The organism is Pseudoalteromonas sp. H71 (assembly GCF_001468485.1).
Classification (GTDB): Bacteria; Pseudomonadota; Gammaproteobacteria; order Enterobacterales; family Alteromonadaceae; genus Pseudoalteromonas.
Genome location: NZ_LODI01000009.1, coordinates 26,671 through 80,212, shown reverse-complemented (window position 1 = coordinate 80,212; position 53,542 = coordinate 26,671). Strand labels below are relative to the sequence as shown.

Sequence of the window (53,542 nt, the reverse complement as noted above, 5' to 3'; positions counted from 1 at the left end):
TGTGCTTTCAATATACCCGCGTTTACCTTCTCGTATACAACGTCCTGTTAATTCAACCAGTTCAAGGTAGCTTTTAAGTTCAAACGGTAACCCTTTTGGCATGATTTGACGTGGTATTCCGGCAAAACGTAATAGTTTTTTTGGTTGTTTGCCTTCTGTTGCACTTTCTAATCGTGTTTGCACACTCGTATGTGATGACTCTTCTGGCGTGTTTGCCATTTTGGCCCTAATTGGGTTTAAATCAACGTATGCCATACAGGCTGCCAATGCTGCTTCATCAAGTAGCGCTTGTGACTTGAAGCGGCCTTCCCAGAATCGCCCTGTGCAGTTATCTTCTTTATTCGCTTTACGCGCAATATCTTCATTTAATAACCGCATAAACCAACTGATACTTGCTAGCCGTTCACGGTATTGTTTTACTGTTTGATTAAAAAAGATAAGCTCAGCTTTACTTAACTTCTCACCTTGTATGTATTTTTGCGTAAGTGCGGTGCCTTTACATAGCTTGTGCCAACGAATAACAATTGCTTTATCATTTAGCCGATCCGCTTTTTTATCATCTACATACAGGACTAAGTGGGTGTGGTTACTCATGACTGCATAAGCACATACATCAATACAAAATACCTTTGCTAATTCAAGCAGCTTATCTTCAACCCACCCTCTGCGATGCTCAAAAGATTGACCTGTAAAACGATCTTCACCGCACAAGAAAGCACGTCGAACACAACGTGAAATACAGTGATAATACTTTGTATCAACCAAACTTACTTGACGCTTTCTTGCAATTGCCATGTGACACCCTGATTATATTTTGCACTAATTGAAAGTTAGTAAAAAAAACGAAAAATACAAACTTTAGGATGGGTGTCATCTTTGTTTTTTTGGTGTCATCTTTGTTTTTTTTAAGGCAAACATTTGTAGAATGGGCAGGCTTTTCTATTCGTTATTCATTTTGGGCTAAAGCGTATTATGAGCAACAAAAAGCCAAGGGTAAGCCGCATAACAGCATTATTAGATCACTGGCATTTAAATGGATAAGGATTGTATTTAGGTGTTGGAAAACGAATACACCCTACGATGAATCGACGTATTTAGCAGCATTGAAACGCAGAGGCTCACCACTTTTAAAATTTGCAATTAATAGCTAAATTTTTCTAGTCGTCCACCTCAGGGCGTGTTGTTAGCTGGCAGCTTATACCACACTATTAAGTAACATTATGTTTTAGGTAAACACTGAAATTTTTGATTACCTGAACAATGTTTACCATATTAAAAACTTTAACGAGCTAACCAACTTTACTACTTGAAAGTATGCAGCCCCGCTTAAATTCATTGCATAGTTTACTTACAACGCACCAAGAATATTTTAACAAGCGATGAATGTAAAAAACTTATTTACATAACAATTAGCTCTGCCTGCTAACACCAAATTAAGCGGCGTTGCCCGCTCTTGGCAATGTCCGCTTGAATTTTTTTGTTATGTGCTAAATCAACACCCAAACTTAAAGCTCCTTTTTACTCGTTTAAATCCAGTTTTTTGTATCTTCTAAGGCGCAACAAACAATATATTCCAATCGCGGCCATAATCAGACTTATCCAAAAAGACAGTACATAATAAACTATTGTTGAGATACCGCTACCGACTACAAATAGCCCGCAGTCATATCCACAACTCTCCATACGGTATGAACTAAAAGCAAACACAGCTAAACTAAGAATTAACATAGTAAATGCAATATTTTGGACAAGTCTTAATTTGCTCATAGACTCCTTAAGCGCCTTGGCACATAACATGTTTATAGCGAGCTAATCGCGCGTATTTCTACCACTGCGCAGCTCGTTTTCTTATTAGTTTATTTTTAACAAACTTGTCAACTAATTGCCAGTGTTATTAAAATTCATCTGTGCTCGCTTTTTTTCATAGTATGAAACGAGCGACTGGGTCGTTTTCTTGACTATGCGAGCGACCAAGCCATAGCTGTACATATACACAGCACAAATTCGACGGATTGAAAATGAAAACTCGCTATGCGTATTTAAATTACATTGCGGACTATATGCTCACTCGACAGTATTCATTAATAATTATTAATGCTTATTTGAGTTAGGTCCAAACTTTATTCACTTTCACAACAAACATCACCCAAGCTTAATGGGAAATTCAGAAGTCGAAGCGTTTTTAGAACATATTATTAAAACGTAACATGTCAGCTAAAACACAAGCTGCTAATGGGGTTGTTAGCCCTTTTTCAAGATTATGAGCGCCTCTTTTTAATCCTCTACCGTTACATATTTGCTTTCAAACCAATATCGCTATCTATTGCTACTTTGAATAACACACAAAAAAGCCCCGTTTAGTTTTAATCAAACGGGGCTCCACACTAATTATTTGCTCAAAAATAAAAGCGCCGATTTTGCTGGCGCTTTGCATCATTGAATTAGCTTTATAGCTTACTGGTTAACAACACTTTTAAGTGGGTTAACTGGTTGTGCGTTGTCATCTAATATGTTCATATCAAAATCAAACTCATCAACACGAATCGCTTTTTCACGTTTTTTGTTGTAATCAATTAACTGAGCAAACTCAGCGTCTGTAATTACGTTTGCAGCAAGTGCGTTTTCAAGGGTGATGCTAAAGCGAGCACCTGGCTTGATAGTTCTTGCACGTAGTGCTTTTTTAACTTTTGCAAGTTCAGCTAGTGATGCAATTTTAGCTTTGTAAGCTTGCTCATTGATGTGATGACCGTCACCTTCGATAGGCTTAACTAAATGCGTTATTTGCGCTTTAAAGGTTGTATCAAGCTGTGCTTGTTCAGCTAATTCGCGAATTAAATCATCGCTGATTTTTGGCATTTTAGTTGAGTAGTTCATCGTAATAAAACGAATAAACTTACGAGTACCACTTGCAGGGAAGTTATCTAAGAACTTGTGCAATGCTTCTTCTGCGCTTTGTAGTGCAAAGCGAGTTGCATAGTGGAAGTAAGGTGCTGCTTGCTCGCGCTCGCTGCTCGCTACTTTTTGCTCGTAGTATTTGATTGATGCCATAGCTGCATACAAGAAGCTCATTACATCGCCTAAACGTGCTGATAGCATTTCAGCTTGCTTTAATTTACCGCCAAGTACTAACAACGAGAAGTCAGCGTATACTGCAAGTTTTGCAGATAGTTTGTGTACTGCTTTTTCGTAGTCACGTACTTCTGGTAATGCTGAGCTTGCGCCAGCTGTAAATGGTAATACACCTAAACGAAATGCACGTAAGCTGTTTGCTGTACTGTAACCAATTGTTTTACGTAAAATACCGTTGAATTCTGCATCAGCGCCTTTGTCGTCGCTGTGGATTGATTCAACCATAGATTGTAAATATGGGTGACAACGCATAACACCTTGACCAAAAATCATCAGGTTACGAGTAAGAATGTTTGCGCCTTCTACAGTAATTGCAATAGGTTGTGCAACATAGCCACTTGCTAGTGTATTTTGCGGACCATTTTGAATCGCTTTACCTGCTTGAATGTCCATCGCTGAATCAAGCACATCACGGCCAAGCTCTGTCATGTGGTATTTAGCAATTGCTGTTACTACCGATGGTTTTAAGCCCATGCCTAAACCTTCAGTTGTCAGTACACGCATTGCTTCTTGTAGGTATGTTTTACCCGCAATGTCAGCAAGCTTTTCTTGAATACCTTCAAACTGACCGATTGATAAGCCAAACTGTTCACGCACTGCTGCGTATTCAGATGCAGACTTAAGTGCAACTTGCGCTGTACTTACGCCTAGCGCAGGTAATGAAATACCACGGCCAGCGCCTAGACAGCTAACCAGCATTTGCCAACCACGGCCGATGTTTTTCTGTCCACCGATAACAAAATCCATTGGTACAAATACTTTGTTACCACGTGTAGTACCATTATAAAAACGGATACCCATTGGATCGTGGCGGTTACCAAGTTCTACACCTGGGTGCTCTTTTGGAATAAGTGCACAGGTAATACCTAAGTTTTCTTTACCACCTAGTAAACCATCAGGGTCAACAACTTTAAAAGCTAAACCAAGAACAGTCGCAATTGGTGCAAGTGTGATGTAACGCTTGTCCCATGTAATTTCAAGGCCAAGTACCTCTTCGCCGTTGTGTATACCTTTAGTAACTTTACCAACGTCTGGAATACCGCCTGCATCAGAACCCGCCTCTGGGCTAGTTAATGCAAAACATGGGATGTCTGTACCGTTTGCTAAGCGTGGTAAGTAATGCGCTTGCTGCTCTTGTGTACCAAAATGAAGAAGTAGTTCACCCGGACCCAACGAGTTAGGTACCATTACCGTAACGGCAACCGCAGAACTTTTAGTCGCAATTGTGCCAACAATTGTTGAATTAGCGTAAGGGCTAAACTCTAAACCACCAAACGATTTAGGAATGATAAGCGAGAAGAAACGCTCTTTTTTCAAAAATTCTAAAATGTCATTTGGTAAATGAATGCCATTTTGAATAACTGAATCATCAATCATGCCTAATAGCTCTTGTACAGGGCCGTCAAGGAATGCTTGCTCGTCAGCTGTTAAAGTAGCTGCTGGAACATCACGTAATGCACTGAAATCAGGCTTACCTTGATAGATAGAACCTTCAAGCCATACATCACCCGCGTCTAGCGCTTCTTGCTCAGTGATAGAAATACTTGGTAAAACTTTTTTTAACTTTGTACGTAAACTCATGATTGAACTCATCCGACCAGATAAATAATACCTACATTACGTCATAAAAATCGCTTTAGATCAATTACTCTATCCAATTAATTAACAGTTTTTTCAAATTATTTTCTTTACCCGAACGTAAACTGTTGAAACACAAAGGCTTACACTTGTACGCTGAAAATAGTATTTTTTTAAAAATTGATGAATAAAACGCCGCGCTAAGGCATCAAATAATAGATCATGAGGATAACGCCCGCTTTTTTGAATTGTTTTCTGAAATAGAGCGCGCTTTAGTTTTAAAAATATAAGCCTGATTTATTGAATGAAACAAGGAGAGTTAACACGTTAATTATGTGCTATGAGATCATTCATTTTTTATAAAAATGCACAGCACGGTTGGGCTTATTAAAATAAATATACAAGAAAAAGGGCATAAAAAAACGCAGCTTAAATACGCTGCGTTTTGTATTAACTAAAGCGTGTTAACAGCCTATTTGTACGACTTGCTTGCCGGTAAATCCACCCGCTAACTGTGTATTTAGAGCATTTGAAACCGCGCTTGCGTTAAACTCAACAGGCGTTAGGGTCGGTGCTTTAATGTCGCCATTATTAGCTCCCTCTATTAACAAATTGCCCATAAAGCTTAAACGCTGTTGGGCACACAAACTATTAGCCAACCATGCACCACCAAGCGACACAACACTAATATTAGGTGCACGCTTATACATTAAATTTTGGTCAAAACATGGCAATGGATTTAAACAAGCTATTTTGCCGCAAAATCGCATTAGTTCGATATTTCGCGCTGTAGACTCGCCACCCACAGTATCTATAACTGCATCAAACCCCTGCGGGCCCAGCTCCCTACGAATTTTTTCACACAACTTTTTATCGTTGTAGTCAAACACAACATCCGCGCCGAGCTGTTTAACAAGTTTGTGATTTTTTTTAGAAGCAGTTGCAAATACATCGGCTCCTCGCTGTTTAGCATACTGAATAGCAAACTGGCCCACAGCGCCAGCACCACCGTCAATAAATACAGTTTGACCTTCTGTGATACTAATTTTATCGAGGCTAATAAGCGCCGCCATTCCGGCACAAGGCAGTACGGCAGCAACGGCTGGGTTTAAAGTTGACGGTACAACAGATACTGCAAAGTTAGGTACTTTGGTGTATTCACTTAATACCCCTTGTCCACCTACGTTTGCATGCCACATAACACGCTCACCCACATTAGGAAAAATCCCTTTCCTTGCCTTTACAACAACACCCACCGCATCTAGTCCCAAAATATGCGGGTACTGCCACAAGCAAAAACCTGATTTTGCAAAATGCCCATCAACAGGGTTTAAGCCAACATATTCTACCTTTATCAGTAGCTCGTTATCTGAACACTCAGGTACGGGTATCTCAATGTCAGCTAAACTTATTTGCTCATTAGGCGTTTCTAATACAATGGCACGCATTGTTTGCGGCATAGTATTTTGCGCTAAAATATCAGTATCAGACATCGTTAAACTCTACTTATTTGTGTTACTTAATGCATAGCTCCAACGCCCATTAAATGACTGGTACGCATTGACCTTTGCAAGTAACGATAAAATGGTTGTTTCAACTGCATTTTCTTGCGCTATTAAAACATCCTGACGGGCATCTAACAACTCTAGATAAGGAATTTGACCTTCCTCATACATGGCCTCTGCCTGTAAAAAGGCTTTATTAGCAAAGTCATAACGCTCATCTGCAAAGTTTTTTTGCTGTGCCTGATTAACCATTCCCTGCAACGAGAGCTCACTTTCACTAAGTGCTTTAAGAACAACGTTTTGATAATCGTTGTAGGCTGCTTCACTTAATAATTGCTGCGCATCGCGCTGTGCTAAAAGAGCAGGGTAACTTAATAATGACCATTGTAATTGAGGCGCTATTTGCCACTGCTGCTGTGTGTCGCTAAACCCATTACTGCCTAAGCTAAGCACACCTGCAAAAGCACTCAAACTTACATCTGGAAGCAATGCTTTACTTGCAGCCACACTTAAGCTGTTCGCTTGGCTAAAATCATAAAGTGCGCGGCTAATATCTGGCCTCAATGCAATAGCGGCATTTGGCTTAGCAAGTGTTACGTTAAACTTGTTAGTTAAAACGCTCTGTTCGTTAGTCAACTTAGTGTTTTGAGTTAAACGACCTGTTAGCACTGCAAGGGTTGATAAATCACTATACTTTGCAAACTCAATGGCGGGAATTAACGCTTGTTGCTGGCGTAATTGCGCCATAGTCCGATTTAAATCAAGTTCGCTTGCAACGCCTTCATCTACACGTGCCTGTAGCACATCAATACTTTGCTCAAGTGCTTCTATTTGCAGGCTAATAATACGCTGTTTTTCAACATTACCTTGATAGCTTACAAACCCTTTTACAACCGACGAGACAACTTCAATTTGCAATAAGCGAACTTGCTCTGCTTGGCTCATGGCTGATGCATTCGCTGCATCAACCAAAGCAGTAATTCGCCCAAATAAATCAAGCTGCCAATCAAGCGCAAAATTAGCGCTTGATTGGCGTGTATTTGTATTACCTAAGCCACTTCTTTGAGCGCCTATTTCAATACCACCTTGCGGTAAATATTGTGCTTTTTGCTCACCCAGCCTAGCTAATGCGCTTTTAAGCACAAGCTGACTTGTTTTTAAGTCGAAGTTTTTAGCCAAAGCATCTGTTACTAATTGATTGAGTTGCTTAGACTCAAGCCCCAGCCACCAGTTAGTTTCGTCTGCACCGCTTATTTGTTCAGCTACTGCAGCATTTGCAACAAATTCGTTAATTGCATTTTGCTCGCTACGTGTATCAATTTTGCTTGCACAGCCAGACAAAAATGCAGCCATTAACACAGTGGCAACCGTTAGCTGTGTTTTAAATTGCTTAGCTATTGGTTTAGTCATTTGACAGCTCCTGTACGTCGTTTTTTTTCTTTACAACGAGCATATAAAACACAGGTGTAAATAATAAGCCAAATACGGTTACGCCAATCATCCCTGAGAATACGGCATTACCCATTGCATGGCGCATTTCTGCTCCTGCACCGGTTGCAAGTACAAGCGGTATAACACCCGCGGTAAACGCAATTGATGTCATTAAAATTGGGCGTAAACGCATACGACACGCCGCTAATATGGCATCTATATGGGATAACCCGGTATCGTTTTTATCTTTTGCAAATTCAACCATTAATATCGCATTTTTAGAGGCCAAAGCCACCAATACAATGAGCGCTATTTGCGTAAAGATGTTGTTGTCTGAACCAACAAACCACACGCCAAGTAATGCTGAAAATATAGTCATTGGAACAATTAATATAATTGCTAATGGCAAGCGCAAGCTTTCATACTGTGCAGCCAATACCATAAACACAAGGAGTACAACTAATGGGAACACGTATACCATAGTGTTACCTGCTAATACTTGCTGATAGGTTACTTCAGTCCACTCATATTCAATCCCAGTGGGTAAGTTATCGGCCAAAATAGCTTCTATTGCTAGCTGTGCTTGATCTGAGCTAAACCCGGGTGCTGGACTACCATTTAACTCAGCGCTTGGATAGCCGTTGTAGTGCATTACACGATCTGGGCCTATTGTTGGCGTCACCGTCAGCACTGAGCCTAATGGCACCATGTTCCCTTTGCGATTTCTTACTTTAAGATTAAGAATTTGATCAGGGTCTAGACGATAATCAGCATCTGCTTGCGCATTTACTTGGTATGTTCGGCCAAACATATTAAAGTCGTTTACATACACAGAACCTAAGTAAATTTGTAAAGCATTAAACACTTCGTCAAGCGCAATACCTTGAATTAACGCTTGTTCGCGGTCAATATCAATATCCATTTGTGGTACTTGAATTCTAAAGCTTGAGTAAAGCCCCATGAGTGCTGGGTCTTGTTGTGCTTTACCAATCACTGTTTGTAAACTATTAAATAACGCTTCAAAGCCTTTGTTTGCTCTGTCTTCAATTTGTAGTTTAAAGCCACCTGTAGTGCCTAAACCTTGAATTGGCGGCGGTGGAAATACCGCGACAAACGCTTCGTCAATTGCTGCAAATCGCTGATTTAGCTGCGCGGCAATCGCCATGGCAGATTGACTTGGATCTGTACGGTTCTCAAATGCGTCTAATGGGGTAAATACTATGCCGCTATTAGGGCTGTTAGTAAAACCATTCACTGATAAACCAGGAAAGGCAACCGTATTAGCAACACCCGGTACTTCAAGTGCAATTTGCTGCATCTGTCTAAGCACATCTTCTGTACGGTCAAGGCTTGCTGCATCGGGTAGCTGTGCAATGGCAACCAAATATTGCTTATCTTGTTGTGGAATAAACCCACCTGGCACCGCGTCAAACAGCTTAATGGTTCCGCCAACTAAGGCCACATAGCCAACCATCACAATAAAGCTCATACCAATTAGTTTTTTAACTAATTTTTCGTAGCCTTTGGCGCCTCGGTCAAATACACGGTTAAAGGGTTTAAATAACCAGCGGCCAAACAATTTATTTAACAAACGCGTAAATGCATCTGGTTTAGTATCGTGAGATTTTAGCAATAGTGCTGCTAATGCTGGCGACAGCGTTAAGGAGTTAATCGCCGAAATAACAGTTGAAATAGTAATTGTTAAGGCAAATTGCTTATAAAATTGACCTGAAAGTCCGGTAATAAATGCCGTTGGAATAAATACCGCACATAATACCAATGCAATGGCAATAATTGGCCCTGTTACTTCGCTCATAGCAACGCGGGTTGCTTCAAGTGGCGAAAGCCCTTGCTCAATGTTACGCTCAACGTTTTCAACCACTACAATGGCGTCATCGACCACAATACCAATAGCAAGTACCAACCCAAACAACGATAAAGTGTTAATAGATACGCCTAACCACTGCATTACCGCAAAAGTACCAATGAGTGAAATAGGCACCGCAATAAGTGGAATAATAGAAGCTCGCCATGTTTGTAAAAATACAATAACAACAATAACAACCAGTACAATAGCTTCAAGCAAAGTAGCAATAACAGCGTCTATAGAGCCACGAACAAATACTGTAGGGTCGTAAACAATGTCGTATTCAACACCTTCAGGGAAGTCTTGTGATAAACGCGCCATGGTTTCTCGTACTTGGTCTGAAAGTTCTATTGCATTTGAGCCTGGGCGCTGAAATATAGGCATAGCTAATGCGGGTTGCGAGTCAAGCTCAGCACGTAGTGAGTAGCTGTCTTGGCCAAGCTCTACGCGGGCAATATCAGTAAGGCGTGTTATTTGCCCTTCATCACCCACTTTAATAATTACTTGTTCAAACTCTTCAATACTGTTTAAACGGCCTTTTACATTTAACAATACTTGAAATTGGCTCTCGTTAGAAACAGGCTGAGCACCTAAACTACCCGCTGCAACTTGTTGGTTTTGCGAGCGAAGCGCAGTTACCACGTCGGTCGCGGTCAGCGCTCGTGCAGAAAGTGCATCGGGGTTTAACCACACACGCATGGAGTATTTACCGGCGCCAAATAAGCGAATGTCGCCCACCCCGGATAAACGAGCAATTTCATCTTTTATATAGAGATCTGCATAGTTAGATAAGTACGCAGTATCGTGTGATTTTTCAGGAGAATATAAATGCACCACCATAGTTAAATCGGGTGATGATTTTTCAGCGACTACGCCTAAGCGCTGCACTTCCTCGGGTAAACGAGGCAATGCACTGTTTACACGGTTTTGTACTTGTACTTGCGCACGGTCTAAATCGGTGCCTAATGCAAAGGTCACCGTTAGTGTCATACGGCCATCGCTGGTTGCTTGCGAAAACATATATAGCATGTTTTCTGTGCCGTTAATTTCTTGCTCTAGTGGTGTTGCTACGGTTTGTGCTATTACCGTTGGGTTAGCCCCTGGGTAACTTGCAGTCACAACCACGGTAGGCGGTACTACTTCTGGGTATTCACTGACCGGCAGTTGGAATAACGAAATACCACCAGCAATTAAAATGACCAACGACAGCATGGCCGCAAATATGGGTCGCTGTATAAAAAAGTGTGAAAATTTCATCTAAAAACCTTATTGTTTTGCGACTAAGCTTGAATCGTCATTGGCCAATGTGAATGCAACATCACTGCTATCAATGGTTACTTTATTAGGTGCCACTGGCATGCCTGGCCCAACGCGAGCGGGGCCATTTACTGCTATTACATCGCCCTCTGAAAGGCCTGACGTGACCGCGCGAAGAGAGCCATAACGCTCACCCACTATCACTAATTTGTACTGCAGCACATTGTTTTCACCCACAGTGAGTACAAATCGGTTTTTTAAGTCAGTCCCTATCGCTCTGTCTGGGACAATTATTTGCTCTGTTACTGAATTAGCAGCAAGCTTAATGCGCGCAAATGAACCTGCACGTAGGTGACTGTTATCTTCGTCAAATACGGCGCGTACACGCAGCGTACCGGTTGATGAGTTAATTTGATTATCAATAAAGTTAATGTAACCTTTGTAAGCAAACCCACGCTCGCCTACTTTTTGCATTACTACCGGTTGACGGCTTTGTGCGGTTACATTGCTAAAATCGCTGTTCCATGTGCGCTCATCTACGTCAAAGTAGGCATACATTTTTTCGTTAGAAACAATACTGGTTAACACACTTTGCCCTGCAATAATGTTGTTACCTTTAGTTATATTGGCACGTGAAATCACACCATCAATTGGTGACACTATGGCTGTGAATTCCAAATCAAGCTTGGCTGAGGTTAATTGCGCTTGTAATGCTGCAAGTTGTGCTTCGCGTTGGCGTAATACAGACGTGCGTGACTCTGCTTGTTCCGTTGAAATTGCTTTACGCTCAGTTAATCGCTCAGCGCGCTTAGCCTCGCTTTTTGCTTGTTCAAGTGCAGCTTGCGCACTATTAACCTGCGCTTTTAAACTGGCAACCACTGCCGCAAACGGACGGTCATCTAACTTAAATAATACATCGCCTTTTTTAACTAGGTCGCCTTCATTAAATGTAATCGCCTCTATAACACCTGACACTCGAGGCATGAGTGCAACTTCTTGCGGTGACTCTAAGCGAGTTGTATAGGTGTGCCAGCTTTGTACTGGTTTAACAAGTACGTTAGCAACATCGATAGGTTGAAGAAATTGCGCTTGAGCCGAAGGCGGTGTGCTTTCATCTGCACAGCCGGCAAGTGTTAAAAATGCGCCTGCAAATGCAGCAGCGATAAGGTGTTTTTTCATGAAGACGCTCCTTTAATTGATTAAGGACGCATACTACGGGTTATACCTGCGGACAAAAACCATAGATTTTTAAATTCATTAATGCCAAAATGGCATCAATAGTGTTTTTATGGTGGTTTTATGGATACGACAAGTCGGCTTTTGATGTTGCTTGAAGTAGTTGAGCAAGGTTCTTTTGCTAAAGCTGCTGAATTACGTAATATCGACCGTTCTGTGATCTCAAAACAGATTAGTCGTTTAGAAGATGAACTAGGGGTTAGATTATTAAACCGCACTACCCGCTCATTTTCACTTACTGCCGCCGGCGCAGAAATGATAAAAAAAGCCGGTGAGCTCCGAGAACTACTAGGCGAAACCGTGCGAATGGCCGAAAACTACCATTTAGAGCCTCGTGGCGTCCTTAAAATAACCTCATCAACACTCATTGGTAGGCGCTACTTACAACCTGTACTTAATGACTTTCAAAAGCGTTTCCCACAAGTTGAGGTTGAATTAAGACTTGATGACAGATTAGTTGATATTGTATCTGAAGGGTTCGATTTAGCATTTCGAATTGGTGAGCCAAAGGATTCATCCCTTATTGCCCGCAAAATTGCCCGTAATCGCTTGTTAATTGTTGCCGCTCCCGAATTTATCAGCACGTATGGTATGCCAGCCACAATGGAAGAATTAGCCGATTTACCTGCCGCAAGTTATGCCAGTAACTCGATGAGAGTTGAAACAGTTGACTATTACAACAGTTCGGGTGAGCCATGTGAGCAAAAAATAAAAAGTGTATATCGCGCTAACGATGCTGAAGCACTACTTATGAAAGCAATCTCTGGTACAGCTTATTTTGTAGCGCCGGCATTTATAATCGGTGACGAAATTACCGACGGTAAATTAATACCTATACTAACGGATGTAAAGTTAATGGATTACAGTGCAATGTATGCTGTTTATCCGCACAGAGATTTACCTGTACGTACACGATTATTTTTTGATGCAGTACGCGAATATTTAGGAAAAGATAAACCAATATGGGAGCACGGTATTCCAAACTTTGAGCAAATGTATTAGGCAGGTATTAGTTCAGAATTTTTATGCTCTTTCGAATTAGCATACACTTTATTGCGGCCTAAACGTTTTGCTTTATAAAGTTGTTTATCGGCTGCAATAAAAATGGATTCGAGCGAAGAGTTAACCTGATGACTTGCCACACCCACACTGATGGTGAGCTTTATTTTTTTACCGTCTATATTAAACTGGGTTTTCTCTACAGTCGCTCTTAGTTTTTCAGCAGCAAGTAAAGCGTTTTCTTTTGAATCAAACGAATGAATAACGGCAAATTCCTCACCACCCACCCTAAACACGTAACCCTTTGCTAACGTTACCCTTAAAAGCGTAGCAATCTCAGTAAGTACCTTATCCCCTACGTCGTGGCCAAATTTGTCGTTTATTTGTTTAAAGTAATCTAAGTCGAGTAAAAATAAATAGGTATTTGTTTTATCAATAAGTTCCACTTCAAAATAATGATTCATTGATAACCGGTTACCCGCCCCCGTTAGTGGGTCAAGCAGTGCTAGATTTTTTAAACGTTTAGATGAAAGCGCGCGGCTTCCCTCAAAAATATGCGATACAGTCCAAATACTGACGTACGCTAATAGTAAATTAATTGCCATATTAAAATTAACAATTGATTCGCCAGTATATTTACTAAATAGAGTTAACGATTGAATAACAAGTACTGTGCCTGAAAAAAAGATACCGTAACGCTTACCCATCAACAGATAACACAATACGGGTATGGCAAAAGACCAAACAAATAATCCATATTTGGGGGCTGATATAAGGTTAGCGTAAAGAACTATAATGCACACCAACACGCACATGACAACTGATTGCCAAAACCGTAATGCATGTTTGTTTAAGTGATAAATGGTATATAAGCAATAAACTGAAAAACACAGTTCTAAAAAACCGAGGAAGAACACACCACTAAATACGTTTAAAACGCTAAAAAACAGTGATACAGAGCCAAAAAACAAACACATCCATACAAGAACATGCTTTCTTAATGCTTTGGTACTATTTAGAGCAGTGATATCCATTCAATTAACTCAGTAATGTCGAACTAAGGGATTATTCTACCGTGTAATAAATATATAACAAGTGTAACTGAGTGTTATTCGGCCATATTGTAGTAATTTTAACCGCTAACCACCTAGCATAGAAAGGTTTGTTGTGACCCCGGTTTCACCCTGATGCAATAAATGTGTTGGCTTTTTAGTTTTAATATAAACAGAGAGCTGATCTATAAGTGCTTGGCTTGAGCTTTCATTCATGTATTCACGTAACGAGATGCCTTGCTCTGAAAACAGGCAAAGGTGTAGCTTACCTAAAGACGACACTCTTAGCCTATTACACGAATTACAAAAATCATTACTGTAGGGCATTATTAAACCAATTCGGCCTTGGTAATCAGGATGATAAAACTCTTCAGCTGGGCCCGCTGTAACACTTCTAATGATTGGCTGCCAACCCGCTGCACGCAATCGTGCTTTAATTGACTGACCCGATATATGGTTTGCATCAAAAAATGCTTTGTTGTCATTTGTTTGCATCAACTCAATAAAGCGCATAGTAACTGGGCGGTGCTTCAAATACGCTAAAAAGGTATCGAGCTCTTGGCCGTTATATTGCTTCATTAGTACACTGTTTATTTTTACCGATTCAATGCCACTATCTAACGCGGTGTCGATGCCTTTCATCACTGTATTAAATTTATCGTGACCAGTAATGGTGTTAAACATTCTTGCATCAAGTGTATCAATACTCACATTAATCGCATTAAGGCCTGCATCTACCCAATTGTTAATGTGTTTATGCATCGAAAAGCCGTTTGTTGTAGCCGCTATTTTTGTAATGCCTGAGGTATCTTTTGCTGCACGAATAACATCTATAAAATCTTTCCTGAGGGTGGGTTCACCCCCGGTAATACGCAGCTTAGTAATACCATGATGTGCAAAAGCACTGATCGTATTACTGATCTCATTCAGTGAAAGGAACTCTCTATCATGGTCACATTGGTAGCCATCGGGTAAACAATAAACACATTTAAAGTTACACACATCGGTGATCGATAAACGTAAGTAACTAAATTTTCGCCCTGCTGGGTCGATGAGCATAAATAAACCTTAACCTTACTTTTTTAAACAGAGCCCGTAGAGCCTTGAGCGTTGAATTGCTTTATGCTTACACAGTACCACATGGGTTGACTCGTATTTAAACTAATTCTGAGGGTGCAAATACCTCTCAAAATTAAACATCTCTAATAAATCGCACTGCAAAAGCGTGTAAATCATAAGTTCACACGCTTTAAGCATTTAATTAGGCTTTTAACCCCTTTAAAACTGCACTTGGTTTCATTGGCAAGTCGCGTAAACGCACACCTACTGCATTGAAAATAGCATTACCAATTGCTGGCGCAACGCCAATAACACCTGGCTCCCCTAACCCTACAGGAAACTCGTCGCTTTGCACAAACTCAATGTCCATTTCTGGTACATCTTGCATTCTTAGCGGCAGGTAAGTGTTAAAGTTTGTAGCAGCTACTTGGCCGTTTTTGTAAGAGTTGGACTCATGTAAGGCCATACTGGCTCCCCACAATAATGACCCCTCTAATTGCGCTAATGCGCCATCAGGATGCACTATTAAACCAGCATCAACAACAGCATATAACTTTTTAAGGGTAATTTTGCCATCGCTTTTGTTAACGTGAACATGCGCTGCGGTGCCAATCCATGCTGGCATATGGCGCTCTTGCCCTGAACTAACTGAAAAACCAATGCCTTCGTTTTCATTGAGTTTTATTGAGCTGACCTTGTCTGACACTTTTTTGAGTACATCATGTAATCGGCGCGCGCCACCTACACTTTCTGGTGCTTTACCCGCTTGTTTGCCTTTACCGTCAAGCATTGATAATCGAAACTTAACCGGATCAACACTTTGCTTATGAGCTATTTCATCTATAAAAGACTCAAGACTCCAAACAATCCAACCAGGCCCAACTGAACGTAACCAACCTGGTGTAAATGTACTCTGCGCTAACTCATTATTAATAGCACGAGCACGATGGTTGCTCATGCTGTACCAGTGATCGGCACCAGAGGCAGAAAACGAATCAAATTTACCATTACCATCAACACCCGGAGCTAAAAAGCCTGGCGCCATTGCTTTGGTTGGCCAACCTGCAGCAAAGGCATGTTCTAACGCACTAAGCTCACCCGTTTCACTAAACGAGGCTGTTAACTTAGCCGTAGATGCCGAGCGAGACTGATCAAATAAACTGTCATCGGCGCGAGTAAACACGAGCTTAACCGGTTTACCTATTGCTTTAGCTGTTAACGCAGCGGGTACCGTCCAATCGCCGAATAATCGACGGCCAAAACCGCCCCCCAAGTAATAAGGACGAATTATTATGTTATTTTGTTCTATATCAAGGGCTTTAGCTAACGCCGGTAACGTAAGTGATTGCCATTGGTTACCCGTATGCACAATCCAATTTCCGTCTTTAAATTCAGCTATGGCATTAAGTGGTTCTAACTGGTAATGACTTGCTGTTGCGGTGGTGTAGGTTGCATCAAATTTATTTTTTGCATCAGCTAGGACCTTAGGCGTGTTACCCTCATCTACAAATAAAGTACCAGATGCGCTATCGTCACATAATTTTTTGCCTTGCGCTTGAATATCGGCTTCAGAAACTTTAGCTGTGTTACCTACTTTGTAATTAACATTTAAGGCATCAACCGCTTTAATTGCACTGTGATAATTATCAGCCAGTACAACCACCCATCCCTCAACGGTATTACTCGGATCGTTTAATATTTCAAAACCGCGGTAACCTTTAATTGCTTTCGCGCCGCTGTCATCAACACTTGTTACTTTACTTCCATATCGTGTTGGAGGAATAACCGGACGTGCATACACCATCCCTTCTATTTCAACATCAATACCATACACCGCTGTACCGTTTGTTTTAGCTGGTATATCTAATGCTTTAAAATCTTGATTTAAGCCCGTTAAATGACGTTTATTGGCTGGTTTTAAAGGGAGCTGTGCGACCTCTTCACTTGTAAAGGTACGATTAAACTCACCTTTTTGTACAATATCGGCGTAGCTTACTGATTGTCCACCCGCAATAATTTGCCCTTTTTGTGCAATGCATTGCTCTGGTTTAACCCCTAGCATTTTAGCCCCTGCATCAATAAGCGCTAAGCGCCCTGCGGCACCAGCTTGTGATAGCGGTTTAAAGCTTTGAAACACTGACCACGAACCACCGGTAACCATATATCCCCATTTTTCATGGGTGTCGACGTAAGTAATCGATACCTTATCCCAATCACACTCTAATTCGTCGGCCACTATTCTCGCCAATGCGGTGCCAATATGCTGGCCCATTTCCGCTTTAGCTATACTAACCTCTACCTCACCATTGACCCCCATAGTCCACCAAATAGTTGGTGAAAATGCCTGTTGTGAAATTGATTCTTTGGCGCTCAAAGACCCTGTAAATAACGCAGGTGCAAATGCCATCACTAGGCCCGCACTCGCACTGCCAATCATAAATGAACGACGATTTAAGTTTACGGTTTCGCTATTTTTTTGAAATAATTTTTTCATTATCCGCTCCAATTAAACGTCTTGCTCATTTGGGTTAAACATTTGTACTGCGCTTTGTGATTCATCAGCCGCACGTTTTATTGCCGACTTTATACGTTTGTAAGCCATACAACGACAGTAATTACCATTCATATGATTGACAATTTCTTCATCAGTTGGTGATGGATTCTCTGCAAGCAATGTTGCTGCTTGCATAATCTGGCCAGACTGACAATATCCACATTGCGGTACTTGCTCATCAACCCATGCTTTTTGCAGCGGGTGTTCGTTATTAAGACCTTCAATAGTAGTAATATTTTTACCTGCTACAGCAGCAATAGGTAATACACATGAGCGCGTGGCCTGTCCGTCTAAATGCACAGTACAAGCACCACACATTGCTATGCCACAACCAAACTTAGTGCCCTTTAGCCCGACTTCATCGCGAATAACCCATAACAAAGGTGTATCTTCACTTGCATGTGATTCAATCACTTTGCCATTAATTGTAAACGTTACCATAACTCGCCCCTTGAATAAGCTTTCAATCAACTGCACCGCGAGTTGTGCTGAACAGTTGGAGTATCATTAAAATTAAAGCAACTGACCCTTCAACATTGCTCTTAAGTAGTGCACGCAAGTTTACACGCTGCGCAGTATGCCTTTACGCTTACAAATATTAATGACGTCTTATATTTGCAAGGCATCTAAAAATTTTCAATTAAAGTTTAGTTTGTTTTTTCTATTTAACCCGAACCTGCTTGCGATAGATTTATTAGCTATAGTGCACGTTAGTAACTAAGTCCCTACTTTAGAGGCATAGCGCTTTAACTGCTCAACGGTGTCTATATCTGTGCTTGCCTGGCTAATTAAAATGCTGTTTACAATATCACCCGAGCCACGAAGTAAGTGTTGCGCACCTTTGTCAGTCGTTAAAGTGGTGAGTAAATCAAAATCATCATGAGGAAATATTGCTGGCACACCTAAGCGCTTTCCATAGTTAGCACACCATCGGGTGGGGGTTTTCTGAAACTGAGTAACTAAAAGCTGAATATCGCAAGTTTCTAATTCAACCTGATCTGCTAGCATAAATAAAATGCCATCCCAATCGCCACTATGCTTTAAATGATTGGCTGCAAGCGCAATTGATTTACCTAAACCTTGATGCCAATGTAAATTATGGATAATTTCAATGTTATTTGAGTGCTTAAGCGCTTGAGTAATTTCGCTATGCCACGCACCAGAAACAATATAAACAGGGCTTGCGTCTAACTGCTGTAAAACTTCAACTGCACGCGCGATCATGCTTTTATTGTTGCCAACATTAGCTATTAATTTACACCCATTAAAACGAGACGATTGCCCGGCGGCTAACAATACTTTTGCTATGCGCATACTTTATTGGCCCCAATTACTGAGGGATTTAGCATCTTTATTAGAAAGCACAGCATGTATTTCACTAATAAGTGACAATGCAATACTTTCTGGCGAGTCTCCACCCAAATTAAGTCCTACAGGACCAAAAACAGGTGCTTTAACATCCTCAATAGCTGTATTGGCTTGCTCAAAAACCTGTGCGCGTCGGTGCTTTGGACCCAGCAATCCCATATATTTTAAATTAGATTGGCTCAACGCAAAAAGTGCATTTGCATCAAGCTCAACACTGTGCGCCATTAATATGCTGGCATCTACCTTTTGCATTTCACAATATTGAGTTAGCTCTTGTGGGGGACAACGTAAAATTGTATCTGCCTGCTGAAAATATTGCCTTTTAGCATTAGCTGCACGCGGATCCCATACGGTCACGATCCAACCTAGTTGCTTTGCTATCGAATAAACTGCAACAGCATCGGCACCGCCCCCCACAATTAAAATATGGGGGGCTGGGTATACGGCTACTTGTAGCCAATGCTGATTATTTTTTTCAATGACTTGTGCTTTACGATTAACAGAAAGGCCATCAGAAACATTACGTTTTGAAAAAACGCCCTGCCCCAACGCACAAACAGGTTTAACGGGTTGTAAATAGTAACCTGACACTTTTTCTTTTAGAGCATTAAAAATTGAATCGAGATTTAAGTATTCATTGGCATCATTCACTGGCTGTAAAACAATATGAACAATACCACCACAACCAATGCCTAATTGAAAAGTTAAATCATCCTCGTCAGTTGCGTCATAAGTAATGGTTTTTGATTTTAAAGAGGTCATCACTTGTTTGGCGTGGCGCTGAATATCTGCCTCTAGGCACCCCCCCGAAAGCATACCTAAACGCTGGCCTAGGCTAGAAATAAGCATCATAGCGCCTAGCTTGCGGTAGCTGGAGCCTTCAATTTTGTACAATGTTGCCAATACCCATTGCTGTTCGTCTCGCAAAGGGTGCCACGTAGCCAGCATGCTTTTTAAGTCAGTTACCATATATGTGCCATTAGAGTCCTTTAATTATGTATTTTTCAAAATATACAAATATTACTGTGAATAACTGACTAACTTTAAAACGCCTTACTTACGTTGAACCCAATCGATAAGATCATATTTATATTATATAAAATAAAGCATTATCAGCCACTGTAAAGGTTTACTATTTACGATTCCATTAAATCGTTTAGAGTTTCAATCAGGCTGTCAAATTCATCATTAACGCTTTCGCGCTGTTTGTTGCTCAATGTAGGAGCGAGTTCGATTAATAAATTGACATATAAATCGAGGTTGGTTGCATTTATGGCTAATTGTTCTTCGCTCATAAAGGCCTCACGTTCTTTTATTACGTGGCTCAGTTTATTCACAAACTCGTTTTTTGGTAAGCTTTTATTATGCATTATTACTTTAGCCGCATCTAAGCGAGTTTGTTTGTAATCTAGCCAAAGAGCCCCTGATTCTGTGTGTTCATTATTTGCGTCTGCAATGAGTTGTTTTTGCTGGTCAGTGAGCTTACCAAGCCAATCTGAATAGTAGTCTAGCTGGTTTTCTAGGCGTTTAGTTTTGCGCTCTTTACTAGATTGTTCGTTATATTGCTCACGATCTTCGTTAATTTGATCTTGTATATTTTGTATAAATTCGTCGCGTTGCTCTTTAGAAAGCGTATACCCTAGCTGTGCAAGGGGGTAATGCGCATGTTCAAGAAGGTTTTTCCAATGCGTTCTGGCAAATACCACCTGCTCTTTTAATTGGGCATGGTTGAGTTGTTGATTAAACAGCAATTTTAAGTTTTCAATATCTTGCTTGTATGCTGGCAATTGTGTGTCGCGGTGCCATTGCTGTGTGATATTAATAATTTCTTTTAGTTGTTTGTTCTGTTGTTTGTTTAAATCGACGTAGTCATCAACCCAAAATGACGATAACCATGTTAAATTATTATAAGTAAACGAAGCAGAACAACTCGTTAATAGCAATACACTTAACGCAATCGTTATATGTGACAACTTATTTTTTATTGTTTTAAACATTTTCACCTCTGCAAACATGAACGCTTAACGTAGCTAAGCACTTCCATAATGACCTTGCGTATTACGAACACGCTCTTTTTAATCGCACGTAAGCTCAAAAGTATAAAATTAAAGTAACACGTTTTTAGCCGTGCTTTGACCTAGTTATTTCTTTTAAATTTTCTGTTATATCTGTATCTTACGCTTATTACATCAAACGGGTTAGGTAAAACAACCTCGATTTGAGCTATGCTATATTGGCACACAGTGTTTATCTAAACCTAAATGCACGCTAATTTTCTTGTAGCAATACAATAAACCTAAAATACAGCAATGTTATACGCCCTTCATTACGTGTGAGTGCAATAGTATTGCAAAGAAAATGGTTTTATTTAACTCACAGTGAAACGATTACTTGTTGGAGATATCGCTATGTCACAGTTTAATTTAAAAACGTTATTACTTACGGGTGCTTTAATTGCTAGCCCTTTTGCCAATGCGACTCTTGAAGAAGGTATTATTGCGGCAAACGAAGGTCGCTTTGAATTCGCTTTAAAAGAATTTGAGTACCTTGCCGACAAAGGGTTTGCACCTGGTATTTACGAACTTGCTAAGTTATACGAAGAAGGCCACGGCGTTACACGCGATTATTACAAAGCAGCCGACCTATACAAAAAAGGCGTAAAAAAGAACCACGCAGACTCAATGTTTGCATTAGCGGTATTATACGATGAAGGTAAAGGCGTTAAATTAGACAAACAAATGGCTTTATCTCTATTCGAAAAAGCAGCCAAAAAAAACATGCCTGCCGCACAGTTTAACTTAGGTGTTATGTATTCAAATGGTGACGGTGTTAGTCACGATTACAAACTTGCCAAAACTTGGTACGAAAAAGCCGCAGGTAATAACTATTCTTTAGCGCAATTTAATTTAGCGCTTATGTACTTTGAGGGGTTAGGAATGCCAAAAAACCTCGAAAAGTCATACATATGGAATACGATTGCCGAATACAATGGCAACATGCAAGCAAGCCACAGCCGAAAGCTGGATGAGCGTTCCATGCTACCAAAAGAAATTGAAGAAGCAAAAGAAAAAGCCGACGCAATTTACACTAAAATTCTTGCAGGCACATATGCAGGCGAAGGGCGTCTGTTTTAAGTCAAGCAATACAAATAAAGCTGAACTTAGTGTCATTGCGCATAACGAGTTCAGCTTTTTTAATTTGTATTACTTAATATATAGCCACTTTAATAGTTTAGTTAGCAGTTTGCTTTGCTTGAGTAACAACCCTATACGGGGGTTAAAAGAACCAGAAACCAGTGTATTTTTAGCGTGGCTAAACGTTAAAAACCCTTCTTTACCATGATAGTGCCCCATACCTGAGTGACCTACGCCACCAAATGGCGCGTCGTCAGCAGTTACTTGCACCAGAGTATCGTTAACGGCAACGGTGCCACTGAGCGTTTGTTTAATAATATACTCTTGCGCTTGTTTATCTTGACCTAAAATATAAAGAGCAAGTGGGTTAGGATGCTGTTTAATATAATCAAGAACTTCTTCTAACTTCCCATAACTCTTAATTGGCAATATAGGCCCAAATAATTCGTCTTGCATAAGTTGCATGTCATCAGTCACGTTTGTGACTAAATGCAGACCCATACGATGCTTATCTGCATCTTGTTGATTTTGCTCAAGTGGCTTAATGACATTTGCCCCAAGTGCTTGTGCTTGTACCAAATATTCGGATAAACGCGCATAATGCGAATCACTAATAATAGAGGTTAAATTTTTACCTTCAACACCTTGCTTAAAGTGCTTTTTATAAAGCTCACATAGCTGTTTGATGAGCTGGCTTTCTAAGGTTTTAGGCACAAATACATAGTCTGGTGCAACACAAATTTGCCCGGCATTCGCCATTTTTCCAAATAAAAGTGCGTGCGCAGCCTTTTTAATATCAGCTTGCTCGGTAATAATAACTGGTGACTTGCCGCCAAGCTCTAAAGTAACGGGGGTTAAGTTTTTACTGGCGGCTTTCATTACTAATTTGCCAACCCCTGTAGAGCCGGTAAATAATAAGTGTGCAAAAGGGAGGGACGAAAATTCGCTTGCAACGCCACTACCACCTTGGACCACACATACGTGCTGGCTCATTTTATTATCAAAAAGCTTTTCTAAAACAGCATTGGTATGAGGAGTAAATTCACTCAGCTTCAACATAACCTTATTACCCGCAGCAATTGCGGTGATCACTGGCACAACTGCAAGTTGAATTGGATAATTCCACGGTGCGATAACGCCTACAACGCCTTTTGGCTGATAGGTAACACTTACTTTTGAAGGCCATAGGCTAAGCCCCACAGAACGTTTACTAGGCTTTGACCACTTAGGTAGCTTTTTAATAATGTGCGAAAGCCCTTGCACGGTAGGTAAAATATCCCCCAGTAAGGTATCAAACGCAGTACGGTAACCAAAGTCTTTAGATACCGCACTGATAAGTTCTTCTTCAAGCTCTACAATGCGCGAACGTAATTTTTTTAAAATGGCTAATCGAGAATGAACTGTAGGATAAGGGTTATCTAAAAACGCATTTTGCAAACTATTAAACTGCGTTGATAAAGAAGCTGTTTGTACTGTGTCTGTCGTCAAAATAGGTTACTCGATTTTTAAAGTTATTGTCGACTATAACCTTGTTCTGTTTTTCGAGCAATAACACTAATTTACCTATTACAACAACATACATACTGATTAAGAGTCGCTTTGCTTGAGGTACAAAGGGACTCCATTTTAAAAATTAAATACTGTTTTTGCGAGCGTTATGGTTACAAGTGTAATTAACACGATAGCGACTAGGTTAAGTGCAAAGCCTGCTTTGATCATATCGCGAATTTTAATTTTCCCCGAGCCAAACACAATGGCATTTGGTGGTGTTGCAACAGGCATCATAAACGCACAACTGCATGCTATAGCAGCAGGAATAACCCATACTAAGGGCGATCCAAAAACACTTTCAGCAACAGGGCCTAATAACGGCAAAAAGCCAGCTGCCGTGGCTGTGTTACTCGTTATTTCAGTTAAAAAAGTAATGAGCGCAACAACCACAAGAATTCCCATAACGAACGGAATAGCACTCGCACCTTCTATCATCTGTGCAATGTATTGCGCTAAACCAGAAGATTTAATTTGTGATGCTAATGATAAGCCCCCACCAAAAAGTAATAACACACCCCAAGGAACTTTAGACGCACTCGCCCAATCTAAAATACGCTCGTCACTGCCCTTTTTAGCTGGCAAAACAAATAACACCAGGGCTGCTGCAATCGCAATAGCTGTATCTGAAATACCAAGACCCGATAAGTCAGCTAATAGCGGTCTAAAAATCCAACAGAGCGCTGCGAGTGAAAATACTAAAAACACCCCTTTTTCTGCGCGTTGCAACGAACCGAGTGCTGCAAGCTCATCAACAAACATGGTTTTACTGTCTAGTATGTTTTCTGCATTTTTATCAACTTTATAGCTAAATTTAGTAAGCCATATCCAGCACACCAACAACATGGCAATTGCCAAAGGTACACCTACCATCATCCACTGCCCAAAGCCAATTTCAATTTGGTAACTTTCAGATAAGTAAGCTGCCATAAGGGCATTAGGCGGTGTTCCTATTAACGTAGCAATACCACCAATGCTGGCACCATAGGCAATTGATAACAGTAATGCTTTTGCAAATTCATCTTCACTAGAATCAGAATTACTCACTAAATGAATAATTGATAACGCGATGGGCAACATCATCACCGTTGTTGCAGTGTTTGACATCCACATAGATAAAAATGCTGTTACTAGCATCATGGCTAATATTTGTAAGCTAGGCTTTTTACCCGCATAGAGCATAGTGGTTAACGCAATTCGTTTATGTAGCCCCCAACGCTCCATAGCTATTGATATTAAAAAACCACCCAAAAATAAAAATATGAGTGGATGTGCATAAGGTGCTGCTGTAATTTTGATAGGTGCAATACCCACAAGTGGCGTTATGACGAGCGGCAACAATGAAGTCGCAGGAATAGGCACAACCTCAGTTACCCACCAAGAGGCCATCCAAAACGCTAAACCGGCTGTTTTAAAGGCTGTATTAGACAGGCCGCTTGGCGGCTCTAATAAACAGGTTAACAGCATGACAATGGGGCCAAGCCATAACCACAAGCTTCGCATAATTGAATATGTTTGATTAATATTGTTTAGATTGCTTAACATTACTGCGCCAAAAGCTTTTTAACAGACGTTACAGTAAATAAGATGGTGAGGACTTGTCAAATGGATACACATCACCCAACACAATAAATACAAAGTAAAATATTTAAAGCGTTTAGTGAGAGTGTAAAGATCTAAGCAATAAAAAAATCAAAAAGGGGATTTAAAGAAACGCCGTAAACAAAAGGCCTACGGCGAACATATCAAAATTAACTAGTCGCTAATGCTGATCTATTTTTTAGGTACTTATATAAACCAATTAATGAGGCTGCGATCCAAAATATTTCTATCACAAAGCTTGCCAAATTAAAGTTATAACAGAGGCTAATTAATAATAAAATCGCTCCTGTTAAGTTCATCATGTTGTATGTCAGGCTGGTTGGTGTTGTTTTACCTAACTGAAGTAAAAAAAACGACCCTACAACTAAAAAAGTACCTGTCATACCGATGATGTCAAATAAGAGTGCTATCACGAAACTATCCTTTATCCATTTTTTAAATAACCCAAAAAACTGGCCCAATCCATGGGGAGGGTATATTTTCATTCATTGAAACAGCAAAACCGGGCGATCATAACAACAAAGTAGATTCAAACAAGGGCATATGTCCGCTTATGTTTTTAGCTTATTTAAATGTAACTTTTCCACCAATCATTTTATAGGCAGGGGCACCGCGAATTAAAGCGGGCCTTGCAAAAGCCCGCTCACAACTTGGGCAAATACAAGGGGTTTTTGTGAAGTCTTGAGATATACGTTCTTTAAAACATTTAACAAGTGCTCCTTTGCCTCCCTTTCGGTATTTAAAAAGCTGCGTTTTGCATGAAGAGCAAAAAATATCAACGGTTTTTGTAGGGCCTTTTTTGTTTGGTTGTGCCAAAACACCTCCGTAATTGAACGATTATATTTTAGGTATAATACGGTAAGTTTAATTTAGTCGTCCTTGAATTAAAACAGATGTAATTGCTAGGGCGTACCTAAGTTGTTTTGTTTATGGCTTATGGGCTGCGGCTAAAACACGGTCTAAGTGGTCACTCAGCACTTTAAGACTAAAAGGTTTAACAATAATGCCTGATACTTTAGCTGCTATTACATTTTTTATAGCTTTAGAGTTATCTTCGCATGTCACCATTAAGACAGGAATTGAGGTAAGCTGTTCGTCATTTCTTATTCTATTTAGTAAATCTTTGCCATCCATTTTTGGCATATATAAATCTGTGATAACTAAATCAAACGGCTGCTTTTTTAATAATGTAAGTGCTTGAATACCATCTGTTGCTTCAACTAAATCAAGGTATTTTAAATTTCTAAGCATGTTAATTAATACATGTCGCATCAGTGGCATATCATCAACAACAAGTATTTTCATATTATTTAGTTGCCTGAATAGATAAAAAGATAAAAAATTTTGTATTTATAAATCAATTATGGCCAACCACCTATAATTAATCCCATTAACGAAAATTGGCTTACATAGTAACCACTGTTTATCAAAAAAAGTTTCACTGGACGCTGCTCATAAATATAACTTAAACCCAAAGAGCTGCTCACCCAAAATAACCCAATAGAAAATCCAGTAACCACGCTTAAACCTAAATCTGAATCGTTTCCTAAAAATATCGATAATAAAAACGCAGATACAAACGAGAACAAAAACGTACCCACAAATGCTTTATTTTTGCTAGCGCCTTGAAAGTCTAGCTCTGTTAGTCCACAACTTTCTAACCATGCTTGTCTAAATAACATATTTGAATACCAAACATTACTTAGCGTAAACGATGAAAGCGCGGCTACTAGTATTGAAATGAAATTAATATCCGAGAAATTCATACTGCACTGAAGTTTCCTGAATCCTAACGTCTTTTTAATGTAGTTAATATTAACTAAAGCAGCAAATACTAAAATGTAACCGACACTTAAATAACTACAAACAATTAAAACAATGCAAACGTGGCTTGTGTTAATTGAACAATATCGTCTATGGCTAACTTTAACTCCAAGCCACGCTTACCCGCACTTACATATACAATATCAAACTCTCTGGCACTATTATGTATGTAGGTTTGAAGGCTTTTTTTTTGTCCAAGCGGGCTTACACCTCCAAGTATATAACCGGTACTTGCATTTACTTTTTGAGGCGCAGCCAAGGCCACTTTTTTTGTCTTTACTACTTTAGCAAGCAGCTTAAGATTAACTTGTTTAGATACGGGTGTTATAGCCACTATTAACTGGCCTTCATGTGTTTCTAGTACCAGTGTTTTAAATACCTGCTCGCTATTTAAATTAAGTTTTTCAACCGCCTCTAAACCATAGTGACCATTCTTTGCATCGTGCTCATAGCTCAGTATTTCGAACTTTATTTTTTGTTTTTCTAGTAGTGCGATTGCAGGCGTCATTTCGTTTTCACTTTTCACTGAGGAGTTAGCAAATTTAAAGCAAAAAAAACGGCGCTGTAAAGCACCGTTTTTAAACAATAATCATGTTTATTTAGTTAAGTCATCAAAAAACTTTTTAACACCATCAAAAAAGCCTTGCTCTTTAGGACGGTTTTTTGAGCTATCTGCGCCCATGCTTTCTTCTAACTCTTTAAGTAGTTCACGTTGGCGCTCGTTTAGATTGACAGGTGTTTCAATAACCACCTTACAAATTAAATCGCCTTGCGCACCGCTACGAACAGACTTAACACCTTTGCCACGCATACGGAACATTTTGCCCGTTTGTGTCTCTGACGGTATTTTAAGTTTTGCACGACCATCAAGGGTCGGTACTTGAATCTCACCGCCCAAGCCTGATGTGGTAAAGCTGATTGGGACTTCACAATATAAATTATTACCTTCACGTACAAAAATCTCGTGTTCTCTCACTGACACTTGTACGTATAAATCACCTGCTGGTGCGCCATGCACACCGGCTTCACCTTCACCAGATAAGCGAATACGGTCGCCCGTATCAACGCCTGCAGGTATTTTAACCGACAGCGTTTTAGTTTTTTCAACACGCCCTTGACCATGACATTTGTTACAAGGGTCTGAGATAATTTGACCTTGCCCCTGACACGTAGGACACGTTTGCTGAACGGCAAAGAAACCTTGACGCATTTGCACTTGGCCAGCACCATGACAGGTTGTACACGTTTTAGGTTTAGAACCTGCTTTTGCACCACTACCATCACAAGGATCACAGCTTACCCATGTAGGTACTTTAATTTCTACTTCTTTTCCACGAACCGCTTCTTCAAGCGTTAAGTCCATGTTGTAACGTAAATCAGATCCGCGTTGTTGACGAGATTGACGTCGACCACCGCCGCCACCAAAAATATCACCAAACACATCGCCAAATACATCACCAAAGTCACCATGGCCGCCGCCAAAGCCGCCATGACCACCGCCACCACCTTGTTCAAAGGCTGCGTGACCATATTGGTCGTACATCTGACGTTTTTGGTCGTCAGTTAGTATTTCGTACGCTTCTTTAACTTCTTTAAACTTGGTCTCAAGCTCTTTATCGCCTGCGGTACGATCTGGATGATATTTCATCGCTAAGCGTTTATACGCTTTTTTTATGTCTCGCTCACTCGCATCTTTGCTTACGCCGAGGACTTCGTAATAATCGCGTTTTGACATATCTATCACACTACTCTTTCTATTTTGCAGCGTAAGCTGCGGGATAAACCGATAAATCTCATCGATTTATCATTGAATTATGAACCTTAAATACATGCAAAAGGCGCGACAAGCTATTGCTCGCGCGCCTCATTTGTTCATCCTAACCTAAACACCTAACCGAGTTAAGTGTTTTTGGTTAGCTAGAAGCGTCAGCAACAATTACTTGTCGTCTTTTACTTCTTCAAACTCTGCATCAACAACGTCATCATCTTGCTTAGCTGATTGTTGTTGCTCACCTGCATCTGCTTGACCTTGCTGCGCTTTAGCTTGAGCAATTTCCATTAGCTTTTGAGACTTTTCTGCAAGTGCTTGCGTTTTAGCTTCAATTTCTTCTTTATTGTCGCTCTTAATTGCAGCTTCTAAGTCTACAACTGCAGCTTCAATGGCTTCTTTGTCTTCGTTTGGTAGTGCATCACCCGCTTCTTCAACTTGCTTACGTGTACCGTGAACCATTGCATCAGCTTGGTTACGAACAGCTACAAGCTCTTCAAACTTTTTGTCTTCTTCAGCGTGTGCTTCTGCATCGCGAACCATTTTTTCAACTTCTTCATCGCTTAAACCAGAAGAGGCTTGAATCGTGATTTTTTGCTCTTTACCTGTATCTTTATCTTTAGCAGATACATGTAAGATACCATCCGCATCAACATCAAATGTTACTTCAATCTGTGGTGTACCACGTTGTGCTGGGCGAATACCTTCTAGGTTAAATTGACCTAGAGATTTGTTGTCGCTTGAACGTTTACGCTCACCTTGTAACACATGAATGGTTACGGCAGACTGGTTATCTTCTGCTGTTGAGAAAGTTTGCGATTTCTTAGTAGGAATCGTCGTGTTCTTCTCAATAAGAGCTGTCATTACAGAACCCATTGTTTCAATACCTAGAGACAATGGAGAAACGTCTAGTAATAGTACGTCTTTAACATCACCTGCTAGTACACCACCTTGAATTGCCGCGCCTACAGCGACAGCTTCATCAGGGTTAACGTCTTTACGTGGCTCTTTACCAAAGAAGTCAGCAACTGTCTTTTGTACTAAAGGCATGCGTGTTTGGCCACCAACAAGGATAATGTCGTTGATGTCGCCTACTGATAAATCAGAATCAGCAAGTGCACGTTTAAGCGGCTCTAAAGATTTAGTTACTAAATCTTCAACAAGTGACTCAAGCTTAGCGCGAGTTAGTTTCACGTTCATGTGCTTAGGACCTGTTGCATCAGCAGTTACGTACGGAAGGTTAACTTCTGTAGATTGTGCAGATGACAGTTCAATTTTAGCTTTTTCAGCAGCTTCTTTAACACGTTGCATTGCAAGTGGATCTGTTTTTAGATCTAAGCCTTGGTCTTTCTTAAATTCTGCTACTAAGTAGTTGATTACGCGGTTATCAAAATCTTCACCACCTAAGTGAGTATCACCATTTGTAGCTAGTACTTCAAATGTGTGCTCGCCTTCAACTTCATCAATTTCAATGATTGATAAATCGAAAGTACCACCACCTAAATCGTATACAGCTACAATGTTTTCGCCTTTGTTTTTGTCCATGCCGTAAGCAAGGGCAGCAGCTGTTGGCTCATTGATGATACGTTTAACTTCAAGACCCGCAATACGGCCAGCGTCTTTAGTCGCTTGACGTTGTGAATCATTAAAGTATGCAGGTACTGTGATTACAGCTTCAGTTACGGCTTCACCTAGGAAGTCTTCAGCTGTTTTTTTCATTTTTTTAAGTACTTCAGCAGAGATTTGCGGTGCAGCGCGTTTTTCGCCGCCTGCTTCTACCCACGCATCGCCGTTATCGGCTTTAATGATTTTAAACGGCATAATACCAATATCGCGTTGTACTTCTTCGTCTTCAAAACGACGACCAATTAAACGCTTAATTGCAAATAATGTGTTTGTAGGGTTAGTAACCGCTTGACGCTTAGCAGATTGACCTACTAATGTTTCACCGTCTTGCGTGTAAGCAATAATAGACGGGGTTGTGCGATCGCCTTCCGCGTTTTCAATAACACGTGCTTTGTCACCATCAAGTACTGCAACACAAGAGTTTGTAGTACCTAAATCGATTCCGATAATTTTACCCATGAAACTTCTCCAACTTCAAAATTCGTTAATACGTTCGATGACTAGTAAATAGGGATGCCATAAAACTAATTCAACTGTAAAAATGAAAAAAAATTCATTTTTTATGATTTATTTACAAAATAACCCTAATTATTGTAAGGAATGATGATTTTTAGAGCGTTTGACACGCCTTTAATTACTGGCCTGACCAGTTTGATTGTGTTATAAATTTATTAAATTGCACTTTTAAAGGATATTTCCCATGCACTTTGACCAACTACTTGAGCAAGCCGCTAAAATAGGTCAATCAGATAAAATCGAACAATCAACGCTTACCATGCAATTTCCTGAAAATTGGTGTCAAGGAAGAACCGCTTTTGGTGGTTTATCAGCTGCATTGTTATATCAAGCTATTAGAGGCCAAGTGAGTAATGACCGCCGCCTTCTTTCATTGAGTACCAATTTTGTGGGGCCTTTATTGGCCGATACCCCTTTTTCACTGTACGTTGAAATATTACGTGAGGGTAAAAACAGCACACAAGTACTCGCTAAAGCTATTCAAAATGAGCAAGTAGCCGTCATTGTTCAGGCTTGTTTTGCTAAAAATAGAGAGTCAGCTATTGATGTTCCTGTTTCAAAGACATTAGGTTTAAGCCCCGTTAACGAGCGCCATACGTTACCCTTTATAAAAGGCCAAATGCCTGAATTTTTTCAACACGTGGATTTATGCCCGCAACAAGGCGCAATGCCTTTTACAGGGGCAGACACATCACATTTAGGTGGATGGATGCGACTTAAACACACACCCGAAACCATTACAGAGGCGCATATCATTGCATTAACCGATGCATGGCCGCCCACGTTATTACAAATGTTTAAGCAACCCGGGCCTGCAAGTAGTATGTCGTGGTATTTAGAGTTTGTTCAATCCCCCAATTTAACGCCTGGCGAGTGGCTTGGTTTTGAAGCGATCACGCATCACTCTAAAGATGGGTATGGTTTAGAAGATGGGTGTATTTGGTCACAATCAGGTGAGCTTATTGCCCTTACACGCCAAACGGTTGCCGTTTTTGATTAGGGTCTATTGATCTTTGCGGATTAAAATGTGTTCAAACTAGGGGCTATTTAATCGCGGCGCGAGGTTTGTAACCCAGTGGGCTCGGTAATTGCTCTTGTCTTATTCTTCTAGCTTACATCTATGCAGGCAGCAAAGTGTAAATAGCCCCTAGGAAGCCCACCTTGGGCAGCGCCTGTTGGTATTAATACTGCGTTATCGCCAATTTATGGTGAATAACCACACTACATAGGCTCTGCCTTGCCTGAACACCAAACAGGCTGGTGCAACAAACTTAATCTTGAAAGGCCAACAAACCCATATATAAAAAAGTAATCCAATCAGATACTTTATTGCTTGGCCTGTATACAAAAGTTAATTGTTCGCGTTGTATTACAGCCCCAAATATTGCAAAATCAAGTAAATGCCTTGTTGGTTGGTACTAATTTGCAAACTGTTTGCCCCTGCTGCGACCTGATCATCGATATACCAAGAGTTATTGCTAAGCAAATGGCGATATGCCCGCATTGTCATCATAAATTGTGCGAAGCAAACGTAAACCACGATAATCGCATAGTGGCCTTGAGTTTTAGTGCCCTACTCATGCTATTAAGCAGTATGTTTTACCCTTTTTTATCCTTTAGTAGTAATGGCATAACCCAAACGATTACCCTACCCGATGCAGCCCGAATATTGTTCAATTACGATAGTGAATTATTGGGGCTTTTTATTGATTTAAGCATTATTGCGTTGCCAATGAGTTTATTAATTATTTTGATCCCGCTTCACTTAGGTATTTTAAAAACATTGCCACAGGGTATTGCTCGTCGGTTACTTAAGTTTACTTTGGCACTTGAGCCATGGATTATGTCTGAGATATTTTTAATTGGTGTGTTAGTCAGCATGGTTAAAATTATGTCTTTAGCTGATATAAGCTTTGGCGCAAGTTTTTGGGCCTACGCTGCCTTTGTTTTTTTATATATTGCCGCTTTAGTGCACTTAAATCGCCCAAGGCTATGGGCACAAATTAAACCTGAAAAGAAGTTAGAGGGTGTTGAACATGCTAAGCGTGCAATCGACGAAAATATTAAAGCCTGCCATGTGTGTCATCAGCTTTGTACCAGTAACATATGCCAGCGATGCCACACTAAAACACATGTACGTAACCCTTATAGCGTTCAAAAAGCAACCGCTTGGCTCATTACTTCTATTGTTTGCTTTATACCAGCAAACGTATTGCCCATTATGAATACCACGAGCTTGGGTGATGAAACCCCATCGACACTTATCGGCGGGGTTATTTTACTCTGGAAAAGTGGTTCTTACCCTATTGCGGGTATTATTTTTTTTGCGAGTGTTGTTGTTCCTTTAGCCAAAGCATGTGTACTAAGCTTTTTGTGTATTATGGTAACAAAACCCGCAAACAGGCATACTAAAAGCTATACTAGAATTTACCAACTCACTGAGTTTATTGGTAAATGGTCAATGATAGACGTTTTTGTTGTCGCCATTTTAGTAGCGCTAGTGCAGCTGGGTAATTTAATGTCAGTGACACCAGGTTTAGGCATTGCATTTTTCACCGTTATGGTAATATGCCAAATGATGGCTGCTCACTCATTTGATCCACGCCTGTTATGGGATTCACCTAAAAATAAATCATCAGAGACCAAAACATGACCGAAACCGCCCAAGTAACAGATGAACCAAAAATCTCTGCTATCTGGATTATTCCAGCCATAGCGCTTTTTGTCGGTGTGTGGATGCTTTATCAATATCAAGCAAATAAAGGCCCCACTATATATATAGAAATGCCGCAAGCCGAGGGTATTATTGCGGGTAAAACAGAGATAAAAGTGCGCAGTGTAAAAATAGGGCAAATTGACAGCGTACGTTTATCCGACTCTCAAGACAGTGTTATTGCACGGGCTCAAATAGATAAAAACTATGATGACCTACTCACCGACGACGCTAAAATATGGGTGGTAAAGCCACGTATTGATGAAACCGGTATAAGTGGAATGAGCACCTTATTATCTGGAGTTTACTTAGAGTTTGCACCTGGTGAAAGTGAAAACCTAAAAGAACATTTCATCCTCCAAGAAGAGCCTGCGCTCATTGGCAAAGACGTGCAAGGCGGTCGCTTCCAACTACTTAGCTATAACGCAGAGGTACTTGATGTTAGCACCGGGATATTTTTTAAAAATTATAAAATTGGCCAAATAGAGACTGCTACATTTGATTGGGAAAACCAAGCAATGAAATACGGTATCTTTATAAAAGCGCCGTACCAAAACTTAATTACCAACAATTCGATTTTTTGGGTCAACGCCGGTATAGAAATTGATTTATCTGCCGATGGCATAAATATTAATACGGGTTCTTTGAGTAAGCTTTTAAAAGGGGGGATTTCAGTTGGCTTACCCGATAACCAAACACCGGGTGAAATAGCTAACGATGGCCACAACTTTTCACTCAGTCAAAGCTATAAAGAAGCACTCGAAGAACGCTTTTACGACTTTGACTATTACATAATAGATTTTGAACAATCTATTAGAGGACTCAGACCCGGCGCCCCTGTTGAATACCGAGGGATCCGTATTGGTACAGTGGTTGAAGCCCCTGCAAACATAATTGTTAATGGCAAACCAGCCCACTTTAAAAGTGCAAATACATCAGTGCCTGTGCTGATAAAAATAGAATATGGACGTATTTATCACCATAGCGCAACCGCTAAAGACTTTTGGAAAGATAGCTTAAAGGGCTGGATAAACATTGGTATGCGCGCCTCTTTAAAGCCCGGTAATTTACTAACCGGTGCAGTTTATGTTGATTTTGACATGTACCCCGACGCACCAGAAGCTGGCTTTGAAAAACTGGGCCAGTACACCGTTTTTCCTAGTGTATCAAGTGGGATTACCGTTCTTGCCGACCAAGTTTCTGATGTATTAAACAAAGTAAATAATTTAAAAGTTGAAGAAAGCTTAGCGCAAATACAAGTTGCCTTTGCCGACTACCAGTCTCTTGCTAATGAAATGCGCACGCTATTAAATGAAAAAGATACTCAAAACTTACCTGGTGATATAAATCGCAACTTTGCAAAAATGACTAAAAGCATGGAGCAGTTTGAAGTGACTATGCGTCAATTTGACAAAACTATGGCAAGTTATCAAGCTGGGTCTGAATTTCACCACCAATTGCAACAAACACTGCGTGAATTTAAGCGCTTAAGTGAAGAAATACAACCTTTGACACGTGGTTTAAATGAGCAACCAAACATGCTGATTTTTGACAAAGCGCTGCCCGCAGATCCAATACCAAGGAAGCAATAATGAAAACGCTATTACTAATAACAAGTGTGCTTTTAGTATTGTCGGGCTGTAGTTCAGCAATACAAACAACAACGCAGTACTACCAATTTGAACAGCCTATTGAATCATCGTCTCGTAATGTTAGTGAAACCAGTGCACAGCTGAGAGTACAAACTGTGGTATTAAGAGGCGCATTAAATAATTTAGGTATAGCGATGAAAATTGATAATAATCAAATTCATGCTGCAAATTATCATTTATGGGGCGAGTCTCCTGACGTTATGCTTACTGCCACTGCCCAACAAACTTTATTCAAAAACATGCCAAATTGGATGGTGATTAAGGGGCTGCCTGTAATAACTGAATTAGATCAGCAAACGTTTTACGAGCTGGAGTACGAAATTCACCATTTTAATGGTGATATGCAAGGTAATGCAGATATATCTGGCCTTTGGCGCTTATATTATACTCACCCAGAAACCGGCCGCCGCTTGATTAGTGTGCATAATTTCTCTAGCGTGCTCCCCATAAAAGACGATGGCTACGATAGTTTAGTTGCCACGCTTGAACAAACCTGGCTAAACATAAACTTAGATGTGGCTAAAGCGATAGAGCAAGCACAGCTTTAATAACCATATATATCAATGGCGGTTTTATCATCACTAATAACCGCCTTGCCCACTTTTTTAAAACCTAATTTTAGCAGTACACTTTGCGAAGCTTTATTATTTTCCGAAGCAATAGCACTTACTCGATCAATACCCAGTGTGTGCCTATTTTGTAAAAGCGTTTTAGCCGCTTCAAAAATATAACCATTTTTTTCATGATGCGCTAACAAGGCAAAACCTACATCTGGCAATTGCAACACTGTCCGTTTGTAAAAACCCACTATTCCTACCACTTCACCACTGTGTAACGTAATAATATAAGGGCCAAACCCTTGGTGTTTATGCGTGGCTATAAATGATTGTTCAATATAATTTTTGGCATCACTAAGTGTATAAATTGCTTTATCGCCAATATACTTTTTAAAATTAACTTGATTCACTAAAGTGAGTAATATTGCTGCATCGTGCTGGTTTGCATAGCGAAGAAATAAGCGTTTGGTTTTAAATACGGTCACCACGTTTTATCCTTTAAAAAGTTACTTTGCACGTAAATTTTATTGACTGAAATACAAAACCAGATTATTTTTGCACCGATGTTTTTACAGGCACAACAATAGCGGTATGCATTCCTTGCTCCGTCTGGCGCCAAAGCCAACGCGTGTTATTTAAACCTTTAATTTAACATAACCGTTTAAATACTCCTCTCGCGTACAAAAGCAGTGACTTGGAAAATGATTTAACAACAAACTATCATCTTCTTTGTTTTTGTATAAGCAATTTAAATTTTTAAATATGCTTTTAATTTTGTGAACACTTAAATGCTCGAACCTTCTGCGTTAAGTTTACTGCCACCGGCGGTGGTGGTTGTGTTGGCTGTTGTTTTACGCCGCCCTATTTTATCTTTACTTATTGGTGCTTTAGTTGGGTTAGTAATAGCCGACCCGGCTCAGGTACTTGCTAACTTTGCCAGCACATCGCTCAAAGTCATGACCGACGAAACCATAGGTTGGTTAATACTCGTATGCGGTGGCTTTGGTGCTTTAATAGCCTTATTAGTGCGTACTGGCGGTGCGTCAGCGTTTGGAAAATTGGCACTAAAATACACTAAAGGTAAACGCTCATCTTTATTTATGACATTTTGCTTAGGTGTAGTTATTTTTATTGATGATTACTTAAATGCGCTTACCGTTGGCGAAACCATGAAACGCATTACCGATAAGTTTAAAGTGAGCCGAGAAATGCTTGCCTATGTAGTCGACTCAACTGCAGCACCGATTTGTGTACTTGTCCCTTTATCTACTTGGGCAGTATTTTTTGGCGGACTATTAGTAGATAACGGCATTGCCGAAGAAGGCAAAGGGATTGCTGTATATATTCAAGCAATTCCTTATATGTTTTATGCTTGGTTTGCAGTATTGGTGGTTTTGTTAGTGGTATTAGGTGTTATACCTGCTATTGGGCCCATGACAAAAGCCGAAAAAATAGCACAAATAGAGCAAGCCAGCGTAGACCCAGCTCAGTTTAGTGATATTCAAACAGCTGACGAATACGCAGTAAAAGCAGTAGAAGAAAACTTTGAAGATGCCGATCCTCAAGGGAAATTACATAACTTTTTACTGCCGATAATTTTACTTGTAGCCTTTACCGTTTACTTTGAAATAGATGTATATAAAGGCTTACTGGCAACCATGGCGGTCACTTTGCCTTTTTATGCACTACAAAAATTAATGAGCGTTAGCGAAATGATTGAACGTATGCTTGATGGCTTTAAGAGTATGATACCGGCTATTGGCACTGTAATTGCCGCCTTTATTTTTAAAGATGTGTGCGATTTAATAGGCTTACCGCAATTTGTTATAGGCAGTTTAAGCCCTTACATGACGGCGCAATACTTACCAGCAGTGGTATTTATCGCGATGGCAGTGTTAGCGTTTGCTACAGGCTCTAGCTGGGGTATTTTTGCAGTGTCTATCCCTATCGTTATGCCACTGGCAACGGCGGTTGATGCAAATATTCCATTAGTAATTGGCGCGTTATTATCGGCCTCATCATTTGGTAGCCAAGCGTGTTTTTATTCAGACTCTACTGTACTTGCAGCCCAAGGCTCTGGCTGTAACTTAATGAGCCATGCAGTAACGCAATTGCCGTACACATTAATAGCGGCTTCATTGGCGGTTATTGGCTTTATTGTTATGGCATAAATACTTATAGGTAGAATGAAATAAATAAAACCCCCAATGTAGCAATACATTGGGGGTTTATTTTTTGATCTATTTATCAATCTTATTTTTGTAACTTAATACCATTGTAATAAGCATCAAGCGTAGTGATTTTGGTTTGATTAGGTAAATCAGCAAAGTCACTTTCAATAAACTTAGTACCGCGCAGCTGCACGTTTAAGCGCGCTGCTTGTGGGTTTAGCATGGTTTGCTTGTAGTACTGTTTTATATCTGCAAGCGTTACTTTTTCTACTTCATCAATTAGCTTTTGTTTGGAATCAAAATTAAAGTTTTCTCGGTACCAATCGCTGATCAAAGGACCCATTTCATCGTTTAAGTTTTTAGGTTGCTCTTTAAGTGACACCAAAGTCGCATTTTTAAGCTGTAAAAATGTATCAGTGCTCATGTTATCAAGCTCTACCGCGTACTCTTTTTTGAACTGGTCGAAGCGAGCTTGAATTTCCTTAGGGCCTTTTACAGGCGTTTGAATAAACAAACCAACCGCTGAATAATCTTCAATTGGACTTGCAATAGCACCTACTGCATAAGCTAGTTGCTCTTCAGTACGCATTTTGTCAAATGCGATCGTTCTAAAGTGATCACGTAATACAGCAGCTTGAGCTTTTTGTTTATAACCCGGTATTGGGTGAACGGTCATATCAACCACAGCAACATCGGCTACATCTATATCCTTTTGTAGTACTAACGTTTCACCCGGTTGTGGCAACCACGCTTTACTACGAGCAAACTCGCTCACCGTATGATTTTTAGGTAAAACAGCTGTGAGTTCGCCTGCTATTGACTCTATATCTTGCTGGTTATAATTACCGTAGCTAAATACGCGTAAATCATTGTTAGAGAATGTGGCTTGTTGTAACGTTGTTAAGTCAGCAACACGCAATGATTTTGCAGTTTTAATTAATTCATCGGTATCAAAACTACCCGTGCGTGTTAACTTAGAGTAAGCACCAAAGGCTTGAGCATAAGGAAATTGCTTTTGTTGATTCAACAAGTCACGAGTGTAGCGGTCAATAGCTTGCTCGAATGCTTGCGAAGTAGCCTCAACGTTTAATCCACTCAATGCTTGTCTAAGCAATACATCTTGCTTATCAGTGAATCCATTAAGTGATAATACAAGCCCATTACTTGGTGCAAGCCTTACGCCCATACCCGCGACCGCAGCTTCAGTACTTAATTGGCTTTGCTGAATGTTATATAAATCTGCCCACACAGAATAGAGTACTTCAGCACTGATATCGCTCAGACCTTGTTGCGTATTTATGTATACCTCAACTAACCCTTTCGGTTGTTCGGCAAATTTCTGGCTAGCTTGACGCCATACTTTTATGCCTTGTTTATCGTAAACAAGCTCTGGGTGTTTTTGTTCTTTAAATTCAGCCGTTTTAATTGCAAAACTTTCAGGTAATAAGTTGTTCACACTAGGGAGCGCTAATTTAAACTCACTTGGCTTCTTCCAGCTTGCTATTTCATCAGCGCTAATGTCGTTTATGCGATATTTACCGTCGTAAAAATATAACTGAGAGTCTGTTTCCTCTTGCTGTGAAATGTACCAAATACGCAGCGAATCTGCATTAAGCTGGTTTAGCACATTGTTAACAGCGTCGGCATCAAATTTTGCATAGTGGTAAGGTGCGTTAATCGTGTGATTAAGTGGGTAAACCTGCATGCTACCCGTAAGAGCACTTACATAGTTAAACTCGTCACCCTTTTCTAAAAATTTAAATTGGTTATTGAGCGACGTACGTATTTCGTTAAAGTACTTGCTATCGACCCCTTCCTTTTTAATTAAATCAATATATTGCATAACAACTGCAACAATTGCTTCGCGGTTTTGCATACCTGAATCAGTAAGCTCTATATCAACCGTCAACGCACCATAGTTTGCATACTGTGTTGGTGAAGCTGATGCCGATAGCTGTGAAACCCAGCCCTTATCTCTGAGTATTTGCGCAGGGCTACCCGGCATTTCATTACTAAGTAAGTATGAAACAAAGCGGTTTGGTTTTACGGCAAACTCATCGCTGTTGTTGGTAATAGTAAAATCAAGCTTTAACTGTTTTACATCTTCATTTGGCGAGTAAAATACGCGTTTACCACCGGCTTTATCAAAATCAAGTTCGGCCGTAACAGTTGGTTTTTCAATATTTTTATTTTTTATATCAGCAAAGTACTTTTGCGCTTTTATTTCCATATCTGCAATTGGCAAATTAGAAATAAGCGCCACCTTCATAATATTCGACGAGTAATATTTATTGTAAAAGTCGACAGTTTCTTGATGAAGCGAGCTGCCTTCTTTGTCGCCTAGTGTTTCTAGGTTACCAATTAAAAAACGATTAGCTGGATGCTCACTCATCATCTTACGTGCTAATTTAAATTGGCCAAAAAAGTCCATTTCACGTCGCATTGACCACTCAGCATTTACTGCGTTTTTTTCTTTTTCTGTATATTCTGGGTATAACTTAGGGGCTTTAAAAAAGTCAGAAAAACGGTCAAGCCCTTCATCAAAGGCATCGTTATTTATTTTGAACATATAGTTTGTAATTTCAAGCCATGTATAGGCGTTATGCGCCCCACCATTTTTGGTCATGAAATCTGAATACCCTTTTGTATCAGGGTATCTCTCTGTACCTAAAAAAAGCATATGCTCTAAATAATGCGCCATACCTTGTTGAGACATAGGGTCATGCAGTAAACCCACACCAACACTTAACGATGCTGCTGACTTCTCGGCACTTGGATCAGAAACCAAAATAACCTCAATTTCGTTAGCAAGCTTTAGTGTTTTATATTCTCTATTATCATTTGGGCTTACCACTAAGGTGTCTGACAATAATGATGCTTTTGGCGAGGTTGCTACCGGTGAAGATGTATTCGAACAACCGCTGAGAACAGCGATTGCAATGGCACTTAGACAAATAATTTTTTTCATTTTATTTCCATTAAAGGCATGATGCAAAATAGGTTATGCTAATTCAAAAGCAAGCTTAATAGTATAAACTAACACTTTGTGCTGATCAGTTTCTAGCAATTAGCGTTATTTTGTGTAACACATTGTGAAAAATGCCTGCATACTTACTAATTAAAACAATAACAAGGAACTACAATGGAAAAAATAATAATACTTGCCATGTTTGTGCAAGTCACCCTTTCTTTAGCTGTAATGATTATTATGGGGAGAAGACGCTTTGCAGCAGCTAAAAATAAGCAGCTCAATTTAAAAGATTTTGCAACGATGCGATTAGATAACGCAGGTGACCATGTAAGGGTGGCCGATAGAAACTTTACCAACCAATTTGAAATACCGGTTTTATTTTATGTAGGTTGCTTATTAGCTTTGCAATTAAACAGTGCAAGCGTAGTGGTTGCAATTTTGGCCTGCGCATTTGTAGCAACACGCATTTTACATAGCATTATTCATTTAGGAACAAATAACGTAAGAGCTCGATTTAACGTGTTTTTAATTGGCTGCGTGTCTGTATTTGCGATGTGGCTTGCGATGATTTGGCGACTATTTATTTAATGTAAAGCGCAGCTATAAAATAGCTGCGCAGTTTAAATTGCTGTGAATGAGATTACTTCTTTCTTTTAAGGCGTGGTACAGCTAACAAAAAAGCACCCAGCAGCCATATTAAAGCCCCACCCGAGCTACCGCCTGAGCCATCAGAGTTATCGGCGTCAATCAGCGTATTTTCAACAACAGTTAATCCGGCTGCCGAATTAGGATCGTCATCTAATACTGTAACGCTTTGGATTGTTACTAAATTAGCACTGCTAATAGACACATCACTGCTGGCACATTGCTCTGCTGTTATATCGACTACTGGTGTTTCACCGCAATGAACTAACGCTGCAATTTTATCAAGCGTTGACTGACTCGCCGCAGTGATTTGTCCAAATACGGTAAAACCACCATTTTGTGTATCAAGTGCCGCACTACCCGCACTGTTATTAGCCATATTAAAAAACCATTGGCTAGTGGCACTGTTAGGGTTGCCCCCTAACTTAGCCATGGCAATGGTACCTTTAACATTAGAAAATACAGGTTCATTAATAACTGCAGGTTTGGTCGTGATAGGGTCTAATGTGTCTGAAAACGTAAATCCACCGCCTTGAATAACAAAATTGTCTATTGAACGATGAATAACGGTTTCATTGTATGAATCGTCTTGTACATAGCTTAAAAAGTTTTCTACAGTTTTTGGTGTTTGCTGATCAAATAAATTAATCTGGATTGTACCTTGGCTGGTTTGCATCTCGACTATGGTTGCATGGCTAACAAAGCTTAGTGAAGCGAGCAATGAACCCAGTAAACATTTTTTCATGTTAGATCCTATTATTATATTTTTTAAAATAAGTTTTGTTTAGGTTAAGGTTACTGACTCAAAAAATCGATAGCTTTAAGGCAGTTGATACAAATTAGACCGTTCTGGTAACATTTCAATTACACACTATTGATTTATATTTTCTATGAAAATGTAAACCGAGTAAATGTTTAACTTTGCTCATTGTTAATTATTAAATAACATAGATGATGGATACACACATGACACACACACCACACACAATTTGCGACTTTGGCCTACATAAAGGTGAAGCATACACAAAGCTCCCAGCAAGCTTTTTAAATTGGATGGTTGCTACAAAGCATGAAAAATCACACTACGCTCGCACTGAACTAAAGCGAAGGGAGCTTGCAGCAACAACCCGTGATTAACCAAAAAATATAAGTAACTAGGTTTTTTATAAGCAAAACTAGTTTAAACTAGCCGCCTAAAACATTAAGTACAACTTAATTCATAGGTATTTTATGCGCATAATTTTTATTATTTCTATCATTTTGAGTGTGGTGGGATGTACATCAGCAACAACTGACGAAAAAACATCTTCTCCTCAATACTTAACCGTGCTTCACACTAACGATAACCATGGGCGGTTTTGGCATAACGAAAAAGGCGAATACGGCATGGCCGCTCGTAAAACGCTACTGGATCAATTGCGCAGTGAAGCTAAAAAGAAAGGCCATGGCGTTTTACTACTTTCTGGTGGTGATATAAATACAGGCATACCCGAGTCCGACCTGCAGTATGCAGAACCTGACTTTAAAGGCATGTCTTTACTTGGCTACGATGCAATGGCACTGGGTAACCATGAGTTTGATAACCCGCTAAGCGTATTAGAAAAACAGCAAACTTGGGCTAACTTCCCTCTTTTATCAGCAAATATAATTGAAAAATCATCTGGTAAAAATGCCTTTACCCCTTACAAAATATTTGAAAAAAATGGGTTGTCAATTGCTGTTATTGGCCTAACAACAACCGACACAGCCAAAATAGGTAACCCTCAATATATTGGTCATTTAGAATTTATAGACCCCGTTTCAGTAACTGCCAAATTAGCTGAAGAAATAAAAGCAAAGCACAACCCAGATATTACTATTGCTGTAACGCACATGGGCCATTTTATTGATGCTAACCATGGTATCAATGCACCAGGGGATGTAACACTTGCCCGCTCATTACCTACTAACACGCTTGACATGATCATCGGTGGTCACTCTCAAGAACCCGTCTGTATGGCATCAAACAATGTAAACGATGATAATTTTAAACCTGGTCTAGCGTGTAAACCCGATCAGCAAAATGGCACGTGGATCATGCAAGCTCATGAATGGGGTAAGTACGTTGGTAAAGCTGAGTTCAAATTAGAAAATGGTGAATTGAGCCTACTGGATTATAAGTTAATGCCAGTTAATTTATATGTTGAAAAAACACAAACTGACGGCACATCAAAAGAAGTCCTTGCGAACGAATATATAAAACCAGACCCTGCATTAAAAGCGTTTTTAGCTAAGTACCAAGCGATTGGCGCAAAGCAAATTGAAGGCACTATTGGCTCGGTAGATGCTAGATTAGAAGGCGATAGAAACAAAGTACGCTATCAACAAACTAACCTTGCTCGCGTTATTATCCAAGCACAGATGAACGTTGTGGGTGCAGATTTTGGGTTAATAAGTGGTGGCGGTATTCGCAGTTCAATCAATGCGGGTGAAATAAGTTATAAAGACATATTAAAAGTTCACCCTTTTAAAAATCGTATAACCTATATGGACTGGCAAGGCGCTGAGCTATGGGATTACTTAAACACAGTTACAAGCTTTCCTGCTGATGCTGGCGCTTACTTGCAATATCACAAGCTTTCGTTTGAACGCAAAGATGGCAAGCTTACAAACGTATTTATTAATGGTAAACCGTTTGATAAAAACAAAACATACCGTATGAGTTTAAATAGTTACAACGCTTCTGGTGGTGATGGTTATCCTACTATAAATACGTTAAAAGGCTTTGTAAGTACTGACGAAACAGACGCCCAAGCACTTAAAACGTTTATATCGCAACACAGCCCAATAAAAGCGGCTGAGTTTGCCCCTAAATAAACGCCCATAATAATAGGGAAGCAAAATTACTTCCCTATTATTTCAATATTTCCCTTCGCTATATTTATAAGCCCGTAACTATGCAAACGAGAGCGTGAACCTTCTCCATACGCTTTAGGTGGGTAGTAAATTTCTTTTTCCTCAGGGTATTCATTTAATACTTCGTCAAGCCCCGCTCTTATTTCACTCAACGTTTTCTCAAGGCTATTATTAAAGTTCGGGCGTTTCCTGATCGTATGTCCAAGCTCTGTTAAACGGTAGAAATACTTGTTAGCAAGTTCAATCAGCTCATCAGGGACATTTTTGTTGTGATTCAACGTAACCTCACTATTCGCTGAACAGTATTCAACAAGGGCGAGATAAAAACACAATGGTTTATTAGCTAATTGAACACTTTGCTCTTTATCATAACTATGTGAAAGTGTTTTATTGCGTAAGTCAATGATGAGCGCTAAAGGCATCGGCGTTGATGCAACGGGGTTAATGCTCTTATTTAAGTTTACACTGCTTTTTTTACTCTCTACAACTTTTAACCACACCGTTACAAAAAGACTGATAAGTAAAAAAAATAAAAAGAACATCTTATTTTTAGGCGTGAAGTAATGCTCGTTTATACTAAAAACAATTATCACAGGACCTTCGCTTGTCGCTAAACGGCTTGTAAATTGAGTTTTTTTTAACTCGTTTTCACTGATTAAGCCTGAGGTAATGTTGTCGACTTTCAAATTACTTGTTTTTAAATAACTATTCAGCGAGTCTATATAAGCTACAACCGCCTCTTTATTTCCTGCATGCTTATAAAGCTCATTGGGCAAATCGAGTAATGTTAAATCCAGTGCAATTTGTTTTTCAATTTGAGCCTTTTGCTGTTTAGTTGCGCGCTCGGTTTTATTCACTACAGATATATAAAACACAAACGATAATATTAAAAATATACACGAGAACGTTAATAAAAACTTTCGCCTACTCATTATTTTCCCCTACTTTAAAAACAGCAGTATTATTTTCACACAGCCAAAATGCGGTTACATTTTGATAGTAATGTAGGGCTTGCCCTTTAGACATATCCATTAAGTGATTTTGCACCGAACACAACAAATCAGTATTATTTTGTTGCATTTTTAAATACCAACGTGTGCCTGTTATATTATTGCTAAGTGGGGTTATATAGTTTTTTGAGAAACGGTCTTTATCGCTTTCTTTCCAAAACGACGCAATAACATCTACTTTACCATTGGCTAATAAGTCACGCAGTTCATTGTGAGAACTTGCGTATGTTATATTTAAATTTGTAATATTTATAGCAAGATCTTTAAACACTTGCTTTGGAAGAATATGCCCAGAGCGGCTCGTTGGGTAATCGAGCAGTCCTATTTTTTTGTCTAAAAAATACGATTTTGAAATGATGGGTTTTTCTTTTGAAGATATGAAAAATGCGGTGTAATCAGAAAAGCCGACAACTGGCATATAATTATAGGTAGATTCAGCCTTAAATGCCGTCATGATGTTGTTTTTTGCGAGAATAAGGTCTGCAATTCCTTTACCTACAAACTCTAAGCTGTCTGATGTTTTGTATCCCCAATAACCAATAACCGATCCGTACTGTTTAGCAACCACACTATCATCACATAACTTCTGTGAAAGCTCAGCTGCAATGTTCTTAGACGGTGTAAATACAATCAGCTCATTGTCGTTTGCGGTCGCCGAGGTACTACATACTGTTGATGTTTCAATAAGTATAGGAAATACTAATTCGTCATCGTTTACAATTAATTGACCACTCATCCAAGCAAAAACCATCACTATAAACAAAAATGTAACAATTGAAGTTTTATGCAACAGCTTATTTTTAATATCCAAACTAAAGACACCCTAAAGTAAAACACTCTCTCATTTGAACAATATTAATTACTTATTACAACAAGTAATTTTACCTATAACTGCTAAACTATTGATTAATAATAAATATGAATAAGAAATTATGAATTTTATTGAGTCCTTCCTAATTACATAAAAAGTAAGGACAATTGACCTCATTACAACGCAATACACCACTACAAAATCATTAAGGGATATTTAATGCGTAGCAATGTAAAATATTCGGTAACGTCAGCGCTTTTAATAAGTGCCATTTTTACAAGTAGCGATTCACTTGCTTGGGGCCAAAATGGTCACCGTGTTGTAGGTAAAATTGCTGAATGCCATATAACAGAAACCACAAAATCAGCTATTCAACCATTTTTAGCGGGAGAATCACTCGCACAAGTTTCAACTTGGCCTGATGAAATGCGCTCAAATCCAGGCAAGTTTTGGCAAAAGCAATCTTCTCGCTGGCACTATATTAATGCCGCACCTAATAAGTCCTTCACAATCAATCACGACCATACCAATAATAAAGAATCGGTTAGCAATATTCTTGAAGGCATCCACTATTCTATAAAAACACTCAAAGACGAAAACAGTAGTTTAGACTCAAAACAGTTCAGTTTACGTTTTTTAGTTCACTTGGTCGGTGATAGCCATCAACCCTTCCATGCAGGAAGAAGCGAAGATAGAGGCGGAAACCGTATTAATGTGTCGTTTTTTGGTCAAGATACAAACTTACACAGCTTGTGGGATACTAAGTTAGTTGAAAACGAAAACTTATCATTTACTGAATACGCACAGTTTATAAACACCAACAACAGCGAACTAATCGCAGAATATTTAGAAAGTACACCAACTACCTGGATTGAAGAGTCTCACAATTTAGCAAACGCACTTTATAAGTCTACAAATGAAGAAGTTGGCTACAGCTATGTTTATAAAAACACACCTATCGTAAAAACACGCCTGCTGCAGGCAGGTGTTCGATTGGCTGGCTTGTTAAACGCACTGTTTGATCCTTCAGCTAAAGAGCTGGAAACAGCGTTAAAAAAAGTATCTATGTAATTTGTGACACATAAAACCTACACACGGGGATTTTTTGTAAAGGCTTGTTTTACATTTCACAAGTTTGTCATAAAACATCGGTAGTATGAGCTCGCTAATAGAGTGATTACTCAAAAAAAGGTAAAAAATAGTCAAAATTTGTACTATTTATTAAAAAAACATTGCAGTTGTATTTTATTTGTAACAAACAATTAGGGTACAATAGCAATGGTTTTTAAAATATAAACCTGCATTTAGTTTATTTTTTGAAAACCAAAAAATAAAAATATAAAAATTTAATTATTAACTACACGGGAAAATTAAATGAAAACTCAAATACGCAAAACGGCCCTATCACTTGCTATTGCAGCATGTGTTGGTGTTAGTGGCGCTGCAATTGCAAATGAAACAACATCTGCAATTAAAGGTCAAATCACTGGTCCTAACGGCAACCCTGCTGCTGGCACTAAAATTACAATTTTACACGTTCCTTCAGGCTCAGTTAAAACAACTGAAACTAATGACGCTGGTTATTTCACAGCTAAAGGCCTGCGTGTTGGTGGTCCATATAAAGTAGTTGTAGATTCTGACACTTATGCAGACCAAGAGTTCAATAATATTATTCTTAATATTGGTAACGATTACCCTGTAAATGCTTCTTTAGAGAATATCTCTAACATTGAGCAAATTGTAGTTACAGGTGCTCCTATCAGTGCTATGTCTGGTGGTACAGGTCCTGCGTCTACTTTTACGCTGACTGACCTTGAAAACCAACCAGCTATTAACCGTGATTTAAAAGATATTATTCGTATTGACCCACGTATCACAATCGATGATAGCCGTGGCTCAATCAACTGTGGTGGTGGTAACCCACGTTACAACAGCTTAACGCTTGACGGCGTTCGCATGAACGATAACTTCGGTTTAAGCTCAAACGGTTACCCAACTATCCGTGCCCCTTTCTCTTTCGACTCTATTGAACAAGTTTCAGCTGAACTAGCCCCTTTTGACGTTCAATACGGTGGCTTTACATCGTGTAACATTAACGCTGTAACTAAATCTGGTGGCAACGACGTTCATGGTGGTGTTTTCTTCGATTACACAAATGATTCAATGAAAGGCGATGAAATTGAAGGTAACGAAGTTGATAATGGTAACTACACTGAAAAGCGTTACGGTTTCAACGTAGGTCTTCCGCTTGTTGAAGATACATTATTTTTGTTCACTTCATACGAAAAGCTTGAAGGTGTTCGCCAGTTTAACTACGACGGCCTTAGCAGTGGTAGTGTGACAGCTGATGATGTATCTCGTATTCAAAGTATTTCTCAATCAGTTTACGGCTACGATGCTGGCGGTATGCCATCAAGCATGCCTGTTGAAGATGAAAAAATCTTAGTAAAACTAGATTGGAACATCAACGAAGATCACCGTGCAAACTTAATCTATAACTACAACGACGGTAATACAATTTCTCAGTCGGACACAGGTTCTAGCCGCGTTTCTTTATCAAACCACTTCTATGATCAAAGCGCTGAATTTACTTCAATCATTGGTTCTGTATATTCTGATTGGTCAGACGATTTTTCTACTGAAATTCGTCTAGGTAAATCAGAGCTAGACGCAACGGTTCAGTCATTAGATGCTGCAAGTAGCTTTGGTGAAATGCAAATTCGTACTGATAATGGTGGTACGGTTTACATTGGTCCTGATGACTCTCGTCAATCAAACGATTTAGACTACGACACAACTACATTTAAAGTTGCTGGTACTTATTACTTAGATCAACACACTATTACTGCTGGTTACGAGTTCGAAGAGCTATCTGTTTTCAACTTGTTCGTACAGCATACAGAAGGTGAGTGGCGCTTTGACTCAATTGACGACTTTGAAGCAGGTCAAGCAGCGCGTATCTACTACAACAATGCTGCAGGTACTAATAACCCGAATGATGCGGCTGCAAGCTTTAAATATGCACAGCATACATTCTATGTTCAAGATGAATACGCATTCACTGACTTAGATGCAACTATTCAGTTTGGTTTACGTTACGACAAGTACACAAGTGATGACGTTCCTAACTTTAACCAAAACTTCACTAACCGTTATGGTTTCAGCAATCAGTCTACATTTGACGGTATTGACTTACTGCAACCTCGTGTTGGTTTCCAATGGTATGCAACAGATGAGCTTGAAGTTCGTGCTGGCTTAGGCTTGTTCTCTGGTGGTAACCCGAACGTATGGTTGTCTAATTCGTACTCTAACGACGGTATTACAAACATTAGTACGCAATTCCGTGGTGTAGATTTATTCAATACAGCTAACGTAAACGGCGGTACACCTGGTTTTGACGTACCACAAGGTATGTTTGACATTGTTGCAAATACAGAAATTGGTGTAGGCGATGCAACAGTTAATGCTGTAGACCCAGATTTTGAAATTCCTTCAGAGTGGAAATATTCACTAGGTGCTACATACACAACTGAAGACGAATACGTAATCTCTGTAGACTACTTATACTCGAAGAAAAAAGACGCTGCATTGATGCGTGATATCGCACTTCGAGAAAGCGGTGAAACTACGTTTGATGGCCGTCCTATTTACGAGTCAATCGAAGGACGTAGTAATGAGTATTTATTAACGAATGTTAGTGGTGATAGTGGTGACTCTTCTGTTATCTCTGCTGCAATCAGCAAAATGTACGACAACGGCATTAACTTTAGCTTTGGTTATGCATATACAGATGCAGACGATGTAAACCCAATGACTAGTTCTGTAGCCGGTTCTAACTACGGTAACATCGCACTTACTAATCCAGGTAACCCAGGTGTTGCGTCTTCAGATTATGAAATTCCGCATCGCTTCACTATGACGCTTGGTTACAAACACGAATTTGTAGACGGCTATGAAACACGCTTTAACCTTTACGGTGAAGCATACAAAGGCCTACCCTACAGCTTCACGTTTGATGGTAGCGATAACACAGATGCTAACCGCAACACTACCTTTGGTGATAACAACTGGAATGGCAACCGTCAGTTAATGTACGTTCCACTTGAAAACGATCCTAACGTTGTTTACAACATGTCGGCTGATGAAATCAATGAGTTCAACGACTTCATTGCTTCTGAAGGACTTAAACGCGGTGAAATTGCAGGCCGTAACCAGCAAAATTCAGATTGGTTTGTTAAGTTTAACCTTAAAGTTACACAAGAACTACCAGGCTTTATGGAAGGCCATAAAGGTGAAGCATTCTTCGTAATCGACAACCTTACAAACATGCTAAATGATGACTGGGGCGTACTTAAGAAAGGTCCTTTCGTAGGCGCAAGCATGATCTCAACATCTATTGATGACCAAGGTCGTTACGTTTACTCAGGCTTTAACGGTAATAACGCAAATACTTCAGTGCAAACTGGTGCGTCATTATGGGAAATGCGTGTAGGTGTACGTTACACTTTCTAATCTAATTTGTTAGATTAGTCAAAATTATAAAAGCCCATCATTTGATGGGCTTTTTTATGCCTGTAAGTTATTTTTTAGCTTATTAAGTACACTTACTAATAAGCTTTGTTCATGTGTGTTTAACGATGCCAATAATTCTTTTTCCCACTTTAACGCTTCGGGTACTATTTTTTTATATAACTCCTTTCCCGATTCACTTAATGAAAGTATTGCTGCGCGCTTATCCTCTGAATTTATTTGAGTTATTAACAACTTTTTTTCTACTAATATTTTTATTGCACGCGACACGGTCGATTTATCCATATTTGCCTGCTCACATAGGTTTTTAGCATTACTTTGACCAAATTGCGCTAAGTTAGCCAAAATTCGCCATTGAGGTATCGTTAAGTCAAATTTAGCTTGATATACCTTTGCAAGATCATTACTCACCAAACTTGCAACATTAATTAGTTGATACGCTAAAAAAGTATCTAAATTGAGTTTCATTGTTGTTCCGTTAAATAGGTTTACTGACTGTTCATTTTTATTTACAAACGCCTCCAGAGAGCAATTTGAAATTACTCTCACTTGAGAGTATCTTAGCTGAAATAAATAAAACATAAAACTAGCCTTCTCTCACAGGAGTCACCAATGGCAGAACAATTAAAATATATGACCGGTTTTGGTAATGAATTTGAAACCGAAGCGCTACCCGGTGCCTTGCCAATAGGGCAATTTACTCCTCAAAAAGTTAAGTATGATCTTTATACTGAACAATTTAGCTCTACTGCATTTACCGCGCCTCGGGCAGCTAACCGCAGAACTTGGCTATACCGCTTACGCCCTTCGGTAGTGCAAGGTGACTACCAAGCAATTGATAACGGCCTGATAAGAACCGCGCCTATTACAGAAGCCGTAACACCTCCTACCATGCTGCGCTGGAATCCAATTGCTATTCCCACAAAGCCAACTGATTTTATCGATGGCCTTATAACAATGGCTGCAAACGGCAGCGCTAATGGACAATCTGGCATTGGTATACATGTTTATGTTGCTAATAAATCGATGGTTGATCGCTACTTTTATAACGCTGATGGTGAAATGCTATTTGTACCACAACAAGGCGAGCTGCTCTTACATACAGAGTGCGGTAAGCTTTTTGTAAAGCCTGGTGAAATTGCAGTCATACCGCGAGGAATGAAATTTTCAGTTGATTTAATACAATCAACCGCCCGTGGTTATATATGCGAAAACTATGGTCATGCTTTGGAGCTTGCAGAGCGGGGCCCGGTTGGTGCAAACGGCTATGCTAACGACCGTGACTTTCACTATCCAGTTGCTGCTTTTGAAGACAAAGAAGGTGATTTTGAACTGATATCAAAATTTAATGGCAACTTATTCAGCTGTGAAATAAAACACTCTCCTTTCGATGTTGTCGCTTGGACGGGTAATAGCGCCCCTTATAAATACGATTTATCCCGATTTAATGTCATGAATACAGTCAGCTTTGACCATCCGGATCCTTCTATATTCACCGTTTTAACCTCGCCGTCAGCCACAGAAGGGATGGCTAATGTTGATTTTGTTATTTTTCCACCCCGTTGGATGGTCGCTGAAAACACTTTTCGCCCTCCCTACTACCATAGAAATATCATGAGTGAATTCATGGGCTTAATTGAAGGTGTATATGATGCTAAAGAGCATGGCTTTGTACCAGGAGGCGCTAGTTTACATAATTGTATGTCGCCACACGGTCCAGAAGCTGACGTATTCGAAAAAGCGTCAAACGCAGAGCTTATTCCACAAAAATATGAAAATACGCTCGCCTTCATGTTTGAATCGCGCTACATCATTTCACCGACTAAACACGCGTTAGATGGTGAAGAACGTCAGCATAATTACACGGATTGCTGGCGAACAATCGAAAAACACTATTCAGGCAACAAGGATTAATTATGAAGCTATACAGTTATTTTCGCTCATCTGCTGCATACCGCGTACGCATTGCGTTAAACCTAAAAAAAATTGATCACGAGCTGGCAATTGTTAACCTATTAAAATCAGAACAGCTTGATGAGAACTACTTGGCATTAAACCCACAAGGGCTTTTACCAGCCCTTGAAACAGACGAAGGCGTGCTTGGTCAATCATTAGCTATTTTAGAATGGCTTGATGAAACATACCCACACTCACCATTAATTAGCGGCTCAGCTTGGCGAAAAGCACAAATTAGAAATTTAAGCTTTGCAATAGCGTGTGATATACACCCTGTTAATAATTTGCGTGTACTCAAGTATTTATCTAATGAATTAAACGTAGGCGATGTTGCTAAAAACACCTGGTACAGGCATTGGATTGAAGTTGGTTTTGATAAAATAGAAAAAATGCTCACAGACGATGATTACTGTATTGGGGACGAGCCAAGCCTTGCTGATGTTTGCTTAGTACCGCAAGTATTTAATGCTATTCGTTTTAATGTTGATATGAGTCGCTACCCAAAAATTGCAGCCATTTATGAGCGATGTAATAAATTAGCTGCGTTTAATGACGCCGCACCGCAAAATCAACCCGAT

The 53,542-nt window shown here is 39.7% G+C and carries 42 protein-coding genes and 1 pseudogene; 15 read left to right on the top strand and 28 right to left on the bottom strand.

All coding sequences use genetic code 11. The annotated features are described in order from the left end of the window. The coding region (locus ATS71_RS06605; protein ID WP_058404102.1) for a transposase at nt 1–795 on the bottom strand (795 nt) is incomplete at its 3' end. 107 nt (nt 796–902) lie between these two features. On the opposite strand from ATS71_RS06605, the pseudogene ATS71_RS06600 reads away from it, so the two are divergent. Further along, nucleotides 903–1,151 (top strand): annotated as a pseudogene (locus ATS71_RS06600) (IS110 family transposase); the annotation flags it as partial. Between the two features lie 1,303 nt (nt 1,152–2,454). Here ATS71_RS06600 and ATS71_RS06590 read toward each other — a convergent pair. The 5 genes from ATS71_RS06590 to ATS71_RS06570 all read right to left on the bottom strand — a co-directional run bounded on the left by ATS71_RS06590 (nt 2,455) and on the right by ATS71_RS06570 (nt 11,946). Next, complete coding sequence (locus ATS71_RS06590; RefSeq protein ID WP_058404100.1) at nt 2,455–4,710, bottom strand: acyl-CoA dehydrogenase; 2,256 nt, start codon at nt 4,708–4,710, stop codon at nt 2,455–2,457. Nucleotides 4,711–5,171: 461 nt separating this feature from the next. Next, nucleotides 5,172–6,200, bottom strand: coding sequence for a zinc-binding dehydrogenase (locus ATS71_RS06585; protein ID WP_058404099.1), 1,029 nt, complete (start codon nt 6,198–6,200; stop codon nt 5,172–5,174). Nucleotides 6,201–6,209: 9 nt separating this feature from the next. After that, entirely contained in the window at nt 6,210–7,622 is a 1,413-nt protein-coding gene (locus ATS71_RS06580; RefSeq protein WP_058404098.1) for a TolC family protein, read from the bottom strand. After that, the gene (locus ATS71_RS06575) at nt 7,615–10,767 is read right to left on the bottom strand and encodes an efflux RND transporter permease subunit (protein ID WP_058404097.1); all 3,153 of its coding nucleotides are present in this window, start codon (nt 10,765–10,767) and stop codon (nt 7,615–7,617) included. The genes ATS71_RS06580 and ATS71_RS06575 overlap by 8 nt, the downstream gene beginning before the upstream one ends. Nucleotides 10,768–10,776: 9 nt before the next feature. Further along, a complete protein-coding gene (locus ATS71_RS06570) occupies nt 10,777–11,946 on the bottom strand; it encodes an efflux RND transporter periplasmic adaptor subunit (protein ID WP_058404096.1) in 1,170 nt (389 codons plus the stop codon). Between the two features lie 120 nt (nt 11,947–12,066). On the opposite strand from ATS71_RS06570, the gene ATS71_RS06565 reads away from it, so the two are divergent. Further along, on the top strand, nt 12,067–13,005 hold the full coding sequence (locus ATS71_RS06565; protein WP_058404095.1) for a LysR family transcriptional regulator: 939 nt from the start codon (nt 12,067–12,069) through the stop codon (nt 13,003–13,005). Here the strand turns inward: ATS71_RS06565 and ATS71_RS06560 are convergent. From ATS71_RS06560 to ATS71_RS06530, 7 genes are all read right to left on the bottom strand, one after another. Beyond that, a complete protein-coding gene (locus tag ATS71_RS06560) occupies nt 13,002–14,036 on the bottom strand; it encodes a GGDEF domain-containing protein (RefSeq protein ID WP_058404094.1) in 1,035 nt (344 codons plus the stop codon). The genes ATS71_RS06565 and ATS71_RS06560 overlap by 4 nt on opposite strands. Before the next feature lie 105 nt (nt 14,037–14,141). Further along, nucleotides 14,142–15,113, bottom strand: coding sequence for a GTP 3',8-cyclase MoaA (moaA, locus tag ATS71_RS06555; protein ID WP_058404093.1), 972 nt, complete (start codon nt 15,111–15,113; stop codon nt 14,142–14,144). A 202-nt stretch (nt 15,114–15,315) separates the two neighbouring features. Beyond that, nucleotides 15,316–17,607, bottom strand: a complete 2,292-nt coding sequence (locus ATS71_RS06550) for a xanthine dehydrogenase family protein molybdopterin-binding subunit (RefSeq protein ID WP_058404092.1) — start codon at nt 17,605–17,607, stop codon at nt 15,316–15,318. A 12-nt stretch (nt 17,608–17,619) separates the two neighbouring features. Beyond that, nucleotides 17,620–18,108, bottom strand: coding sequence for a (2Fe-2S)-binding protein (locus ATS71_RS06545; protein ID WP_058404091.1), 489 nt, complete (start codon nt 18,106–18,108; stop codon nt 17,620–17,622). Between the two features lie 276 nt (nt 18,109–18,384). Continuing rightward, a complete protein-coding gene (locus tag ATS71_RS06540) occupies nt 18,385–18,981 on the bottom strand; it encodes a nucleotidyltransferase family protein (RefSeq protein ID WP_058404090.1) in 597 nt (198 codons plus the stop codon). 3 nt (nt 18,982–18,984) lie between these two features. Beyond that, complete coding sequence (locus tag ATS71_RS06535; RefSeq protein WP_058404089.1) at nt 18,985–20,004, bottom strand: XdhC family protein; 1,020 nt, start codon at nt 20,002–20,004, stop codon at nt 18,985–18,987. A gap of 167 nt (nt 20,005–20,171) precedes the next feature. Further along, on the bottom strand, nt 20,172–21,032 hold the full coding sequence (locus tag ATS71_RS06530; protein WP_058404107.1) for a DUF6279 family lipoprotein: 861 nt from the start codon (nt 21,030–21,032) through the stop codon (nt 20,172–20,174). 411 nt (nt 21,033–21,443) lie between these two features. Between ATS71_RS06530 and ATS71_RS06525 the strand changes: the two genes are divergently transcribed. Beyond that, on the top strand, nt 21,444–22,169 hold the full coding sequence (locus ATS71_RS06525) for a tetratricopeptide repeat protein (protein ID WP_006791705.1): 726 nt from the start codon (nt 21,444–21,446) through the stop codon (nt 22,167–22,169). Nucleotides 22,170–22,238: 69 nt separating this feature from the next. Here the strand turns inward: ATS71_RS06525 and ATS71_RS06520 are convergent, their stop codons facing one another. The 9 genes from ATS71_RS06520 to dnaK form a co-directional block, all read right to left on the bottom strand. Then, the gene (locus ATS71_RS06520) at nt 22,239–23,657 is read right to left on the bottom strand and encodes a coniferyl aldehyde dehydrogenase (RefSeq protein WP_058404088.1); all 1,419 of its coding nucleotides are present in this window, start codon (nt 23,655–23,657) and stop codon (nt 22,239–22,241) included. Nucleotides 23,658–23,795: 138 nt separating this feature from the next. Continuing rightward, the gene (locus tag ATS71_RS06515) at nt 23,796–25,262 is read right to left on the bottom strand and encodes an SLC13 family permease (RefSeq protein WP_058404087.1); all 1,467 of its coding nucleotides are present in this window, start codon (nt 25,260–25,262) and stop codon (nt 23,796–23,798) included. A gap of 206 nt (nt 25,263–25,468) precedes the next feature. Next, nucleotides 25,469–25,732 (bottom strand): CBU_0592 family membrane protein, encoded by a 264-nt coding sequence (locus ATS71_RS06510; protein WP_058404086.1) that lies wholly within the window; start codon nt 25,730–25,732, stop codon nt 25,469–25,471. Nucleotides 25,733–25,883: 151 nt separating this feature from the next. Beyond that, nucleotides 25,884–26,135, bottom strand: coding sequence for a hypothetical protein (locus ATS71_RS18875; protein WP_058404085.1), 252 nt, complete (start codon nt 26,133–26,135; stop codon nt 25,884–25,886). A 111-nt stretch (nt 26,136–26,246) separates the two neighbouring features. Then, a complete protein-coding gene (locus ATS71_RS06500) occupies nt 26,247–26,624 on the bottom strand; it encodes a response regulator (protein ID WP_058404084.1) in 378 nt (125 codons plus the stop codon). 56 nt (nt 26,625–26,680) lie between these two features. Then, nucleotides 26,681–27,085 (bottom strand): DUF1761 domain-containing protein, encoded by a 405-nt coding sequence (locus ATS71_RS06495; RefSeq protein WP_058404083.1) that lies wholly within the window; start codon nt 27,083–27,085, stop codon nt 26,681–26,683. 104 nt (nt 27,086–27,189) lie between these two features. Beyond that, nucleotides 27,190–27,651, bottom strand: a complete 462-nt coding sequence (ybaK, locus tag ATS71_RS06490) for a Cys-tRNA(Pro) deacylase (RefSeq protein ID WP_058404106.1) — start codon at nt 27,649–27,651, stop codon at nt 27,190–27,192. A gap of 87 nt (nt 27,652–27,738) precedes the next feature. Further along, nucleotides 27,739–28,878: a molecular chaperone DnaJ gene (dnaJ, locus tag ATS71_RS06485; protein WP_058404082.1), complete on the bottom strand. Its 1,140-nt coding sequence runs from the start codon at nt 28,876–28,878 to the stop codon at nt 27,739–27,741. Between the two features lie 201 nt (nt 28,879–29,079). Continuing rightward, nucleotides 29,080–30,996, bottom strand: a complete 1,917-nt coding sequence (gene dnaK / locus ATS71_RS06480; RefSeq protein ID WP_058404081.1) for a molecular chaperone DnaK — start codon at nt 30,994–30,996, stop codon at nt 29,080–29,082. A gap of 241 nt (nt 30,997–31,237) precedes the next feature. Between dnaK and ATS71_RS06475 the strand changes: the two genes are divergently transcribed. The 4 genes from ATS71_RS06475 (at nt 31,238) to ATS71_RS06460 (ending at nt 35,966) form a co-directional block, all read left to right on the top strand. Next, complete coding sequence (locus ATS71_RS06475; protein ID WP_058404080.1) at nt 31,238–32,053, top strand: thioesterase family protein; 816 nt, start codon at nt 31,238–31,240, stop codon at nt 32,051–32,053. Nucleotides 32,054–32,539: 486 nt separating this feature from the next. After that, entirely contained in the window at nt 32,540–33,706 is a 1,167-nt protein-coding gene (locus ATS71_RS06470; RefSeq protein WP_235591426.1) for a paraquat-inducible protein A, read from the top strand. Then, nucleotides 33,703–35,358 carry an intermembrane transport protein PqiB gene (gene pqiB, locus ATS71_RS06465; protein ID WP_058404079.1) on the top strand — a complete coding sequence of 552 codons (1,656 nt, stop codon included), beginning with the start codon at nt 33,703–33,705 and terminating at the stop codon, nt 35,356–35,358. The genes ATS71_RS06470 and pqiB overlap by 4 nt, the downstream gene beginning before the upstream one ends. Then, on the top strand, nt 35,358–35,966 hold the full coding sequence (locus tag ATS71_RS06460) for a PqiC family protein (RefSeq protein ID WP_058404078.1): 609 nt from the start codon (nt 35,358–35,360) through the stop codon (nt 35,964–35,966). The genes pqiB and ATS71_RS06460 overlap by 1 nt, the downstream gene beginning before the upstream one ends. Here ATS71_RS06460 and ATS71_RS06455 read toward each other — a convergent pair. Then, a complete protein-coding gene (locus tag ATS71_RS06455) occupies nt 35,963–36,460 on the bottom strand; it encodes a GNAT family N-acetyltransferase (RefSeq protein ID WP_327078237.1) in 498 nt (165 codons plus the stop codon). The two genes, ATS71_RS06460 and ATS71_RS06455, sit on opposite strands and share 4 nt — an antisense overlap. A gap of 303 nt (nt 36,461–36,763) precedes the next feature. Here ATS71_RS06455 and ATS71_RS06450 point away from each other — a divergent pair, with 303 nt between their 5' ends. After that, nucleotides 36,764–38,146 (top strand): Na+/H+ antiporter NhaC family protein, encoded by a 1,383-nt coding sequence (locus tag ATS71_RS06450; RefSeq protein ID WP_058404076.1) that lies wholly within the window; start codon nt 36,764–36,766, stop codon nt 38,144–38,146. 82 nt (nt 38,147–38,228) lie between these two features. Here the strand turns inward: ATS71_RS06450 and ATS71_RS06445 are convergent, their stop codons facing one another. Beyond that, on the bottom strand, nt 38,229–41,114 hold the full coding sequence (locus ATS71_RS06445; protein ID WP_058404075.1) for an insulinase family protein: 2,886 nt from the start codon (nt 41,112–41,114) through the stop codon (nt 38,229–38,231). A 174-nt stretch (nt 41,115–41,288) separates the two neighbouring features. Between ATS71_RS06445 and ATS71_RS06440 the strand changes: the two genes are divergently transcribed. Next, on the top strand, nt 41,289–41,705 hold the full coding sequence (locus tag ATS71_RS06440) for an MAPEG family protein (RefSeq protein WP_058404074.1): 417 nt from the start codon (nt 41,289–41,291) through the stop codon (nt 41,703–41,705). 52 nt (nt 41,706–41,757) lie between these two features. Here ATS71_RS06440 and ATS71_RS06435 read toward each other — a convergent pair whose 3' ends face one another. Continuing rightward, the gene (locus ATS71_RS06435; protein ID WP_058404073.1) at nt 41,758–42,507 is read right to left on the bottom strand and encodes a peptidylprolyl isomerase; all 750 of its coding nucleotides are present in this window, start codon (nt 42,505–42,507) and stop codon (nt 41,758–41,760) included. A gap of 221 nt (nt 42,508–42,728) precedes the next feature. On the opposite strand from ATS71_RS06435, the gene ATS71_RS18675 reads away from it, so the two are divergent. Together ATS71_RS18675 and ushA are read left to right on the top strand one after the other, a co-directional pair. After that, the gene (locus ATS71_RS18675; protein ID WP_201020860.1) at nt 42,729–42,899 is read left to right on the top strand and encodes a hypothetical protein; all 171 of its coding nucleotides are present in this window, start codon (nt 42,729–42,731) and stop codon (nt 42,897–42,899) included. 93 nt (nt 42,900–42,992) lie between these two features. Continuing rightward, nucleotides 42,993–44,618 carry a bifunctional UDP-sugar hydrolase/5'-nucleotidase UshA gene (gene ushA, locus ATS71_RS06430; RefSeq protein ID WP_058404072.1) on the top strand — a complete coding sequence of 542 codons (1,626 nt, stop codon included), beginning with the start codon at nt 42,993–42,995 and terminating at the stop codon, nt 44,616–44,618. A gap of 26 nt (nt 44,619–44,644) precedes the next feature. On the opposite strand, the gene ATS71_RS06425 is transcribed toward ushA, so the two are convergent. Together ATS71_RS06425 and ATS71_RS06420 are read right to left on the bottom strand one after the other, a co-directional pair. Then, complete coding sequence (locus tag ATS71_RS06425; RefSeq protein WP_058404071.1) at nt 44,645–45,589, bottom strand: hypothetical protein; 945 nt, start codon at nt 45,587–45,589, stop codon at nt 44,645–44,647. Then, nucleotides 45,582–46,478, bottom strand: a complete 897-nt coding sequence (locus tag ATS71_RS06420; RefSeq protein WP_082653596.1) for a hypothetical protein — start codon at nt 46,476–46,478, stop codon at nt 45,582–45,584. The genes ATS71_RS06425 and ATS71_RS06420 overlap by 8 nt, the downstream gene beginning before the upstream one ends. A 219-nt stretch (nt 46,479–46,697) precedes the next feature. Between ATS71_RS06420 and ATS71_RS06415 the strand changes: the two genes are divergently transcribed. Both ATS71_RS06415 and ATS71_RS06410 read left to right on the top strand, forming a co-directional pair. Continuing rightward, nucleotides 46,698–47,549, top strand: coding sequence for a S1/P1 nuclease (locus tag ATS71_RS06415; RefSeq protein WP_058404070.1), 852 nt, complete (start codon nt 46,698–46,700; stop codon nt 47,547–47,549). 303 nt (nt 47,550–47,852) lie between these two features. Continuing rightward, nucleotides 47,853–50,990: a TonB-dependent receptor gene (locus ATS71_RS06410; protein WP_058404069.1), complete on the top strand. Its 3,138-nt coding sequence runs from the start codon at nt 47,853–47,855 to the stop codon at nt 50,988–50,990. A 54-nt stretch (nt 50,991–51,044) separates the two neighbouring features. Here ATS71_RS06410 and ATS71_RS06405 read toward each other — a convergent pair whose 3' ends face one another. Then, nucleotides 51,045–51,476, bottom strand: coding sequence for a MarR family winged helix-turn-helix transcriptional regulator (locus tag ATS71_RS06405; RefSeq protein WP_058404103.1), 432 nt, complete (start codon nt 51,474–51,476; stop codon nt 51,045–51,047). Between the two features lie 144 nt (nt 51,477–51,620). Between ATS71_RS06405 and hmgA the strand changes: the two genes are divergently transcribed. Together hmgA and maiA are read left to right on the top strand one after the other, a co-directional pair. Next, the gene (gene hmgA / locus ATS71_RS06400) at nt 51,621–52,922 is read left to right on the top strand and encodes a homogentisate 1,2-dioxygenase (protein WP_058404068.1); all 1,302 of its coding nucleotides are present in this window, start codon (nt 51,621–51,623) and stop codon (nt 52,920–52,922) included. 2 nt (nt 52,923–52,924) lie between these two features. Then, nucleotides 52,925–53,542: maleylacetoacetate isomerase (gene maiA, locus ATS71_RS06395; protein WP_058404067.1), on the top strand; the 618-nt coding region annotated here is incomplete at its 3' end.

Excerpts from the sequence above, each read along its gene's own strand:
- ATS71_RS06475 (WP_058404080.1), top strand. The coding sequence starts at position 31,238 with ATGCACTTTGACCAACTACTTGAGCAAGCCGCTAAAATAGGTCAATCA.
- ATS71_RS06500 (WP_058404084.1), bottom strand. The coding sequence starts at position 26,624 with ATGAAAATACTTGTTGTTGATGATATGCCACTGATGCGACATGTATTA.
- ATS71_RS06580 (WP_058404098.1), bottom strand. The coding sequence starts at position 7,622 with ATGACTAAACCAATAGCTAAGCAATTTAAAACACAGCTAACGGTTGCC.
- ATS71_RS06530 (WP_058404107.1), bottom strand. The coding sequence starts at position 21,032 with ATGTTTAAAACAATAAAAAATAAGTTGTCACATATAACGATTGCGTTA.
- ATS71_RS06445 (WP_058404075.1), bottom strand. The coding sequence starts at position 41,114 with ATGAAAAAAATTATTTGTCTAAGTGCCATTGCAATCGCTGTTCTCAGC.
- ATS71_RS06440 (WP_058404074.1), top strand. The coding sequence starts at position 41,289 with ATGGAAAAAATAATAATACTTGCCATGTTTGTGCAAGTCACCCTTTCT.
- hmgA (WP_058404068.1), top strand. The coding sequence starts at position 51,621 with ATGGCAGAACAATTAAAATATATGACCGGTTTTGGTAATGAATTTGAA.
- ATS71_RS06565 (WP_058404095.1), top strand. The coding sequence starts at position 12,067 with ATGGATACGACAAGTCGGCTTTTGATGTTGCTTGAAGTAGTTGAGCAA.
- ATS71_RS06470 (WP_235591426.1), top strand. The coding sequence starts at position 32,540 with ATGGCGATATGCCCGCATTGTCATCATAAATTGTGCGAAGCAAACGTA.
- ybaK (WP_058404106.1), bottom strand. The coding sequence starts at position 27,651 with ATGACGCCTGCAATCGCACTACTAGAAAAACAAAAAATAAAGTTCGAA.
- ATS71_RS06550 (WP_058404092.1), bottom strand. The coding sequence starts at position 17,607 with ATGAAAAAATTATTTCAAAAAAATAGCGAAACCGTAAACTTAAATCGT.
- dnaK (WP_058404081.1), bottom strand. The coding sequence starts at position 30,996 with ATGGGTAAAATTATCGGAATCGATTTAGGTACTACAAACTCTTGTGTT.
- ATS71_RS06405 (WP_058404103.1), bottom strand. The coding sequence starts at position 51,476 with ATGAAACTCAATTTAGATACTTTTTTAGCGTATCAACTAATTAATGTT.
- ATS71_RS06570 (WP_058404096.1), bottom strand. The coding sequence starts at position 11,946 with ATGAAAAAACACCTTATCGCTGCTGCATTTGCAGGCGCATTTTTAACA.
- ATS71_RS06535 (WP_058404089.1), bottom strand. The coding sequence starts at position 20,004 with ATGGTAACTGACTTAAAAAGCATGCTGGCTACGTGGCACCCTTTGCGA.
- dnaJ (WP_058404082.1), bottom strand. The coding sequence starts at position 28,878 with ATGTCAAAACGCGATTATTACGAAGTCCTCGGCGTAAGCAAAGATGCG.
- pqiB (WP_058404079.1), top strand. The coding sequence starts at position 33,703 with ATGACCGAAACCGCCCAAGTAACAGATGAACCAAAAATCTCTGCTATC.
- ATS71_RS06585 (WP_058404099.1), bottom strand. The coding sequence starts at position 6,200 with ATGTCTGATACTGATATTTTAGCGCAAAATACTATGCCGCAAACAATG.
- ushA (WP_058404072.1), top strand. The coding sequence starts at position 42,993 with ATGCGCATAATTTTTATTATTTCTATCATTTTGAGTGTGGTGGGATGT.
- ATS71_RS06575 (WP_058404097.1), bottom strand. The coding sequence starts at position 10,767 with ATGAAATTTTCACACTTTTTTATACAGCGACCCATATTTGCGGCCATG.
- ATS71_RS06460 (WP_058404078.1), top strand. The coding sequence starts at position 35,358 with ATGAAAACGCTATTACTAATAACAAGTGTGCTTTTAGTATTGTCGGGC.
- ATS71_RS06450 (WP_058404076.1), top strand. The coding sequence starts at position 36,764 with ATGCTCGAACCTTCTGCGTTAAGTTTACTGCCACCGGCGGTGGTGGTT.
- ATS71_RS06545 (WP_058404091.1), bottom strand. The coding sequence starts at position 18,108 with ATGGTAACGTTTACAATTAATGGCAAAGTGATTGAATCACATGCAAGT.
- moaA (WP_058404093.1), bottom strand. The coding sequence starts at position 15,113 with ATGCTCATCGACCCAGCAGGGCGAAAATTTAGTTACTTACGTTTATCG.
- ATS71_RS06425 (WP_058404071.1), bottom strand. The coding sequence starts at position 45,589 with ATGAGTAGGCGAAAGTTTTTATTAACGTTCTCGTGTATATTTTTAATA.
- ATS71_RS06525 (WP_006791705.1), top strand. The coding sequence starts at position 21,444 with ATGTCACAGTTTAATTTAAAAACGTTATTACTTACGGGTGCTTTAATT.
- ATS71_RS06590 (WP_058404100.1), bottom strand. The coding sequence starts at position 4,710 with ATGAGTTTACGTACAAAGTTAAAAAAAGTTTTACCAAGTATTTCTATC.
- ATS71_RS06560 (WP_058404094.1), bottom strand. The coding sequence starts at position 14,036 with ATGGATATCACTGCTCTAAATAGTACCAAAGCATTAAGAAAGCATGTT.
- ATS71_RS06515 (WP_058404087.1), bottom strand. The coding sequence starts at position 25,262 with ATGTTAAGCAATCTAAACAATATTAATCAAACATATTCAATTATGCGA.
- ATS71_RS06540 (WP_058404090.1), bottom strand. The coding sequence starts at position 18,981 with ATGCGCATAGCAAAAGTATTGTTAGCCGCCGGGCAATCGTCTCGTTTT.
- ATS71_RS18675 (WP_201020860.1), top strand. The coding sequence starts at position 42,729 with ATGACACACACACCACACACAATTTGCGACTTTGGCCTACATAAAGGT.
- ATS71_RS06410 (WP_058404069.1), top strand. The coding sequence starts at position 47,853 with ATGAAAACTCAAATACGCAAAACGGCCCTATCACTTGCTATTGCAGCA.
- ATS71_RS06415 (WP_058404070.1), top strand. The coding sequence starts at position 46,698 with ATGCGTAGCAATGTAAAATATTCGGTAACGTCAGCGCTTTTAATAAGT.
- ATS71_RS06495 (WP_058404083.1), bottom strand. The coding sequence starts at position 27,085 with ATGAATTTCTCGGATATTAATTTCATTTCAATACTAGTAGCCGCGCTT.
- ATS71_RS06435 (WP_058404073.1), bottom strand. The coding sequence starts at position 42,507 with ATGAAAAAATGTTTACTGGGTTCATTGCTCGCTTCACTAAGCTTTGTT.